Consider the following 55,514-nt stretch of genomic DNA (forward strand, 5'->3'; position numbering starts at 1 on the left):
GCGCGGGCGCGGCCAAGCCGCCCGCCGCTTCGGCCGGATCGCCCACACCCCACTCCCGGCGCCACAAGGCCAGATCTTCGGTGGGGCTTGTCCCGGAATGCACTAGGTATTCCGACACGTCAAAGCCGATGCCCCCGGCCCCGATCACCGCCACGCGCCGTCCCACCGGGGCCCCTTGCAACACGTCCAGATAGCTCAGCGCCCGCTCTTGCCCGGCAATCCCCGGGTCACGCGGGGCCACGCCGGTGGCGATCACCACCTGCTCAAAGCCCGCCAGATCCTCCGGGCGGGCCTCGGCGCCCAACCGCAGCTCGACCGTTGACCGCTCCAGCATCGTGCCGAACCATGCGATCAACCCCTTGAACTCCTCCTTGCCCGGCACGCTCGCCGCCAGATGCAGCTGACCGCCCACCCGCTCCGCACGGTCGAACAGCACCACCTGATGCCCCCGCTCGGCCGCCACCAGCGCCGTCATCATCCCCGCAGGCCCCGCGCCGACAACGGCCACCCGCTTCGGCGCCTCGCTGGGGGTGTAAACCAGTTCGGTCTCATGGCAGGCGCGCGGGTTCACCAGACAACTCGTCAGCTTGCCGCTGAACGTATGGTCCAGACAGGCCTGATTGCAGGCGATGCAGGGCGCAATCTCCTCGGCCCGCCCCGCCGCCGCCTTGGCCACGAAATTGGCATCCGCCAGAAAAGGCCGCGCCATCGACACCATATCGGCCTGCCCCGCCGCCAGAACGCGCTCCCCCACCTCGGGCGTGTTGATCCGGTTCGACGTGATCACCGGAATCCCCACCTCGGGCCGCAGCCGCGCCGTCAGCCAAGTAAAGGCCGCGCGGGGCACCGATGTGGCAATGGTGGGCACCCGCGCCTCGTGCCAGCCGATGCCGGTGTTGAGGAGGCTGGCCCCCGCCGCCTCAATCGCGCGCGCAAGCTGCACCACCTCTTCCCAGCTTGACCCATCGGGAACCAGATCGATCAGGCTGATCCGGTAGATCAAAATGAACTCCGGCCCCACCGCCTCGCGCACCCGGCGCACCACCTCCACCGGCAGGCGCATCCGGTTTTCATAAGATCCGCCCCAGTCATCGTCGCGCCGGTTGGTGTGGCGCACCAGAAACTGGTTCAGGAAATAGCCTTCCGACCCCATGATCTCCACACCGTCATACCCCGCCTCCCGCGCGCGCACGGCAGCGGTGACAATGTCGGTGATCTGCTTTTCAATGCCTTCCGCATCCAGTTCGCGCGGCACAAAGGGCGAGATCGGGGATTTGATCGCCGACGGCGCCACGCACTCCTTGCCATAGGCATAGCGCCCGGCATGCAGGATCTGCATGGCGATCAAGCCGCCCGCGTCATGCACCGCATCCGTCACCCGGCGGTGGTTGGCGATGTCGGTGTCGGAAAACAACCCCGCCGCCCCCGGAAACACCCCGCCTTCCCGGTTGGGCGCCATGCCGCCCGTCACGATCAACCCGGCACCGCCCGCCGCGCGCGCCGCGTAAAACGCCGCCACCCGGCCCCAATCGCCGGTTTCCTCCAGCCCCGTATGCATCGACCCCATCAGCACACGGTTGCGCAAACGCACATGGCCCAGATCCAGCGGGGCAAGCAGATGGGGATAGGTGGTCATGATGTCCTCCGGCAAACTCGCGGCACAATGAGCGGCGGCGCAAGGCTTGTCACCCGCAACGCCGCGTCACGACCCGCCACCCAAGGCGCGCCTCAGCCTGCGGTCATCCCATTCAGCGCGCCGGTGGCCCGCCGCATCAGGGCATCCACCCAAAGCCGCAGACCATCAACCGTGGCCACATAGGATTGCATCGCCTCAGAGGCTTCCGGAATCTGGGCCGAGATCTGCGGCGCCATCACATACACCGCCACCGCCACCACCGCGAGGATCATCGCCAGCGCAAAGCCCGAGCGGAAACCAGCGCCTTTTCCCGCGCGCCGGGCCTGTGACTCCTCAGCCAGACTGGCCGCCATGTCATTGGGTCGCAGGCTGGAGTTGATCTCCTCGATGTCAGGCAGCAGATCGCGCCGGGCTGCAGGCCGCAGGCCGGGGCCGCGCTCGCCCTTTATCGCGGCGATCCGCCGTTCGGTCTCGCTGCGGGCCGCGGATGTGGCCGCCGCCGCCGCGGCAGCAGATCCCACGACCGGAGAGACCGGCGGCGGCAGGCCCAGATCCCCCTGCATCTCGATCGGCGCTTGCTCTGCCCGACGTGCGGCCATTTCGCGCTCGGCCTCTTCGCGCAGGATGGCCAGCACGTCATCATCCAGCTTGCGCGGCGCCACGGGGGGGGCGACGGGGGGGGCCACCGAGGCACGCGGCGCCAACTCCGGCGCATCCTCTTCTGCATCGTCTTCGTCGCGCTGCGCCAGCGCGGCGGGCACCGGTTCCGGGACCCTGGACTGCGCCGCAGTCACATCTTCTCCCGCCGTCTCGCGCGCCTGAAACCAGGCATGCCCACAGTTCGAGCATTGCACGTCACGACCGGCCTCTGGAATGGCGCCATCGTCAACTTCATATTGGGCATCGCAATTCGGACAAATCAGGCGCATGCGGGCTTACCTTTCCCGGTTCTCCCGGATTTTCCGGCGACACTAGCAATGAACCCGCTCAAGGCCAAGAGTTTGTGGCTGTTTTCGCAACGACACAGGCCCGCCCGTCATTGTATCCGTCCCCGCTTTGCGCAATCCTGCCCGCGTGCCAGCGGCAGGCCAAAGGGGCGGATGAGTGATCGCGTTCGAGAATGTGGGTTTCAACTACGGCGGGGGCGAATTGCTGTCCGACATCACCCTGCGCCTTGCGCCGGGATCGTTCCATTTTCTCACCGGCCCATCCGGCGCCGGCAAGTCCACCTTTCTCAAGTTGGCCTATGCCGAATTGCGCCCCACCGCTGGCCGTGTCTCGATCTTCGACCGTGACGCACGCCTGATGACGCGCGATGACGTGGCGCTCAGCCGCCGCCGCATCGGGGTGGTGCATCAGGATTGCCAGTTCCTCGACCATCTGCCCCTTGCCACCAATGTCACGCTGCCGCTGACCGTGGCCAACCGCAAGGGCGACCCGCAGGATCTGGCCGCCCTGCTCGATTGGGTGGGTCTGGGCAAGCTGGCGGATGCCTTGCCGCCACAACTTTCCGGAGGAGAGCGTCAACGCGCCGCCCTTGCCCGCGCCATCATCACCTCGCCCGATGTGATCCTTGCCGACGAACCCACCGGCAACCTTGATTGGGATATGTCGCTGCGCCTGCTCACCTTGCTGGTAGAGCTTAGCCGGATGGGCAAGACCATCTTGGTCGCCACCCATGACATGAACCTGATCCGGCAAGCCAAATCGCAATTGGCCGCGCGGGTGCTGCGCATCCAGAACCGTCGGGTGCAGCTTGCGGGGGCCGATCTGTGAGGTTCTCCCTGCCCCGCTTCCTCTCCCCTGCCCTGCTGGCCCCCGCGCTTCTGGCGAGCGACCGTCAGGCCGACCGCGTGGTGCCGCCCTCGGGCTTCACCGCACAGCTGACGCTGTTCACCGCCGGGGCAATGGCCTTCCTCGCCGTGTTTGCCCTTGCCCTGTCGCTCGCCTCGGGCCGTCTGGCCGACCGCTGGGCCTCGGCCCTTGCAGGCACCGCCACCATCCGCATCTCGGCCCCGCCCGAACAGCTCGACACCCAAGTTGCCGCCGTGGTCGCCCTGCTGTCCACCACGCCCGGCGTCGCCTCCTCGCGCGTGCTCGACAGCGCCGAACAGCGTGCTCTGCTTGAACCTTGGTTCGGCCCCGACCTGCCGGTCGACGCGCTGCCCCTTCCCCGGCTGATCGAACTGACAGAGGCCAGCCCCGGTTATGATGGCGAAGGCCTGCGCTTGCGCCTCGCGGCCGAAGCCCCCGGCGCGGTGCTGGACGATCACACCCGCTGGCGCCGCCCCATGGCCACGGCCGCCGAACGGCTGCGCCTTCTGGGTGCGCTCTCGCTTTTGCTGATCACCGGCTCCACCGCCGCCATGATCACGCTGGCCGCCAATGCCGCGCTGTCGGCCAACCTGCCCGTCATCCGCGTGCTGCGGCTGGTGGGGGCGAAAGACGCCTATATCGTGCGCGCCTTTGTGCGCCGCTTCACCTTGCGCGCGCTGACGGGGGCGGCCATCGGCACCGTCCTCGCCATGCTGGGCATCGCGCTGCTGCCCCGCGCAGATGACGCTGGGGCGTTTCTCACCGGGCTTGGTTTTCAGGGTTTCGGCTGGCTTTTGCCGCTGCTATTGCCTCCGCTGACCGCCGTGGTGGCCTTTGCCGCCACCCGCTACGCCGCCTTCCGCACCCTGAAAGGGCTGACCTGATGCTTGCCATCCGCTGGATTCTGTCGCTGTTGTTCAACATCCAGATGTATGTGGCCATGGCCATCATGGCTGTCGTCTTTGCCCCTTGGGCGCTGTTTTCCCGCGAAGGCGCCTTTGCCGCCTGCCACACCTATTGCCGCTGGGTGATCTTCACCGCGCGCTGGATGCTGGGCCTCAAGGTCGAGGTGCGCGGCACGCCCCCCACGGATGAAGTGGTGGTCGCCGCCAAGCACCAAAGCTTTTTCGACATTCTGGTGATTTTCCACGCTGTCCCGCGCGGCAAGTTCATCATGAAACGCGAGCTGATCTACACGCCCTTTCTGGGCCAATACGCCCAGCGCCTTGGCTGCGTTTTCGTTGATCGCGGCAAACGGGGGGCGGCCATCGCCAAGATGAAGGCCGATGTCGCAAAATCCGCCGCCGACCCCGGCCAGCTGGTGATCTATCCGCAAGGCACCCGCGTGAACCCCGGTGTGGTCAAGCCTTACAAGGTGGGCTCGGGTCTGCTGTATGAACAGCTTGGCCAGCCTTGCGTGCCGGTCGCCACCAATATCGGCGTCTTCTGGCCCAAGCGCGGCATCCTGCGCAAACCCGGCACCTGCGTTGTGCACTTCCTGCCGCGGATCGAGCCCGGGCTGACCGTCCAAGCCTTCATGCGCCAGCTCGAGCATGACATCGAAACCACCTCCGATGCCCTTCTGGTCGAGGCGGGCTTCCGCGCGGCCTGACCCCATCGCGAGCGACATCCGATTGGCGGGAACCTTTGGGTCCGCCGGATGTTGCTGCTGCATGACATTTGACAGCTTCCTCGCCACCCTCCTCACCCCAGCCTTGATGCTGCCGCTTCTTGGCAGCCTCATCACCGGCGCCCTCATCGGGGCCGAGCGTGAGGTGCAGGCCAAACCTGCGGGCCTGCGCACCCATACCTTGGTCTGCTTTGGCTCTGCGCTGATGATGCTGATTGCGGCGCATCAATCGGGCTGGGATTCCGCCTTTCTGCCGGAAACCCAGATCGTGAGCGACCTGTCCCGGATGCCCCACGCCATCCTCACTGGCATCGGCTTCTTGGGGGCGGGGGTGATCTTCCGCGAAGGCCTGTCTGTCCAAGGCCTGACCACCGCGGCCTCGCTTTGGCTCACCGCCTCGCTGGGCATCGTCTATGGCGCGGGGATGCTGGAACTGGCGATCGTCGGCACGCTGATCGTGCTGGCGGTGCTGATCGTGCTGCGCGTGCTGAACCGGGTGCTGCCGGTCCATACCGCCCTGCGCGTGACGCTGCGCACCACGCCCGATTTTCGCAGCGGCGATCTGGCTCAGGTGCTGGCCCGCCATCGCCTGAAACCGGGGCCGCTGGCCTTTGCGCAAACGCCTCAGGACCTGACCCTCACCACCATCGTCACCCTGCCGGGCCGCCATGTGCATCTGGATGAACTCGCCGCCGACCTGCGCGCTAACCCCGCCGTGCAGGACATCACTTTTCAGCCGGTGGATCAGACGGGTTAACCCAGCAAGCACGCGCTCACTTTGAAATCCAGCGCCAGCCGCGCCTCGGGCCCATATTCCATATCCGCCACGTCAATGAATAACGCCCCGCCCTCGGTGCGGATATGCGCAGGCGTCACCGGCATCGTGGTAAAGGCCTCGTCAATGGCAAAACCGTCGAACAGCGCACAGTCCACCTCAAAGCGCAGCACATAGCCGTTGAACGGCGCATCCCAGAACCGCCCGCGCTCCATGCCATAGCTGAATTCGATGCGGTTGGCGCCGATGTCCACTTCCACCGGCACCACATCAAAGCCGTTGAGGCCCCCCTCCGGCAGCAGCGCAAATTCCACCGGCCCGCCCACGGTCACCGTCCGCCCGCGCGAGCGGAAGACCAGCGCCCCGTCCTCACTGGTGGTCTCGGTGTTCAGCGTCACGGTCCGCCCGTCAAGACTCCCCGCCCCGGCCCACACCGGCGCGCCCGTCAGGCTCAGACAGGCCATCAAACCCAAACACAATGACACGCGCATCCCGATCATGCCGCCATCCTGCCCAGCCCCATCGCCCCTCGCAAATGACATTTCCGCGGCCCTCAGGCCAGTTTCAGCGCCACGATCCCGCTCAGGATCAGCAGTATCCCCAGCACCCGCGCCAAACTCACCGGCTCGCCGAACAGCATCACCGCCATGATCGCCGTGCCAAGCGTGCCAATCCCCACCCAAACGGCATAGGCGGTGCCCACCGGCAAATCCTTCATCGCCATCGACAACAGCCAGAAACTGCCCAAAGCGCCCACAATCGTCAGCGCGCTTGGCAGCGGCCGGGTGAAGCCTTCGGAATACTTAAGCCCGATGGCCCAGCCGGTTTCCAACACCCCGGCCAAGGCCACCAGAACCCAAGGGCTCACGCCGCGAGTCCCTTGGACCCCATCTCGATGAACTTGGCGCGGCGGTCCTTGATCAGCGCATCCGGCTTCTTGCCCGACAGCTCTTTCAGCATCGCCTCGATGCCCTTGCCCACCGCATCAATCGTCTCGCGGCGGCCCCGCTGCGCGCCGCCCACCGGCTCCTTGATGATGCGGTCAATCACGCCCAGCTTCTGCAAATCCTGCGCCGTCAGCCGCAAGGCCTCGGCGGCCTCGCGCATCTTCTCGGCGTCCTTCCACAGGATCGAGGCACAGCCTTCGGGCGAAATCACCGAATACACGCTGTGCTCCAGCATCGCGACGCGGTTCGCCGTGGCAAAGGCCACCGCCCCGCCCGATCCGCCTTCGCCGATCACCACCGAAATCAGCGGCACGCCGATCTCAAGGCATTTCTGCGTGCTGCGCGCAATCGCCTCGGCCTGCCCGCGCTCTTCGGCACCCTTGCCGGGATAGGCGCCGGGCGTGTCCACCAGCGTGATCACCGGCAGCCGGAAGCGGTCCGCCATATCCATCAACCGAATGGCCTTGCGATAGCCTTCGGGCCGCGCCATGCCGAAATTGCGCTCGATCCGCGATTTGGTGTCATTGCCCTTTTCATGGCCAATCACCATCACCGGCGCATCGTTGAACCGCGCCAGCCCGCCCATCACCGCATGGTCATCGGCAAAGTTCCGGTCCCCCGCCAAAGGCGTGTATTCCGTGAACAGGGCGTCGATGTAATCCTTGCAATGCGGCCGGTCCGGGTGGCGCGCCACCTGACATTTCCGCCACGGCGTCAGATCCTTGTAAAGATCGCGCAACAGGGCCTCGGCCTTCTTGTCCAGCGCTTCGGCTTCGCGGGCCACATCCATCTCGGGATTGCCACGGCCCATCGCCCGCAATTCTTCGGCCTTGCCTTCGATTTCGGCGAGGGGTTTTTCGAACTCAAGGTAATTCATAGGCCACTCCGTGATGGACACGCGTCTATATGCCCCTGCCCGCAGGCCATTGCAACCGCAGCGCCGACAATCGCCGGACCGATGCGCAATGCCTTGCGCCACGCGTGATCAGATCCCGGAAACAGCAGCGCCCCGAACCGCTGGTTCGGGGCGTGCATCCTCCCCAGTTGCCACGCGGGGCCTCCTCTCCCCTGATGCGTGGCGCGGGTATTCTTTTCAAACCGCCTGCATTTCAAGCGCTGATATCGAAGCATTGACCAGCGCACAGCAGCTTGTCAACGATTCCGATCAAAAACCATGTCAGCCGACAATCATCTCGGCCTGACGCACCACCACCTCGGCCTGTTTGATGCTGGCAATGTCCACCAGCCGGCCCTTGTAGACGGTCGCCCCCTCGCCGCGCGCCTTGGCCGCTTCCATCGCGGCCAGAATCTCGCGCGCCTCGGTCACGGCCGCGTCCGAAGGCGTGAACACCTCATTGGCCAGCGCCACCTGCTTGGGGTGGATGGCCCATTTGCCCACCATGCCCAGCGTGGCCGACCGCCACGCCTGCGCGCGGAATCCTTCGTCATCCGAGAAATCGCCAAACGGCCCGTCCACCGGCAAGATTCCATGCGTGCGGCAGGCCGCCACAATCGCGGCCTGCGCCCAATGCCATGGGTCCGACCAATGTTTCACGCCTGCGCGCAACATGTAGTAATTCTCCTGCGTGCCGCCGATGCCGGTGGTCTGCATTCCCATGCTCGCCGCAAAATCTGCCGCGCCCAGACTCATCGCCTGCAAACGCGGGCTACTGGCGGCAATCTCCTCCACATGCGCAATTCCGGCAGCGCTTTCGATGATGACCTCAAAGCTGATCGGCTTTGTGCGCCCCCGCGCCCGCTCCACCGCCGTCACCAGCGCATCCACCGCATAAACATCCGCCGCGCAGCCCACTTTCGGGATCATGATTTGGTCCAGCCGGTCGCCCGCCTGTTCCAAAAGATCCACCACATCACGATACCAGAACGGGGTGTCCAATCCATTGATGCGCACCGACAGGGTCTTGCGCCCCCAGTCCACCGTGTTGATCGCCTGAATGATATTGGCCCGGGCCGCATCCTTGTCAGCAGGGGCCACTGAATCCTCCAGATCCAGATTGATCACATCCGCCGCACTTGCCGCCATCTTCTCGAACAAGGCCGGGCGCGACCCCGGGCCAAACAGTTGGCACCGGTTCGGACGGGCGGGCGGGGTGGGCTGGATGCGAAAGCTCATCGGGACCTCGGGCAAGTTAATTTCACGACTCTGCATCGCAGCGATAGATTATTGCGCGCACGTCGGCAACCCTCCCTTTTGCAACCGCAGCATCCCCCCCGCCGCTTGCACAAGCCGCCCTCCCACGCGATGAAGGCCAAAAGGCTTGAAGAGCGCTCCCATGATCACCGTTACCGCCGACACCTTCCCCCTTGCCCGCACCTTCACCATCTCGCGCGGGTCCAAAACCACTGCGCAGGTGGTCACCGTCACCCTCACCCGCGCGGGCCACCAAGGCCGGGGGGAGGCCGTGCCCTATGCGCGCTATGGCGAAACCGTCGATGGCGTGCTGGCCCAGATCGCGTCCATTCCCGGCAACGTCACCCGCGACACGCTCGCCCACAGCCTGCCGCCGGGCGCCGCCCGCAATGCAATCGACTGCGCGCTTTGGGATCTCGAGGCCAAGGCCGCAGGCTTGCGCGTGTGGGATCTTCTGCACCTGCCCGCACCGCGCCCCGTTGTCACCGCCTTCACCCTCTCGCTCGACACGCCCGCCGCCATGCGCGCGCAAGCCGCCGAGAATGCCCACCGTCCGGTCCTGAAAATCAAGCTCGGCACCCCCGATGACATGCCAAGGCTGGAAGCCGTGCGCCTTGGCGCGCCGAAATCGACCCTCATCCTCGACGCCAACGAAGGCTGGACGCCCGAGATCTACGCCGATCTCGCCCCCCGCCTTGTCGCCATGGGCGTGGCGCTGGTGGAACAACCACTTCCCGCCGGAGCCGATGACATGCTGGCCGAAATCGCCCGCCCCCTGCCAGTCTGCGCCGACGAATCCTGCCACGACCGTGCGAGCCTGTCGGCGCTGCGCGGCAAATACGATGTTGTGAACATCAAGCTCGACAAGACCGGCGGCCTCACCGAAGCCCTCGCCCTCCGGCAACAGGCGCAAGAGATGGGCTTTGGCATCATGGTCGGCTGCATGGTGGGCAGCAGCCTTGCCATGGCCCCCGCCACCCTGCTCGCCCAAGGCGCGGCCTTCACAGACCTTGACGGACCGCTCTTGCTGGCCCAAGACCGCGACAACCCGCTTGTGTTCGATGAACACGGCATCCACCCGCCGCACCCGGCCCTATGGGGATAGCACCATGACCCGCACCGTCTATGTCAACGGCCAGTATCTGCCCGAACACGAAGCCACCGTCTCGATCTTCGACCGCGGCTTCCTGATGGCCGATGGCGTGTATGAGGTCACCTCTGTCCTCGATGGCAAGCTGATCGACTTCGAAGGCCACATCAAGCGCCTGCACCGCAGCCTGTCCGAACTCGACATGCCCCGCCCTTGCTCGGATGAGGACCTGCTCGCCATGCACCGCGAACTGGTCCGGCTCAACAGCATCGACCAAGGCATGATCTACCTGCAAGTCACCCGCGGCAATCCGGGCGACCGCAGCTTTGTCTTTCCGGCCGCCGATCTTGCCCCCACCATCGTGGCCTTCACGCAAGACATTCCCAACCTTGCCGATGCTCCCGCCGCCAAAACCGGCTTCCGCGTCATCTCGATCCCCGACCTGCGCTGGTCGCGCCGCGACATCAAGACCGTTCAACTGCTCTACCCGTCGATGGGCAAGATGGCCGCCAAGAAGGCCGGCGTCGATGACAGCTGGTTTGTCGAAGACGGCACCGTGACCGAAGGCACCTCGAACAACGCCTATATCGTCAAGGGCAACCGCATCATCACCCGCCAACTCACCAGTGACATCCTGCACGGCATCACCCGCGCCGCCGTCCTGCGCTTTGCCGCCGAAGCCCAGTTCGAGGTGGAAGAACGCCCCTTCACCATCGAAGAGGCGCAAAACGCCGATGAGGCCTTCTCCACCGCCGCCAGCATCTTCGTGATGCCGGTGGTGGAAATCGACGGCAAACCCGTGGGCAGCGGCAAACCCGGCCCCGTCGCCATCCGCCTGCGCGAGCTTTATCTGGATGAAATGCGCAAGGCCGCCGTCTGATGAGCGCCGTCTGACGGCCCGGCATGAAACAGCAAAGGCGGGCCAAGGCCCGCCTTTTTCACAGGGCCCTCCGGCCTATTCCTTGCCCACAGGCCCCACATTCTGCGCAAAGGCCTTGGCAAAAGCCGCCTGCTTGCCCGCATCCGCCTCGGTCTGATGCCGCGCCACCCAGTCCTCATAGGGCATCCCATAAACGATTTCGCGCGCGGCGGCCTTGTCCATCTCGATCCCGCGCGCGTTGGCCGCTTCCTGATACCAACGGCTCAGGCAGTTGCGGCAAAACCCCGCCATATTCATCAGATCGATGTTCTGCACATCGGGTCGCTTTTCCAGCAAATGATGCATCAGCGCGCGAAACGCCGCCGCCTCAAGCTCTGTGCGGGTCTGGTCGTCCTGTGTCATGGCGGTCCTCCTGAACCGCCAGCATGTCGCATCGCAGGCCGGGCTTCAACCGGGCTCAGGCGCGCTCGACAAACAACCACGACTCCCGCGTCGCAAGCAGCAGGGCCGCATCCTGATTCGACAGGTGCACCGCGGGCTGCCCGTCCACCTCGATCAGCGTCGTCAGCGGACCCGCCGAGCGGATGACGATCTCGGCCGTGTCGGGATCTTCAAGGATCAGGGTCAGGGTCTCTGTGCGGTGGTCAAAATCCGTCACCGTGCTCAGATCCTCGCCCGCCGAAAAGGCGATGCCAAAATCATCATCGCCCAGACCGCCGGTCAGCAGGTCCCCGTCGTCGCCAAACAACAGATCATCGCCCGCGCCGCCGTCCAACTGGTCCGGCCCGCGCTCGGCCACATCGCCAGAGGTAACGCCCGACGCAACCCGGTTCAGCTGCGCATCGGTGACGTTGCTGCCAAAGCCCCGCGCCAGCGCCCCACGCAGATCCGCCGCGATCTGGCTCATTTCGCCCGACACCCGGTCGAACTCCACCCCAACCAAGGTGTCATTGCCGTCATCGCCGCGCAGAAGGTCGCTGCCACTCGACCCGATCAGCAGATCATTCCCCTCTCCGCCCGTCACCGTGTCATCGCCTGCGCCACCGACCAGCAGATCATCGCCCGAAGCGCCGTCCACCACGTCATTGCCGCCGCCACCCAGCACCACATCGATGCCCGCGTCGCCGGTCAGCAGGTCATTGCCCAGCTCTCCCACCACCACATCATTGCCTTCAAGGCCTTCAATGGTGTCACGCCCGTTCCCGCCCAGCAGGATGTCGTTCAGAACCGTGCCCGCCATCTCGTCCCGGCCCGAGGTTCCGGCCTCCACCTCGCCCGCCTCGTCTGACGGCGTCTCCCGCTCCGGCGCGTCATCGCTGCCGCCTCCGATGGCAAGTCCGCCCAGCACAAGCAGGGGCAGCAACAACAGCAATTCCATTGGGCACCTCGGCGATGGTTAAAATTGCACAAAAGATGCCGCCATTGCAGCGCAAAGCAGAAACGGGTCAAGCGATTTGAAGCACTGACGAAAAGCGGCGATCAATACCGCCTCGTCTTGGGGATTGTCGTCAAAGTGTCGGCAATCAGACTCGCGCGGTCACGTCCGCCAGCGCCGCCGTCAGAATCGGGGCCAGCCGCCGCGCCCAGTCCTGCTGCTCTGCCTCGGTGCCGATCAGGTCATTGCGCAATTCGATCAGCGTGTTGTGCCGCCCGGGCTTCAGCGCGTGGCGGTCAATCGCATCGCCCGGCAGATGCCCGGAATAGGGCTCGTTGTCACCCACGCACCAGCCCGGCACCTTTTCCAGCGCGGCGATCAGCGCGCGTGACAGGCGTTCATCCTCATGGCTGTGCAACACGCCGATGTGCCAAGGCCGCGGCGGCCGCCCGCGCAGCGCCGGGGTGAAAGAATGCACCGCCAGAATGGCTTTGCCCTCGGCCAATTCGGCCAAGGCGGCGTGATAGGGGCGATACAGCCGCTCCAGCCGCGTTTCCACCTCGGCCGCGCCGACATGACGGTTCGCCGGAATGATGGTGCCATCATACAGCTTCATCACCAGCGTCGGATCATCTTCGCCCCGGTTCGGGTCGATCACCAATCGGCTGAAATCGGAACAGATCACCGGGCTGTCCAACGCTTCGCCCAGTGCCAGCGACAGTCCGCGCGCGCCCACGTCATAGGCGATGTGGCGCGCCATATCCTCTGCCGCGATGCCAAGGCTGCCGCCCAGCCAGTCCGGCACCCGGTTGCTCGCGTGATCACAGGTCACCAACCACGGCCCCGGCCGTGTGGCCCCAAGGATTTCAAAGGCCTCATGCCTGCTTTCCGGGCGACTGTCTGTCATTGTTCCTTTACCCCGCCGTGGTTTTACGGCTTTAGGTCATTTAGCCGGAACGCGCCAGTTGCCCCGCGCCTCCGATTGCTCTATTCCCACCCGTGGCCCACCACGAAGTGATAACCGAAGAAGGAACAAGGCATGAGACGCCTTCGGAATGTTAAGATCGTGGCCACCTTGGGCCCGGCATCCAATGATTATGAAATGATCCGCGCCTTGTTCGAGGCTGGGGCCGATGTGTTCCGCCTGAACATGAGCCATGGCACGCATGACGATATCCGCGCGCGCCATCAGATCATCCGGCAAGTCGAATCCGACACGGGCCGCCCCATCGCCATTCTGGCCGATCTTCAGGGCCCCAAGCTGCGCGTCGGCACCTTTGACGCCGACTCCTACGATCTGGCTGACGGGGCCAAGTTCCGGCTTGATCTTGACGCCGCCCCCGGCAACGCCACCCGCGTGCAACTCCCCCACCCCGAGATTTTTGCCGCCCTCGAACCCGGCGCCTCGCTCTTGGTGAACGATGGCAAGATCCGCCTCGTGGTGGATGACTGCGGCGCCGATTTCGCCAATTGCACCGTCACCGTCGGCGGGACGATTTCCAACCGCAAGGGCGTGAACGTCCCCGATGTGGTGCTGCCGCTGGCCGCGCTCTCGGCCAAGGATCTCAAGGATCTGGAATTCGCCTGCGAACTGGGCGTCGACTGGCTGGCGCTGTCCTTCGTCCAGCGCGCCGAAGACGTGCTTCAGGCCAAGGAACTGGCCAAGGGCCGCGCCGCCGTGCTCTCCAAGATCGAGAAACCCGCCGCGGTAAAGGCCTATGAGTCCATCCTTGCCGTGTCGGATGGCATCATGGTCGCCCGTGGCGATCTTGGGGTCGAACTCCCGGTCTATTCCGTCCCGCCGATCCAGAAGCGCCTTGTCCGCATGGCCCGCGCCGCTGCCAAGCCGGTGATCGTCGCCACGCAGATGCTGGAATCGATGATCGAATCGCCGATGCCCACCCGGGCCGAGGTGTCGGACGTCGCCACCGCCATCTACGAAGGCGCCGATGCCGTGATGCTCTCCGCCGAATCCGCCGCCGGGAAATTCCCGATCGAGGCGGTGTCGACCATGAACAACGTTGCCAAATCCGTCGAAAGTGACATCACCTACCGTCAGGTGATCGAGGCCAGCCGCAGCGTCTCGCGCTCCACCGTGGCGGATGGCATCGTCGCCGCCGCACGCGAAATCGCCGAGTCGACCGATATCAAGGCCATCGCCGTCTTCTCGCAATCGGGCACCACCGTCAGCCTCGTCGCCCGCGAACGCCCCCGCGTTCCGATCATCGCGCTGACTCCGCTGATGGACACCGCGCGCAGGCTCTGCCTCACCTGGGGCACCCATTGCGTCATCACGGAAGAGCAGGACCGTTTCAAGGGCGCCGTCATCTCGGCCGTCCGCGCCGCGCGCCAGCATGGCTTCGCCAAGGAAACCGATCAGATCGTGCTCACCGCAGGCGTGCCCTTCAACGTGCAGGGCACCACCAACATCCTGCGCGTCGCCCCTTGCGATGAACGGTTGATTTACAAAGCCGATCCTGAATAATCGCCTCAGGTAACGCGGTGAGGGGGCGATGGAGTCCGATCTGATGTTCGTAACCGGGGCCGTGCTTCTGGCCCTCTCCATTCCCTCCCTCTTCTCCGCCTTCGCTGACAGCCGCCCCCCTCGGGCGGCTGCCATCGTTCTGCTCATCGGCGGCACCCTCGTCGTCGTCGCGCTCAGCCAAAAACCCGGCGGCGTCGCCCTGTCCGAAATTCCCGATATCTTCCTGCGCGTCATCGCCCGCCTGCTGAACTGACTCTTTTGCCTTGCGCCCAAGCCCGCCCCCGCCTATAGGGGCCACTCTGGAAAGCCTGCGGGGCCGGCCAACTTAGGCATGCCGAGTCGCGCATATGACGATTGGAGATCGAAATGCCCAAGATGAAGACCAAATCCGCTGCGAAGAAGCGCTTCAGCTTCACCGCGTCCGGTCGGGCCAAAGCTGGCGTTGCCGGCAAGCGTCACGGCATGATCAAGCGTACGACCAAGTTCATTCGCGATGCTTCTGGCACGATGTTGCTGTCCGCTTCGGACACCAAGATCGTCAAGAAGTACATGCCCTACGACCGCTAAGGAGAGACACCCATGGCTCGCGTTAAATCTGGTGTCGTCACGCACGCACGTCACCGCAAGGTCATCAAGAAAGCCGCCGGCTACTACGCCGCCCGCTCGACCAACTTCCGCACCGCTACTCAGGCCGTCGACAAGGCCCAGCAGTATGCCACCCGTGACCGTAAGGTCCGCAAGCGCCAGTTCCGCGCCCTGTGGATTCAGCGGATCAACGCCGCAGTGCGTCTGTTCGACATCGAGATGACCTATTCGCGCCTGATCAACGGTCTGGCCAAGGCTGGCATCGAAGTGGACCGCAAGGTTCTGGCCGATCTCGCCGTGCACGAGCCCGAGGCGTTCAACGCCATCGCCGCTCAGGCAAAGTCGGCTCTGGCCGCCTGATCCATCGGATCCCCGGTTTCAAAAGCCCCGCCCTTGTGGCGGGGCTTTTTCGTTTTGGCTGCCTCCTCGCGCGGCTGTGACAGGTTCGGCGCCCGACTGACCCGGCGCAAGGGGAACGCCCGCGCCTGCCAAGGCGTTGATGCAAGGCAAATCCACAAGAAAAAAGGAAGCCCTATGCGCCTTCACCTCGCAGCCCTCGCCGTTTTCATCGCAACGCCCACGCTGGCACAGGTCAGCTATGTCGAAGTGGCCGACAGCGCGCCCGTGGCAGGCTTTGGCATCAACGCCGATCTCGCCGATGATCTGGATGTGCTGGACAGCACCGGCCGCAAGATCGGCGAAGTCGAAGAAATCTTGGGCCAAACGCGTGACGCCGCCGAGGCCGTCGCGGTTGATTTCGAAGACTCGGCCAGCGAATTCGGCGCGGAAGATCGCGTCATTCCCCTGACCGCCTTCAGCTTTAACGGCAGCGCTCTGGTTCTGGCCGACGGCACTACCGTGCAGGACATGCCCATCTGGCAGGATTGATCCAGCCAACCCGGCCGCGCGCACCTATGCCTTGGCGTCGCGCGGCTGGTAGGGATCGGGGAAGCGATCCAGATACCGCAGCAACGCCCGCCGCAGCGCCACAAAGCGCAGTGCCAGCCAGAAAAGCCGCGCCTTGGACTCCAGCACCGAAATCGTGGGCACAGGCACCTGCGCCCGCACCGGAAAATACGCCGTCAGGAAGGCCGCGTAGCTCAGGTGAAACCGTCGCGGGCAATGGCCCTGCGGGTCTGACCAAGGCTTGCTTTGACCTATGAAATGCAACAACCGTGGCCCCACCCAATCGGTGAACAGCGGGTATTTCCAAGGCCATTGCCAATTCCACACGGGCGACAGTTCCAGCCAGTCTCCATCCAGTGCAAGGTTCAGCAAAGACTGGTCATGATGCGGCACCCAGTCAGGATGCGCCGCCCCAATCGCCAACGCCCGCTCCAAGACTTGGCTTTCCTTGTAACGTGCGACGTCGATCAGAAGAAATCCGCTGTTCAGATACGGGCGATACCCTTTGCCCGCCTTGACGAATTCTTTCACCACGCGACGCGGCCGATACCATTGCTGCACATCCCGCACTGCGGCAACAGCCTTTCCCTTCATGTCGATCTCGAACAGATCCGACAGCCCGGCCGCATCCGCAAAAATATCGCTGTCCAGATAGATCAGGCGGTCATAATCCTGCCCAAGGATCTGCGGCACCCACATGCGCAGATAGGCCGACCGGGCCAGATGGGTGGTTTTCAAAGCGTCATAGGCCGCACTTTCCAGCGGCGGGAACACCTTCAACCGCAGCTCGTCAAAGCCATCGGGAATCTGCACCACACGGTCAGAGACAAGGCAGATATCATAATCCCGCCGCGGCTCCTTCTGGTGCAGTTGCTGCGCCAGAAAAAGCGCGTAAGGCAAATAGGCCTCATCCACACAAAACACCACCGCCTTGCGCAGCGTCGGCTGTCCAGACATCTCGGGCATCAGGCTCCGCTCCTTCCGTCGCGGTTTCCCGCCTGCATTGCCACGCCCGAACAAGGGGCGGCAACCTTGAACAAGGGCAAGATCGCGCCGCAGCGATGCAGGTCATGCCTGTGGCCAGTGCCCCCGCGCGCCTATTTATGTGCCCCTGTGGGGCACAGCAACGGGCAATCCCGTGCATTCGTTCTGGCGCATGGGCGGTGGTCTGCGGCGCGTGGCCCCGTCTCGATCCAGACCGGGCCACACAAAGTCTTTCTTGTGTGGACAGCGCGGCTCCGTCACAAATGGCCGCAGTGCCTGTTTCACCCTTGGACGGATCGCCGCATGACCATCACCCAGCAAGACGATCTTGAAAGCCTGCAAACGATTGGCCGGATCGTGGCCAACACCTTGCAGGCGATGGCCGGCGCGATGGAACCGGGGATGACCACACGGGAACTCGATCAGATCGGTCGCGCCCTCTTGGAACGGGACGGCGCGATCTCGGCACCGGAATCCACCTATGATTTTCCCGGCGCCACCTGCATCAGCGTGAACGAGGAAATCGCCCATGGCATTCCGGGGAACCGGGTGCTGCACGATGGTGATCTGGTCAATATTGATGTCTCTGCCTCAAAGGATGGGTTTTTTGCCGATACCGGTGCCAGCGTCCGGCTTGGCGCCATCCCGCCCGCGCTCGAGCAGCTTTGCCGTGATGGCAAGCGCGCCATGGACATCGGCATTGCACAGGTTGGCCATGACAAGCCGATTGCGGGCATCGGCAACGCCATCGGTCGCTTCGCCGCGCGCCGGGGCTATACGCTGATCCGCAATCTCGCCAGCCATGGCATCGGCCGCGCCCTGCATGAAGAGCCGACCGAAGTGGCCACTTGGCCCAACCGCCGCGACCGGCGGCGGTTGCACAAAGGGCTCGTGCTGACGGTCGAGCCGTTCTTGTCCAACGGCGGTCACTGGGCGGAAACCACAGCACGGGATGACTGGACGCTTTACAGCCAGCCTCCCGCTTGGGTTGTGCAGTATGAGCACACCGTGGTGACCACCGCAAATGGGGCGCTGATCGTCACCCTGCCGGGCTAGCGGTGCGCACAAGGCGGGGTCGTGGTGTGAGACATCAAGGGAAACTGTGAAAAAATGGTAAATTCTCAAGATTAACTTTTTGATTTTATTGAGTTCATGGAATAGCTCACTGTGTTACAAAGGTCCTAAGCTCCAATCCGAAGGCCCTCCGTGCGGTTTTACTTCCTCGACCAGACCATCACCGTGAACGTCCCCGACCAGCCCAGCCTGCTGGACGAGGTTCGGGCCCGGTTTCGCTCTGGTCAGGGCTTTTCCTTGGCCACCCTCAACCTCGATCACCTCGCCAAGCTGCGCGTCTCCCCCAGCTACCGGGCCGTCTACGCCGCCCAAGACCTGATCGTCGCCGACGGGAACCCCATTGTCTGGCTCTCCCGGCTGGCCCACCGTCCTGTCGCCCTTGTCCCCGGCTCCGATCTGCTCGCCCCCCTCCTTCATCTGGCCGCGGCCGAAGGCATGCCCGTCGCCTTCTTTGGCTCCACGCCCGCCGTGCTCGCCCGCGCCGCCGCCCGTCTGCAGGCCGAGATCCCCGGGCTGAATATTGTCTGGACCGGCGCGCCCGCCATGGGGTTTGATCCGACCGGCCCCGAAGCCACCGCCGCCTTGCAAGCGATGCGGGGCGCCGGGGCGCGGCTCTGCATCCTGTCCCTCTCGGCCCCCCGGCAAGAGGCTTTCGCAGCCCACGGCCGCACCCACGCCCCCGCCATCGGCTTCTGTGGCTTCGGAGCAGGGCTCGACTTCGTCGCAGGCCGACAGCAGCGCGCCCCCATCTGGGTGCGCAAGTTGGCGCTGGAATGGTTGTGGCGCGCCCTCTCGGACCCGCGCCGCATGATCCCCCGCTATGCTGCCTGCATGGCGATCCTGCCCGGTCAGGTGATCGCAGCGCTCCGTCAGCGCTGAGGGTTCATTTATACTCGATCAGGCCGCGTTTCCGTCCCTGCAGGCGGCGCACATGATACCCAAGCGCGCCCCACCCTTCGGCAAAGCGCCCAAGAACCGTCAGTCCGGCCCAAGCAATCCCTTCGCGCCGCGCCAACCGTGCCATCTGTGCCGGGTAGGCCAAGGCCAAGGTCCAACCCAGCGGATGCGCCAACCCCGCGACGATGATCCCGACCGGCCCCGCCACACCCCACAGCAAGGCGCGGCGGGTTTCGGCGACCCAGTGTCGTTCTGGCCCGCGGCCATGCAGATCCGCTCCTTCGGCAAAGGCGTGCCCCGACCGCACCATCCGCCGCCACCACTGCCCAAAGCGGAACAGGGCCGCGTCATGCAGCGTCATCTCTGCATCGATCCGCCAAACCGTGCCGCCGAGAGAACGCAAACGCAAGCACAGCTCCGGCTCTTCTCCCGCGATCAGATCCTCGCGGTAGCCACCCACCTCCATCACCGGCGCAAAGCGCATCAGTGCGTCGCCGCCACAGGCCTTGGCCTGACCGACGGGGGTGTTCCATTCCCGGTCGGCCATCCGGTTGTAAAGCGATGCCTCCGGAAAACGCTCGCGCCGTCTGCCGCAGACAACGACCGCGTCAGCATGGTCCGCGAAGGCACGTAAGGCCGCGTCGATCCAGCCTGCGTCCAGCACACAATCGCCATCGAGAAATTGCACATAGTCTGGCGGTGTTGGCGCCAGAACACGCAAACCGGCATTCCGCGCCCGCGCGGCGGTGAAAGGCTGGTCCAGATCCAGCGCCACCACCTCTGCGCCGGCATCCCGTGCAGCAGCAACCGACTGGTCGGTTGACCCGCTGTCGACGTAGATGATCCGTCGCACCTGCCCTTGCAGCGACGCCAGACAGGCGACAAGGCGCGCGCCTTCATTCCTGCCGATCACCACGGCATCCACTGTCACGGGCATGCTTGCCAACCTTGCGCTTTCCACCCCTGATCCTAGATTTGAAATGCCGCCGTGACCATGCTTTGCGAATGGCCGCGGGCGGTCAATGCCTTTCATTTTAGAAGATAATCTGCTAATCATGATGGCAACTGGACGGGGGTCTGGCAGGTTCGGAAAGGCATCGATGCGCAAGGTGGCATCGGGGCCGGGTCGGACAAGCCTAAAATCGGTGCCTGCCAAACGGCAGGTTTTGGTTTCGGCAAGCAGCCCCGGTGCTGCGCTTTTCAGGAGCGTGCCAGGTCATGGCCCGACACAGTAACTTGGCGCTACCTTTAGAAAACCAACGGAATATGGGAATTTTGGCGATGGCCGAGGATGGCGATGCCCCATCGCGGCGTGACCGCGCGCTCTCGGTTTCCGTCTTTCGTCCGGGCCGCTCGGCGGAACGGGAGATCGATCCGCCTGACCCGGATCAGGGGCGGGACATCTTTGTCGATCCCTATCCGCTGGCACTTTTCAATGCGGCGCGCGTCTGGGAATCGCTGAATGCGATGACCCTGAATGGCGACCACCTCGCAAGAAACGGTTTGTTTACAAACCCGGACCAAAGCCTTGCCGGACCCGCGTTCGACATTTTGCGCACCCGGATCGCGCAGGCGATGGCAGAACGCGGCTGGCGCCGGATCGGCGTGACATCGCCCACACATGGGTGCGGCAAGTCCTTCACAGCCGCCAATCTTGCGATGGCTTTGGCCAGACGTCCGGGCAGCCGCACGGTTCTGATGGATCTCGATTTACGCAGGCCCAACATGCACACGCTCTTTGGTGTTACGCCAAATGGCGCGCTGCGCGGTTTTCTGGATGGCACGCAACCGATGGAGTCTCTCTTTGTGCGGGTGGGCCGCACATTGGCCATCGCCTTCAACGGCGAAGCGGTGCCCGATGCTGGCGACATCCTGCACAGTTCCGATACCACGCAAGCTCTGGACGCGATGGAAGTGCAGTTGGACCCGGAAATCACAGTCATGGACCTGCCGCCCGCATTGGTGAGCGATGATGTCTTGGCCATGAAGGGCAAGGTGGATGCCGTGCTGCTCGTGGCGGATGGCACGCAAACCACCGCCAAGGAAATCCGGGCCTGTGAAACGCTGTTTGAAAATCGGCTCCCCTTGATGGGTGTGGTGCTGAACCGCGCGCAGGATCTGGGCTTGGGTCGCTTACGCTACAGGCGGGGCTGAGGCATGGGGCCGATCCAGACTATTGAAGACCTGCTGGGGCTGATCCGGCGCCGCTTCTGGGTGATTGCTGCGGTGAGCCTGTTGGGCACCCTGATGGCCATCTGGTATGCCAAGACCCGCCCCGATGTGTTCGAAACAGCCTCTGTCTTGCAGGTGGAATTGCCGATGGTCACCGATGGCGGTCAGGCGCCTGCCTTGCCGGTGAACGTGCTGCAACTGCTGACGAGCATCGAACAACGGCTGACGACGCGCGACAACCTGATCGCGCTGATTGATCGTCATGGCCTGTTTGCGGATGCCCCGGGCATGTCGATCGAAGACAAGGTTTTCGCGATGCGGCAATCGGTGAGCTTTCAAAGCGTGACAGGGCCCTCTGGGGCATTGTCCGCCTTGATCATCTCGGCACGCGCGGGAGAGGCAGAGGATGCGGCGCGGATTGCCAATGACCTTGCGCAAAGCGTGCTGGACATGGGGGCCGAGGGTAAGCGCGCCACTGCGGAGGCAAGTTTTGGCTTTTTCCGAGAGCAGGAGAACCGACTGTGGGAGCAGATCACCGCGCTGGAAGCCGAAATTGCTGCTTATCGCGATGCCAACCGCAGCGCCCTTCCGGGCGTGCGCGAGGCACGGCAGGACCAAATCGCGGAACTGGAAACCTCACTGCGCGCGCTTGAACAGGAAATCACGGGTTTGCAGAGCGAAGAGGCCCAATTGCGTGCCCTGCCCACCCAACGCGCCACCGATCGACGGCGGCTTGAAGAGCTTCGTCAGCGGCTTGTGGTGCTGGATGCACAGCGCGCCCCCTTGGCCGAGCGCAAAGCCAATCTGGAAGCAACGCTAGGAGACACTGCCGAGGTAGAGCGCGCGCTTTCGGGTTATGAACGGCAGTTGCGGCAGTTGCAGGATCAATACACGGTCGTCTCACAACGGATGGCCGAAGCCGAAACCGCGCAAAGCCTTGCGTCGCGGCAACAGACGGAACGGTTTTCCATGTTGGAGCGCGCGATCACGCCGGATTATCCGTTAGGATCAGGGGCCAAGAAAATGGCGATTGCCGGGTTGATCGGCAGCGCCGGACTGGGGCTGCTGCTCGCCTTTTTGCTGGATCTGATGCATCCGGTGATCCGCACCGCCTCGCAGATGCAGCGGGAACTGAACCTGTTGCCCGTGGTGTCCATCCCAGAGGTGAAAGCACGCAGCCGCAGACCGACGGGCCGCAAGGCCATTGCATCGCTGATCGAAAACGAGGCTGGACGGTTGCCCGCCATGGTTGGCATGCGCCGGACGCTGATCTTGGGGGTCGCCCTTCTGATCGTGATGGTTGCTGCCGCCTCGATGATCTGACACCATGCAGTGAACCCGTGCTCCGCCTTTTCAAAGGCGGAGCGTCGAGATCACCTTACCGCAGCCATCAGCAACCTGTGCCCTTGAGCACAACACTGATCGTGCGCCACAGGATGCGCAGGTCCGCCGTGAAGGCGAGCCCGTCATCATAGACGGTGTCATATTCGGCGCGTGCCTGAAACGTCGTCTGGTTGCGCCCAGCCGTTTGCCAATAGCCGGTGATCCCCGGGCGCAGGGCATAATAGGCACTGCCTGGATAAAGGCTGCGCTGTTCCACCATCATCGGGCGTGGCCCCACAAGACTCATGTCGCCCTTGAAAACGTTCCAGAGTTGCGGGAGTTCATCCAGCGAAGAGCGGCGCAGGAACCGACCAAACCGCGTGATGCGGGGATCTTGGCGCAGCTTTTGCGTGGCATCCCACTCCGCACGCGCGGTCGGGTCGCGCTGTAGCAGATCCTGCAATTGGGACTCGGCGTTGTGAACCATCGAGCGCAGTTTCCACATGCGAAAGGTCTTGCCGCCTTTGCCAACGCGCAGCTGGCTGTAAAATGGGCGTCCCCCCTCTAGCGCAACGCCGATGGAAAGCGCTGCGATCACCGGCACGATGACAGGGGCAGCCACAACAATCGCTGTCACATCAAAGGCGCGCTTGAAAACATTGCGGTAAAACCCAAACGGGCGCTTCCACAAACGCGGAAGCGGCCCGACGACAGACGGGGGCGCTTGGATCGGTTCTGCGGGGCGGACAGGAAACTCACGAAAGGTGAAAGACATTAGCCAATCCTCCCGGTTGCCCGTGGCGCAAATCGCAACAATTCAGCTCGGTTATATTCAAGGTGGGACAGGTCGGCGGGGTTCCGGCCTGTCCTGAATGGCAGCACATCAAACATCATCATCAGCACTCGGATCAAGCGCCCCCACCTGCAGTTTACCCGGGGAAAAGGATGTTTGACGACAGCTTTTCGCGGCGCGAAGGTCATTCTCAAGCCGCAATTCCGCAGATATTTCGCCGTGGGTTCGACAAGATTACGCCACAAACAGCTTGGGCGTGCACGCGGCACTGTCGAGTATCGCAAGGGTTTCATCCTTCTGGAACCGTGATTCGCCGAAATCGTGGAGCGCGAACGAGAGACAAGCGCGCACCGCCGTTTTTGGCCTTGGCGCCCAGACTGCCAATAGCCGGAGCATTGTTAAAAAATCGTGAACAATCCATGGCGCCAAGACAGAGACTGTCCAGACCGGGCGTTCAGCGCGCGCCGGAACTTCGAGGGCGGGCGTGAGCGTCGTCAAACTTCTTGCATCCCCGCAGCGCAATGGTGATCTTGCGCGCACTGTCGCGGCAAGATGCCCGGCCCTGTGGAGCTGCTCTTGAAGATCGCCTATCTGGTCAACACCTACCCGCGCAGCTCGCTCACCTTCATCCGGCGCGAGATTCTGGCGCTTGAGCGGCTGGGATGGGATGTGCATCGCTTTGCCCTGCGCTCGGATCGGCCGTCGCTGGTGGAGCCTGCGGATCTGGCAGAAGACGCGCGCACCGAGCACGTGCTGAAACTTGGTGCCAGCCGTTTGGCGGCCTCGGCATTTGGCTGGATGGCGCGACATCCACGACAGGCGGCGCGTGCCTTCGCGATGGCACTGTTCTGTGGCGCACAAAACGCAAAAGGCACGCCCGGAAGCGGCGGGCGTTTGCGGCACATGATCTACCTGATCGAAGCGGCACATCTGGCACGGCGCTGCCAAGATCTGCGTTTGTCTCATCTTCATGCCCATTTCGGCACCAACTCCGCGACGGTCGCCATGCTGTCGGCAATCATGGGCGGGCCGGGGTATTCCTTCACCGTTCACGGGCCCGAGGAGTTTGACGCGCCCAGAGCGCTCGCCTTGGGCACCAAGGCCGATCACGCCCTGTTCACGGTGGCCATTTCCAGCTTTGGACGCAGCCAGATCTGTCGCTGGGCCGATGTCGAGACATGGCCGCGCCTTCATGTTGTGCATTGCGGAATCGAGCCTTGGAGCTTTCCTGATCCGGCACCGATGCCGAAGGGAGGCCCGCATCTGGCGGCGATCGGGCGCCTGTCCGAGCAAAAGGGCTTTGGCCTGTTGATCGAAGCCATTGCTCAGGCGCGTGCCGAGCTGCCAGATCTGCATCTGACGCTGGTCGGCGAAGGCCCGCTGCGCCCCGAACTGGAGGCGGCGATTGCCCGACACGGACTTGCCCGCCACGTCACTTTGACCGGATGGCAGGATGAAAGCCGGGTGCGCGAGACATTGGCACAGGCTCAGGCGCTTATTGTGCCGTCTTTTGCCGAAGGTCTGCCCGTGGTGATCATGGAGGCGATGGCGGCGGGTCGCCCAGTGATTGCCACAAGCATCGCGGGTATCCCAGAACTTGTAACCCCCGAAACCGGGTGGCTGGTTCCCTCGGGGGATGCGATGGCACTTGCTCAGGCGATCCGCCAGATGGCCGCCGCTTCGTCGGACCAACTGGAACAAATGGGGCAAGCGGCGCGTCAGCGTGTGATGGACCGCCACGACATTGACCGCGAGGCCGAAAAACTGACGCTCCTTTTCGCCAGCAAAGGCCATCCGTGATGTCTGCATCCTTTCAAGTCATCTGTGCCAGCAATTCCGACGCAATCCTCGCCGCCAATCTTGGCGCCTCTCCCTGTTTCGCGCAGGGCCTTCCGCTTCATGTGGAGCGGGGGGCCGCATCGGCGACCACCGCCTATAACCGCGGGCTGGACGCGACGGCGGGTGATATCGTGATCTTTGCGCATCACGATGTTTTCTTGCCCGAAGGCTGGGATGCGCTGCTGGCGGCGCGCTTGGACGAGTTAAGCCGCATTCACCCCGATTGGGGGGTCGTCGGTGCATTTGGCGTTGGTCCTGACACCCGGCAATTCGGCCCGGTCTGGACGTCCTCTCTGGGACAGATCATCGGCCGCGTTCCTCTGGCGCCAGAACCCGTCATCAGTCTGGACGAAATGCTGATCGTGCTGCGCCGCGCCTCGGGTTTGCGCTTTGACGACAGCCAGCCCGGTTGGCACATGTATGGCACGGATATTGTCTGCCGCGCGCGTGCGTCAGGACAAGGGGCCTTTGCGCTAGGGCTGCCCTGCATTCACAATGATCGGTTTCATGATGCGCTTGGGGCCGATTTTACCGAAAGCTATCGCTGGATGCAGGCGCGGTGGCCAGCTTATCTGCCGATCCAGACACCTGTCACCAAACTGAGCCGATCAGGCCTGCACCTGATGCGTGAGCGCTGGAACATGCGCAAGTCTATCGAGATGCGCGCGGGCGACTCGGTTGATACGGGCGCACCGGCCGCAGAGCTTGCCAAACGCTGCGGCTGGGCCGACCTTCGCCCTTCACTGGACTAAAGCCGCTTGATCGCCTCGGCCACGGCAAGACCAAGGGCAGCATGCGCCTCGGGCTCGAAATGGATGCCATCCTGTGCGCTGACTTCGATCACCGTGCCCGCATCGAAGAACCCAATGCCGCGCGCCTCTGCCAGGGCCCGGTAGCGTTCGGGCAAACCTTGGCTGCGAGCGGCGGCCCCCAGAAACTCTCCGGCAATCGGCCCCACTTCTACCACCGGGGGCGGGCAGATCAGCAGCAGCTTGAACCCGCTGTGACGCTGCTGCATCTCAAGGCTGAGTGCGATATCGACCAGCCCCGCGACACCAGCCGTGACGGCTTCGGGCGTGGCCGAAAACCTTGCCTTGACGTCATTGGTGCCAAGCATGATCGTCAGCACATCGACCGGACCGTGGCTTTGCAAGGCGATCTTCAGCCCGTCCTGTCCGTTCATATGCGCCCCCATCACCGGATCGGCGAATTGCGCGGTGCGTCCTGGCAAACCCTCTTCGGCAAGTTCCCACCCCACTCCCAAGGCGCGCGCGCACACCTGTGGCCACCGCACGCCCGGACCGAAGCGGTGATATTCCCCCCGCGTCACGATCGGCGGCGTGCCGTGGGTGTTGCTGTCGCCAAAGGTCATCAAAAACGGCATTGCTTTCTCCCCGCCATGCTGGGCACAGGCTAAGGGGAGAAACCGCCGTCGTAAATGCCCCTTCCCCCTTGGCCTTTGCGTCGGCTGTGCGCATATATGGGACGAAGTTTTCAGCCGGATGAGGGATCAGATGTTCAGCCTAGGTGAAAAGCCTGCCGCCGCGCCCAAAAGCGACCTGATCAAGGACACGACAGAGGCCACATTCATGGCCGATGTGATCGAGGCCAGCCGTGAGGTTCCGGTCATCGTCGATTTCTGGGCCCCTTGGTGCGGCCCGTGCAAGACACTTGGTCCGGCCCTTGAAGCCGCAGTGAAAGCGGAAGGCGGCAAGGTCCGCATGGTCAAGATCAACGTTGACGAGAACCAGATGATCGCGGGCCAGTTGCGCGTGCAATCCATCCCCACCGTCTATGCCTTCTGGCAGGGGCAGCCGGTCGACGGGTTCCAAGGTGCGGTTCCGGGCTCGGAGATCAAGAAGTTCATCGACCGGATCAAGGCTTTGGGCGGAGATGGTGGGCTTGCAGAGGCGATTGAGGCGGCGGAGCAGATGCTGGGCGAAGGGGCGGCCGTGGATGCGGCCGAAACCTTTGCCGCCATTCTGGAAGAAGAGCCGGAGAATGCCGCAGCCTATGGTGGTCTGATCCGCAGCCATCTTGCCCTTGGCAACCTTGAGCAAGCTGAAACCCTTGCCGCAAACGCGCCCAAAGCGATTGCTACCTCCAAAGAAGTCGAGGCCGCTCGAGCGCAGATTGCCTTGGCAAAGCAAGCCGCCAACGCCGGGCCCGAGCAAGACCTGCGCAATGCGGTTGAGGCCGATCCGGAAAACCATCAGGCGCGCTATGATTTCGCTGCCGCCTTGCTGGCTGCTGGCAAGACCGAAGAGGCGGTTGATCAATTGCTGGAGTTGTTCCGGCGCGACCGCGAATGGAATGAGGGGGCCGCCCGCGCCCAGTTGTTCACGATCTTTGATGCCTTGGCCGCGAAGGACCCGATCGTGATGAAAGGCCGCCGCAAGCTGTCTTCGATGATATTTGCCTGATCTCGATTGCGGCCTAGGTAACGGAACATGATCACAGTATCCGACCTGCCCGACACAATCCCGGTGTTTCCGTTGCCCGGCGCCCTCATGCTGCCGCGTGCGCGGTTGCCGCTGCATATCTTCGAGCCACGCTATTTGGCGATGATCGAGGATTGCATGAAAACAAAGGCGCGGCTGATCGGTATGATCCAGCCGCGCGAAACACCGGGCGGGGAAAAGCGGCTGCAGGCCATCGGCTGCGCAGGCCGCCTGACGGGCTTTTCCGAGACTGAGGACGGGCGCTATATGATTACCCTCTCGGGGATTTCGCGCTTTCGTATCCGTGAGGAAGTGCAGGGATTTACACCTTATCGCCGCTGTCAGGTGGATTGGTCGCCCTTTGGGCGCGATCTCAGCCGTGAGGATGAGTCGGACCCGGGCTTTGATCGGCCTGCGTTTCTGCAATTGCTGGGGCGCTACCTCACCACGCTAAACCTTGCCACCGACTGGGACAGCCTGAAAGAGGCAGAGACCGAGTTGCTGATCAATTCACTGTCGATGCTGTGCCCGTTTTCGCCCGAAGACAAGCAAGCCTTGCTTGAGGCACCCTCGCTTTCGACGCGCCGGGAAACCTTGGTGACCCTGATCGAATTCGCATTGCGGGGTGGCGCCAGTGACGAGGTGATGCAGTGACAGAGACAAGCCAGACCGAAACCACGCCGCGCGACACGGCGGCGCAATCCATTGATCCGCGCATGTTGGAAAGCCTTGTCTGCCCTGTGTCACGCGCCATGCTCACTTACGATCCCACCGCCCAAGAGCTTGTGTCCAAGGCTGCGCGGCTGGCTTTCCCGATCCGCGATGGCATTCCTGTGATGCTGGTCAGCGAGGCGCGGGCGCTTGACTGAGCGTCTTGCCCGATGACGTTCCCGTGATCCGCGCGTCTTGGTGAAAAAAGAATTCTTCCGGGACGGATTGCCGCGCCTATACTGCGGCATGTTCTTCAGCTGGGAGCCAGAAAACATGAAGTTGATGACGAAGGGACTGATTGCCGGATTGGTGCTTGTTGCCGGTGTTGCTGTTGCAAAGGAAGGCGTTCAAGATCCAACCGTCAAGGCTCGGATGGACCTGATGGGGACCATCGGGATGAACGTCAAAGTTCTGGGCGATATGGCCACGGACAAAGCACCGTTTGACGCAACCGCCGCCGCCGCCGCAAAAGAGGCGTTGGTCGCAGCCTCGGCGGATATCGCAGCCAAGTTCGAACCGCAGGCCACCGACCCGGTTTCTGAAGCCAAACCCGAGATCTGGACCAACTGGGATGACTTTGTGGCAAAGGGAGAGGCCTTGAACGCGGCCGCCACCGCCATTGATCCGGCATCGTTGGAGGGCATCAAGGCCGGCATGGGGGCGATCGGCGGCACCTGCCGCGACTGCCACTCCACCTATCGGATGTAAAAGACTACAGAGCCCTAGGCATAAGGCCCTCGGTTCCCGGGGGCCTTATCTCTGTCAGCCGCAAAAGACGCGCGAAATGCGCTCGGCGCGGTCAATATCGATGTTCAACCGTTCCGCGCGGAAGTCCATCGTGACTGCCATATCCGGCCGGATGATCCGCGTTTCCGTGCCAAAGCGCATGGTCTGAAGCACCGAAGCAGGCTGCCCGACCAAACCTTGCAACGCGGGTGCGCCGCAGGCAGAAAGCTCTGGCGATTCCGGCACAACCGGTTGGCATGCCGCCAAAAAGGCGATGGCACATCCGGCAAAGGCTGCGTGTTTCATAACAATCTCCGTTCTTCCGCTCAAAAAGGGATGAGGACCCCCTCGATCCCGTCACGTGAACCTTCAGCCTGTCAGGCCACAGGCGGCATGTCACGTCTTGAGGTGGGCTGCGGCGACGCTCCCGCAGCGGCAGGCAAGAAATCGCCACTCTGGCAGAGGGTTGACCCGGCACCGGCCGCCGCTGCAAGAAGGGCTGACCGTGAAATTCACCTGCCGGGGGTATTGCCTTGGCAGACGGTTTCGCTCAGCCTGCCCGCAAACCGAATGAGGAGAAGCCAATGCGCACCCGTGCCGCCGTAGCCCTTGCCCCCGGCAAACCGCTGACCGTGATGGAAGTCAATCTGGCCGACCCGAAAGAGGGGGAGGTGCTGGTGGAAATCAAGGCAACCGGGATTTGCCACACGGACGAATTCACCCTGTCGGGCGCCGACCCGGAAGGACTGTTCCCCGCCATTCTGGGCCATGAAGGCGCCGGCGTGGTGATCGCGGTGGGACCGGGCGTCAAAAGCCTGAAGGTCGGCGATCACGTCATCCCGCTCTACACGCCGGAATGCCGCGAATGCCCCAGCTGCCTCAGCCAGAAAACCAACCTGTGCACCGCAATCCGCTCCACCCAAGGCCAAGGCCTGCTACCGGATGGCACCACCCGCTTTTCGATGCTGGATGGCACGCCGATCCATCACTACATGGGCTGCTCGACCTTTGCCAACCACACCGTTGTTCCTGAAATCGCCTTGGCAAAAGTGCGCGAAGACGCGCCTTTCGACAAAATTTGCTATATCGGCTGCGGCGTGACGACCGGGATCGGCGCGGTCCTGAACACCGCCAAGGTAGAGATCGGGGCCAAAGCGGTGGTCTTTGGTTTGGGTGGCATCGGGCTGAACGTCATTCAGGGCCTGAAAATGGCCGGGGCCGACATGATTATCGGCGTCGATCTGAACAATGACAAAAAGGAATGGGGCGAGCGCTTTGGGATGACCCATTTCGTCAACCCGAAAGAAATCGAAGGGTCGGTCGTTCAGCACATCGTCGATCTGACAAAAACGCCTTTCGACAAGATCGGCGGCGCGGATTACAGCTTTGACTGCACCGGAAACGTCAAGGTGATGCGGGATGCGCTGGAATGCACCCATCGCGGCTGGGGACAATCCATCATCATCGGGGTGGCTCCGGCGGGGGCGACCATCGAGACCCGCCCCTTCCAACTGGTGACGGGACGTGTGTGGAAAGGCACTGCCTTTGGCGGCGCGCGCGGCCGCACCGATGTGCCGACGATTGTCGACTGGTATATGGATGGCAAGATCGAGATCGATCCGATGATCACCCATATTCTAAGCCTGGATGATATCAACAAAGGCTTTGATCTGATGCATGAAGGCAAGTCGATCCGCTCTGTCGTCGTCTATTGAACCAGTCTCTGGTCAGGGAGAAGCCTCCCTGACCGCCCGACGGATCACCACCATGACACCAGCCAAAGCGAACACCACCAAGGCATTGGCGTCGACGCCCGGTCTGCGCGAACTGGCACGTCTCGGGATTGAGGTGTCGCTGCACCCTTATGACTATGACCCGGCTGCTGATGCGGTCGGGCTGGCGGCGGCACAGGCGCTTGGGCTGGACCCTGCCTTCACCCTCAAGACCCTTATGGTTGAAGTGGATGGCCTGCCTGCCTGTTGCGTGATCCCGTCGAACCGACAGCTTTCGATGAAGCGGGTGGCCGCGGCTTTTGGCGGAAAATCGGCGGCCATGATGCTTCCTGCCAAGGCAGAGCGCCTGACAGGTTACCGCGTCGGCGGCATCAGCCCCTTCGGTCAGAAAAAGGCCGTGCCAACCGCGATAGAGGCGAGCGTCTGCGCGGCGCCGAAGGTCTGGATCAACGCAGGCGCGCGCGGCCTGTTGTTGGGCATCACCCCGACCGACGCCCTGCGCAGTGTGAAGGCCCGCCCAGCCGAGCTTCTGGCCTGACCTGAGACTTTCGTGAAGTCACTTCAGACATCGTGATTTGTGGAAGCCGCCCGAGGTGCCGATAAGGTCCCCGGTTTAAAAAAAGAAGGCAGGCACATGACACGACCTCTCTCCCTCTCCCGGCGCCGCGTGCTCACAGGGGCTGCGGCTCTTGGCACGGCGCTTTGCACTCCGGCTCTCGGTCTGGCACAGGGCGTGACAGGGGCGACGCGCAACAATGTCTCCAGTTTCCAAATGCAGGATTGGCGCGACCATTTCGACAGCCTTGGTCAAGGCGTTATTCTTGCGGATATGGTGTCGCGCGCGGTGCATTACTGGTCGGCGGATGGACAGGATTACCGCATGTGGCCATCATCGGTCCCGATCTCCGAGGAACTGACACGCCGCGGCATGACCGAGGTGATCCGCAAGGTCGAAGGCCCGACCTGGACCCCCACGCCGTCGATGCGAGAGCGTGATCCTTCGCTGCCAAGGATGATTCCCGCCGGCCCCGAAAACCCACTGGGGACGCATGCACTTTATCTGTCATGGCAGTATTATCGTGTGCACGGGACGCATGACACCCGCAAAATCGGACGCCGTTCCTCTGACGGTTGCATCGGACTCTATAACGAACACATCGCCGAGTTGTATGCGCTCGCAAAAATCGGGACCAAGGTCAAATTGATCTGATCCCACCCCGCAACCTGTGCTTTGCTGATCTTGCCGGACAGGCATTTTTGGCAAAGACCACCACCGTGAGCGTCAGCGACGAGGAAATGATCGAAGCGATTGTCACCGTCTTGCTGTCAGACACGCAAGATCTGCAAACGCTTGTTGGTCAGTTGGTCACCCGTTGGCCCACGGCAAGCGCCTTGCAGATCATTCACGGTCTGGCCATGTCCGCCGGTGCGGTCGAGCAGATGCTTGCCGGACCGGTCGCGGCACAGGCCGCGCAGGATGCTTGGCGCATGGCGGGCTTGGTCGGGGTTGATCTGCGCATGATGGAGCAGTTGGACCTGCCGCACAAAACAGCCGGCGACCTGCTCGCCTACTGGCAGGCGCATGACCGCTTCTTTCTGCCCCCGCTCGCATGACGCTTTCCTTGCCTGCTGCAAGATGTCACAAGCGGAGGGAATGGAGAAAATGATGGCCGAAACCCGCACGCCCCGCCTTTGTGTCCTGATCGACGCCGACAACGTGCCCGCAAGCTATGCCGAGGCGATCTTTGAAGAGATCGCCGCGTTGGGAGAAGCGTCCGTCCGGCGGATCTATGGCGACTGGTCGGCACAGCGTCTGGCAGGCTGGGCCAAGAAGGTTGCGGCCCTTGGGCTGGTGGCCGACCAGCAGTTTTCGAATACCAAGGGCAAGAATGCCTCTGACATCGGCTTGGTGATCGCGGCGATGGATTTTCTGCATTCCGGCCTGTTCGATGGCTTTGTTCTGGTCAGTTCGGACAGCGATTTCACCCGATTGGCGGCGCGTATCCGCGAACAGGGTCTGGATGTTTACGGCATCGGCGAAAAGAAAACCCCCGAGGCCTTCCGCATGGCCTGCAAGCGGTTCATTTATGTCGAGAACCTGAGCGCAGGCTCGGATGATCCACCCCGCGCCGCCGCGCGAAACGAACCCTCCGACAGCGCCAGTGCTCCAAAGCCGGGCACCAAGGAAGCGCCGTCCAAAGCGATCCCGCTGATCGTGGCGGCGATGCGGGCCATCGATCCTGACGGGGAATGGTATACGCTTGGACCCTTGGGCCAGTTCATCACCCAAGCCAACCCCGACTTCGACACCCGCACCTATGGCTCGGCCAAGCTGTCAGATCTTGTGCGCAAGTTGCCCCGGTTTGAAGTGCGCCAAGGTCCCGGCGGCCAGTTGGAGTTGCGCGACATCTCCTGATTGCGCACATCCGCCGTGCAAAGCTGTGCCTTTGCGCAAGAATCAAGATCTCCTATGTTGACCCAAAGAACAGGAGGCCAAGATGGGCGAGATTTCTTTGGGGCTGGACACGTTCGGCGACGTCACCACAGGCGCCAACGGTCAGCCGCTGCCGATGGATCAGGTGCTGCGTGACGTTGTCGATCAGGCCGTTCTGGCCGACGAGGTCGGAGTGGACTTCATTGGTTTGGGAGAACATCACCGCGACGATTTCGCCATCTCTGCGCCCGAGATCGTTCTGGCAACCATCGCAGGCCGCACGCGGACAATCCGCCTTGGCACCGCTGTCACCGTGCTGTCCTCGGATGATCCGGTGCGGGCGTTCCAGCGGTTTTCCACTCTGAACGCTCTTTCGAATGGCCGGGCCGAAGCCATTCTGGGCCGGGGGTCGTTCAGCGAAAGCTATGCGCTCTTCGGATATGACATGGCGGATTATGACCAGCTGTTCGAGGAAAAGCTCGATCTGTTCGCCCGGCTCGTGCGTGAGAAAAAGGTCAGCTGGCAAGGCCAGACCCGGGCGCCTTTGAAAAATCAGGTGGTGTATCCGCCGCTGGGGCCAAAGGGTCTGACCACATGGGTGGGTGTCGGGGGCAGCCCCGAGTCGGTCGTGCGCGTGGTCCGGCAAGACCTGCAACTGATGCTGGCCATCATCGGCGGCGATCCGGCACGCTTCGTGCCCTATGTCGATCTCTACCACCGCGCTGTCGCCTCGATGGACGCCAAGGCGCGTCCGATCGGCGTGCACTCCCCCGGTTTCGTGGCAGCAACGGATGAGGCCGCACGCGAAGGCCTGTGGCCGCATTACCGCGAGATGTTCGGCCGCATCGGGCGCGAACGCGGCTGGCCTCCGGTAACCAAAGACAAGTATCTGGCGGAGGTTCAGCATGGCTCGCTGTATGTGGGAAGTCCGGAAACCGTGGCGCGCAAAATCGCCAAAACGATCAAGACGCTGAAAATTCAGCGTTTTGATCTGAAATATGCGACGGGCCCGCAGCCGCACGGCGACCTGATGGAGTGCATCCGGCTGTATGGCGAAACGGTGATCCCGATGGTGCAGGACATTCTGGCGACGGATCGCGCGGTGGCCTGAGGACCGCGCTACAGCACCAGCACCATGTCGCGGTGCGGGATGCCCGCATCGTTGTAAACGGGCCCCTCGGCAACAAAGCCAAGGCGCTCGTAAAAGCCCAAGGCATGGGTCTGTGATCCGAGCTTGGCGCGGGTGATGCCGGGCTGGCGGCGCAGTTCCTCCAGCGCCGCCCGCATCAACTGCGCCCCCAGCCCGGTGCCGCGCGCCGCAGGCAGCACGCAGACCCGCCCGATTTTGCCGGTCTCGCCGATCAGCAACAGTCGCGCCGACCCCATGGGCACGCCGTCGACCGTGGCAAGGATGTGGATGGCCTCGGCATCCTTGTCATCCACCTCGTCGGCTTCCGAAACGCCTTGCTCTTCAATGAAGACGGTTCGGCGCAGGCGCAGACAAGCGGCGATGTCGCGCGTGGCGGCGATGTGGATCATGCGAAATACTCCCGCAGGATACGGGTGTAGATGGCTTTCAGCTGGTGGATCTGCGCGACCTCTACACGTTCATCCACCTGATGCATTGTCTTGCCCACCAGACCGAACTCGACCACCGGGCAATGGTCCTTGACAAAGCGCGCATCCGAGGTGCCGCCCGAGGTGGACGCCACCGGCACACGCCCGGTTTCGGCCTGAACGGCTTGGGCAATCATGGCCGAGAACGCGCCCGGAGGGGTCAGGAAGCTTTCCCCCGAGATTTGCACGCGCAGATCGATCTGCACGCCCGTTTCAACCGCAACCGCCTGCGCATGATCCTGCAACCACTGGTGCAGGCTTGCGCCGGAGTGCAGATCATTGAAGCGGATGTTCACAGTGGCCTGCCCGCGCGCCGGGATCACGTTGTTGGCGGGGTTGCCGCAATCGATCGTGGTGATGGCGAGGGTTGAGGCATCGAAATGGGCGCTGCCCTCATCCAGCGGCCGCTCTTCCAGCCGGGCGAGCAAACGGACCAAGGCACTCATCGGGTTTTTCGCACGATGCGGATAGGCGGAATGCCCTTGCACCCCGACCGCCGTGATATAAGCGGTCATGCTGCCACGACGGCCGATCTTCATCATTTCGCCCATCTCATTGGGGCAGGTCGGCTCGCCCACAAGACAATGCGACATGCGCTCTCCCTGCGTGGCCATCCAGTCCAGCAAGGCCAGCGTGCCATCAACCGAGGCGCCCTCTTCGTCGCCCGTGATGGTCAGGATCACCGCGCCATCAGGCGGGCTTTCACGCACGAAATCGATCGCGGCGGCGACAAAGGCCGCCACGCCGGATTTCATGTCGGTGGTGCCGCGCCCGTACATCCAGCCGTCCACGATCTCGGCGCCGAAGGGGTCATGCGTCCAGGCGGAGGCATCGCCGACGGGCACCACATCGGTATGGCCGTTGAACCCGAGACTGCGATTTGCGCCGCGCAGCCCCCAGCGGGCGAAAAGGTTGGGGACGCCGTTGCGGTCGACGCGGGTGCAGGCGAAGCCGGCGCCGGACAGCAGCCGCTCTAGCAGGACCAGCGCGCCGCCTTCGGCCGGGGTGACGGTGGGGCAGCGCACCAGATCGGCGGTCAGGGCAACGGGATCAATGGCGGCGGCGGTCATGCGTGGCTCCGGGTTGGGACAGCGCAGGCATAGCTTTTGTCGCGCCGCCCCGCAACCTTGGGCGGGGCCGGGTCAGTCGTAGAGGGCGGTCATCTGGGCCACGATCACCGAGTTTTCCTCGAGCGCCCGCAGCATCAGGGCTTCCTCTTCGGGGTCGATCTCGACGCCTGCCTCTTTCTGTTCATCGAGCGAGCCATGGCCTTCCACCTCGAGCACGGCGAGGTCGGCCTGTTTGAGGATGGCCACGGTTTCGCGGACGGCCTCGGCCTCGTCGACGCCGCTGGCGTAGCACATCAGGGCCCCGCCGGTGGCTTTGGGGGGGAGGTCGTCGCCGGGTTTGCGGCCCACCTGCACAAGGAGGGTGTAGACCTGCTGGCGGCTGGGCTTGGGGGTTTTTTCATCGGACATGAGGGCAGCCTTTCGCGGCGCGTAACACAGGGGGTCAATTGAAGGATTCCCACAATATCAATCAGTTGACACTGTGGGATTCATCAATTCTTAACACTTCTCGCAAGGCGGCCTTGCGGGGGCGTCAGTCGCGCAGCAGCTCGTTGATCGAGGTCTTGGAGCGGGTTTGCGCATCCACCTTTTTCACGATCACGGCGCAATACAGGTTGATGCCGTTCTTGGAAGGCATCGAGCCTGCCACCACGACCGACCCGGCGGGCACTTCGCCATACATCACTTCGCCGCTTTCACGGTCGACGATCTTGGTGGATTTGCCGATGAACACGCCCATGCCGAGCACCGAGCCTTCGCGCACGATGCAGCCTTCGACCACTTCGGAGCGCGCCCCGATGAAGCAGTTGTCTTCGATGATGGTGGGGCCTGCCTGCATCGGCTCCAGCACGCCGCCGATGCCGACGCCGCCCGAAAGGTGCACGTTCTTGCCGATCTGGGCGCAAGAGCCGACGGTGGCCCATGTGTCGACCATGGTGCCTTCATCGACAAAGGCGCCGAGGTTGACGAAAGAGGGCATCAGCACCACGCCCTTGGCGATATGGGCCGATTTGCGCACGATGCAGTTGGGCACGGCGCGGAAGCCTGCGGCGCGGAATTCTGCCTCGCCCCAGCCGTGGAATTTGCTATCGACCTTGTCCCACCACGACGACCCCTGTGGGCCGCCCGATTGCAGACCCATGTCTTGCAGACGGAAGCCCAGAAGCACCGCCTTTTTCGCCCATTGGTTCACATGCCAGTCGCCGCCCGCGCGGCGTTCGGCCACGCGCAGGGTGCCTGCGCCAAGCGCGGCCAGCGTGGATTCAACAGCATCGCGCGCCTCGCCCTTGGTGGCGGGGGTGAGGCTGTCGCGGTCTTCCCATGCGGCTTCGATGGCGGTTTCCAAGGCGGCGTTTGACATGCTGTCACCCTTTTTCGGTTGGTCCTGTTGCGCCCTGCCTATAGAGCTTGGGGAGAGTTCACGCAATGAAAAGGCAGGTCATGAAAGACGAACCCCGCGCCCACCCGTTCCGCGACAGTGTTGAAGATGTCAAGGCAGCGGATCTGTGCCCGGACACGCCGCAGACCCGCGCCCCGGCCTATCGGCTGGCCTTTGCGGACACCGATTTCCTGACGCGCGAGGAATTGCGCCCGGTGCGGTTGCAGCTGGAATTGCTGAAACCGCAACTGGTGCTGGACGAACGCGGCATCCGGTCGACCATCGTGCTGTTTGGCGGCGCGCGGATTCCGGCAAGCCCCGAGGCGGGGCGCACGCCTGCCTTGGCGGCGCTGTCGGCGTTTTATGAAGAGGCGCGGCGGTTTTCGCGGCTGATGACCGAGCGCAGCATGGACAGCTATGGGCGCGAGAACGTGATCGTCACCGGCGGCGGGCCGGGGGTGATGGAGGCGGGCAACCTTGGCGCGCATGAGGCGGGCGGGCAGTCGATTGGTTTGAACATTGTGCTGCCGCATGAACAGGCGCCAAACCCCTATGTGACGCCGGATCTGTGTTTCAACTTCCACTATTTCGCCATTCGCAAGATGCATTTCCTGATGCGGGCCAAGGCGATTTGCGTGTTTCCGGGCGGCTTTGGCACGCTGGACGAGATGTTCGAGGCGCTGACGCTGATCCAGACGCAGCGGATGAAGCCGATTCCGTTTTTGCTGTTTGGCCGGGCGTTCTGGGAAAAGATCATCAACTGGGAGGCCTTGGCCGAGGCCGGCACCATCAGCCCGGAAGATCTGAAACTGTTCCGCTTTGTCGAGACGGCGGAAGAGGCGATTGCCGCGATTGACGGCTGGGCGTAAGCGCCCAGCCACCCTTAGTAATCGCGTTCGTAGAAGATGCCGATGCCGGTGTCGCCCTTGGCACCGACACGGCCCTTGAGCGTGACGTTATCGGTGATGTCGAGGTTCAGGTTGATCTGGCTTTTGCCATCCTGATCGACGACGATTTCGGAATAGACGTTCTCGCTGAGGTATTTGCCCGCCGTCAGCTGCGTGGTGCCTTCGGCGGTGGTCTGCACATCCAGATCGTCGAGGCCAAAGCCTTGGCGCAGGCGGCCGACGATGCCTTCGCCGCCGCGCCCGGCAAGGGTGGCCACCGCATTGGCCAGTTGCAGCGCTTGCAGAGCCGAGAGGGATTCCAGCCTGCGGCCAAACAGGAGTTGCGACAGCACCTCTTCCTGCGGGAGTTGCGGGTTGGAGGTGAAGCGCACCTCTGGGTCGCGGGCGGTGCCTTCGATGATGACGTTGCTGGTGATGTTTTCGTTGGTGCTGCTGGCGATGATGCTGAGGTTGGCGTCGAAATCGCCTTCGAGCGAAAGCGAGGCTTCGGTCAGGGTGAGGCGGCGGCCGAGGATATCAAGGCGGCCCCGGATGAGGTTGAAGGCGCCCGAGGGGATGATGTCGTCGGTGGTGCCCATGAGGCGGAGGGTGCCCCCCAGTTCGGCATCGAGCCCCCTGCCCCGGATGAAGAGCTGGTTGGGGGCCGAGATTTCCACATCCAGTTCAAAGGGCAGGCGGGGGGTTGAGGCTGTGGCGGCGGCCGGGTCGGCGATGAGGCCTGCGCGGCGGCGGGTTTCGCGGACGGCGGCGGGTTCGCCGATGTGCTGGAGGCCGTCGAGCATTTCCTGCCCGCTGAGGCCGGTGGCGGCGATGCGGATTTCGGTTTCCGGCAGCGCGATGCGCCCGGTGATGCGGGCGCCGCCGGTGAGCGGGCCGGTGATGCGCAACTGGCCATTGGCAAGGGCGCGGTAAAGCTGCGGATCGCGCAAGGTGACGCCCGAGACGGTGAGGCCAAGGTCGGCGCGGTAAGGCGCTGTCAGCGAGACCGGGCCGCTGAGCACGAGGCGGCCCCCGGTGGAGACGGCGGCGCTGGTGCTGATCTGGGCGGAGCCGGAGGCGAGACTCAAGCTGGCGTCGATCGACTGAAGGCTGAAGGGCAAGGTCGGGTCGGCAAAGGTGCCGCCCGAGAGGTTGACGCGACCGGAGAGCGACGAAAGCGCAAGCGGGCCGTTCAGCGCGAGATCGACGGAGAGCGGGCCCGAGACGACGCGGTTGCCAAGGAAGGGGTTGGCAAGGCCGGCCTGCGCGCTGCCGCGCAAGGTGAGGTTGGCGCTGGAGAAATTGGTGGCAAGCTGGCCCGCGATGCGCGCGTCGATGCTGCCCGGCCCGGTGCCGGTGAGCGCGATTGTATAGGCGTCGCCCCCTTCGACGGCGGTGCCCGAAAGGGTGACGGGGCCGGGGTATTCGGGCAGCAGCAGGCCAAGGTTGGCGAGGCGGGCGGTCAGGTCGATTTCGCGCCGCGTGTCGGTGGCGCGTCCGCTGGCCTGCACCGAAAGCTGCGGGTTGGTCAGCGACAGGGTGTCGATGCGGAGCTGGCCCTCTTCGACGCGCAGGGCGGTTGTGAGTTGCGAAGGGCCAGCGAGCAGACGGTCGGCATCGGGGTTGCCGAGGCGCAGGTTGGCGGTTTCGGCGCTTAGGGAGAGGGCGGCGGCCTGAGGCGTGCCGGTGAGTTGCGCGGTGGCGGTGACGCGGCCGCCGTATTCCGGGCGCAGGCGCGAAAGATCTTGCAGGGCAAGTTGGGCGGTGATGTCGCTGCCGGCGCTGGCCAAGCTGCCGCTGGCCGAGACGGTGGCGCCGGGGGTGGTGACGGTGAGTTGCTCGAGGGCGAGCGCGCTGTCGCGCAGGTCGGCGCGCAGGGTGACTTGCGAGGTGCCGTCGAGCAGGCGGTCGGCCTCGGGGACGCCGATGCGCAAGGCGGTGGCGGTGAGATCGGACTCGATCCGGGCGGTGCCTTCGGTGAGGGGGCCGGTGAGCCGCAGGCCGCCGGTGATGCGGCCGCCATAGTCGGGACCGAGGCGGGAGAGATCGGTCATCGCAAGGGTGAGCGTGAGGTCGGCAGCGGTGGAGGTGAGGGTGCCGGAGCCATCGGCGGAAAGCGAAGGCGCGCGCACGGCAAAGCTGCGCAAGACGGTGCCGCTGGTGTCGCGGCGGATGTCGAGCGCGATGCTGGACGGGCCGCGCAAGAGGTTGTCGGCCTGCGGGACGTCGAGGGTGAGGTTCTGACCGTCGATCCGGGCCTGCACGTCGAAATCTCCGGCGAGCGGGCTGCCTTGGCCCGAGGCGGTGACGGTGCCGCGCCCGGAGAGCGGGCGACCGGCGAGGCCGGAGAGCGGGGCAAGATCGGTGGCGTCGAGCGTGAGGCGGCCCCGGGTGCGGAAGCCTTCGGACAGGCCCGCGATTTCGCCGCCTGCCGAAAGGGTCAGCGGGCCTGCGGCAAGGTTGAGCGCGCCGATGCGGGTGACGCCGGAGCCTTCTTGCCAGAACAGGCGGGCGCTGCCGATGACGCTGCTGCCCAAGGCCTGTGAGAGGGCCGGGTCTTGCAGCGCGATGCCATCGCCGGTCAGCGTGAAGCTGCCATCCACCACATTGCCGCCCGGTGCCCGCGCGATGCGGCCCGCGCCGCGCAGCACCACGGCACCAAGGCGCGCCGAAGGCGTCTCGACCCCGGTGGCGTCGATCACCGCGCGCCAAGAGTCACTCGTGCCTGCGTTATAGCCGATCTCGACCGCGGCCGAGCGGACCGAGACGCCCGCATCAAAGCCGGGGATCAGCACCGGCGCATCCTCGGGATCGCGCAGCACACCGCTGAGCGCAATCACCTCGGGCAGGCCATCGGCGGCAAGGGTGGTCTGGCCTGTGAGATCAAGAGACCGCGCGCGCAAGGCAAGCTGCGACAGATCAAGCCGCCCGGTGTCGGAGCGTTCGCCCGTGACCGCCAGACTGACGGACTCGCCCAGAAAATCGGCGTATTCGGGGATGAAGAGCGGCGCCAGATCGCCCGACAGATCGGCGTTGAACCGCGTGCCGCCCGTATCGGTGCCCATCAGGGTGACGGTGCCCGCCAGACGTTCGGCCCCGTCGCTGCTGAGCGCGATGGTGGAGGTGAAGTTGGTGAGCGGGCCTGCCCCGCTGATCTGAAGCGCCACGGCGGGCTCCCCGGGCAGATCGAGCAGCGTGGCCGCGATGCCGCCTGCGTCTTCCACCGCGTTCAGGTCGAGCGACAGTTCCGTGGTGTCATTGGCATAGGCGGCGACCAGCTCGACCCGGCCATCGGGGCCGGAATCGGTGCGGTTGATGGTGAGCGCGGCGGTGCCATTGCCATCGGCCAGCGAGAGCGAGGCTTCGACCCGGCCTTCGACCGGCTGGCCCAGAAGGGACTCGCCCAGCACCACACGCTCGGCTGCGATGCGCGAGATGTTCACAGACACCGGCAGATCGGGCAGCGCAAAGCCCGAAGCCTCGGGCGCGGGGGCGGTGGAGTCAGACAGGGGCGCGCGCGCGACGATGATTTCGGCGGCGGTCAGTTCGGTGACCGAGACCCGCCCCGTCAGCAGCGCCGAGCGCGACCAATCGAGCACGATGTCATTCAGGGTGAGCCAGATGCCTTGTTCATCGGCGATGGTCAGTTGCGTGGCCGTTGCGCGCGAGGACAGCGCGCCTTGGAAGCCCCTCAAGGTGACTTGGCGGCCCGCGCTGGACAGATTGTCTTCGAGAAAGGCGACGATGGTGCCGCGATCGGTGCGTTCGGCTTCGGTTTCAGGTTCGGCCTGTTGGGCAAAGGCAACAGACGGGGCGGCGATCAGGGCGAGAGGGAGGAGCCAGCGCATCAGAAGGACTGCCCCAAGCCAACATAGATTTGCACGCCCCGGTCTTCGCTTTTGCGCCCGCCTGCGGGGGCGGCCACGTCAAGCCGGATCGGCCCGAAGCCAGTGGCATAGCGCAGGCCAAGACCTGCGCCCGCGTGCCAGTCGCCGGGGCCGTCGAAGAAACTGCCCACATCGACGCGGGCGGCATCAACAAAGCCGACGACGCCGATATTGCGGGTGACGCGGGTGCGCAGTTCCAAGGAGCCCGCGACAAAATGGTTGCCGCCGATCTTGTAGCTGATCGGGCCGCGCAACACGTTGATTCCCAAGGATTGGAACGGCTGGCCACGCACGGTGCCGCCGCCCCCGGAGAAGAACAGATCATCGCGCGGGGTTTCCAGCAGGGCGGAGCCGGTGATGATGCCCGCCTGCGCGCGCGCCGCGATGACAAAGCGATCATCGGCGCCAAAGCCACGATAGCCGCGCAGATCGGCGGTGGCGCGCAGGCCCGAGCCGGTGGTGCCAAAGCCAAGGAAGGGCTTGACCTCGGCCTCGATGTAATAGCCGCGCTTGGCATCGGCGCTGTCATCGCGGCGGTCCCAGACGGCGCCGATGGGCAAGGAGAGACTGCGGAACTGGAAATCGCGTGAGACGCTGCGGTCATCCGAGAATTCGGTGCCGTCGATGATGCTGTAGGCCAGATCAATGCGGCCGGTCAGGCTGTCGGAAAAGATATGGGTGAAGCCAATGCCAGCGCTGAAGGAATTGGCGCGGTAATCGGGTTCGTCGAGATGGTCGATTTCGGTGGAAAAGCGGGCGGTGGTGTCGGGGGTCAGGGTGGCGGGACGGTCGATGTCGAGCCGGAGCCCGTAATCGACGCCGTTGTTGCTCGCCCCGATGTTGCCGACGCGGCCTTCGATGCGCAGGCGTTCTGCCCCGCCCAAAAGGTTGCGGTGCAGCCATGCGGTGGACAGATCAAGCCCTTCGAGGCTGGAAACTTCGGCGCCGAAGCTGAGACGGCGGGTCTTTTCCTCGACCACGGTGATGGTGGTGCCCAGAAGATCGGGCGGGGTGATGCCTTCATCTTCGGTGATGGTGGCGGAGGCGAAGGTGCCGGTGCGGCGCAGGCGGTTTTCGGCGCGGTCGATTTCGGCCGGGTCAAAGACTTCGCCTTGGGGGATGCCCGCGATCTTGCGGATGCGGTTTTCGCGGGTGCGCTGCTGGCCCAGCACATCGACCGGGCCAAAGCGCAGGCGCGGGCCGGGGGTGATGGCAACGCGGGCGGCAAGGGCGCGGTTGGGGTGGTCAGCCACCACGTCTTGCCCGGTGACGCGGGCCTTGGCATGGCCTTGGGCGCGCCAGCCATCGACGCCCGCGGTGACGGCTTGGCGGACAAGGCCGCTGAGCGCGGGTTCGCCGGGGGCAAAGCCATCGGGGAGTTCGGTTTCGGGCGCAAGCGGGGTGACGCTGGTTTGCGAAAAGCGGAACTGCGGGCCGGGATCGACCCGCACCTCGATGCGCGCCACGCGTTGAGGTGCGTCGAGGGGGGCGATGTTCGCGGCCTCACGCCCGTCGAGCAGGACAGAGACGACGGCGGAGTAATGGCCTTGGGCATAGAGCGCGCCCACAAGGCGGCCATATTCGGCGCGGGCGGCGGCGAGCACCTGATCGGGCTGATCTTCGTCATTCGAGAGCGCAAGCAGCGCCGAGGCGGCGCGCAGGGCGCTGCCCAGATCTTCATCAGGGCTGGCGACGGTGAATTGAACCCGGTCGAGCGCGTGGCTGGTGTGGCCGACGGTCAGCGCAGCTGCGAGGCAGAGCACGAAGGGCAGGCGGGACAGGGCGTGTCTGCGCTGTGTCACAGGAACCTCACTTGCGATTGCGGCGAGTATCGCAACAGCCGAGACGATGTGCAATCAACAGCTTGCCGTCCGGGTGTGTTTGGCCATCACATTTCGCGTCTTTCCGCCATTATGGCGAAAGGAGCAGGAAATGCAGTGTCTTAGGACACTTCCACCGCGTCTATTGTGCGGCAATCTCGCGCCCGGGGGAGAGCTGGCTTTCGCTGATGGCCGCGAGCGCGAGGGCGGCGGCCCCATGCGCCCACATCCGCACGCCCCATGCGTGAATCTCGATCGGGGGGCGGGGGCGGCCGGTGTTGACCATCAGATTGTCCATCTCGGCCAGCGTTTCGGCGGCATAGAGGTAGTCATAGCGCATCCGTTCGCCCGACAGGATGATGAGCGCCGGATCGAAGAGATTGACGACATTTGACAGGCCGACGGCAAGGTAGCGTCCGGCGCGGCGGAAGATGCTGCGCGCGGTGGCATTGCCGGCCTTGGCATGGTCATAGAGGCTTTCGAGCAGGACGGTCATGTTCTGCCCTTCCTTATGGCCCCAGTTGAGCGCGGTGGTGGCCTCGCGCGCAAGGGCATAGTCGGCGACGTAAGCCTCCAGACAGCCGCGCTGGCCGCAGCGGCAAAGCGCGCCGTCGAGTTGCACCTTGGTGTGGCCCAGTTCCAGCCCGACGCGCTGCGCGCCGCGATAGATGCGGTGGTTCATCACGAAGCCCATGCCGACGCCATGTTCGATGGTGACCACGGCGAAGTCGGACAGGCCGCGCCCGGCGCCGAACCAAAGCTCGGCCATGGCGACGAGGTTGGTGTCGTTGTCGACCCAGACCGGGAGGCCGACGCGCTGGCTGGTGAGCGCGGGGAGCGGGACGTTGCGGGTGTCGAGCAGCGGGGTCCAGAGGACAAGGCCTTCGGCATTGTCGATGAAGCCGGGCAGGCCCATGCCGATGCCCGACAGATCCGCGCGGGTGAGCCCGGCCTTGGCGCAGACGCGGTCGAGCAGGGTTTCGATCACGGTGAGCAGTTCGGGCACCGTCATCGGGCCGTAGCGGCGCGGGATGCTGTCTTCGGCGATGAGGTTGCCGGCGAAATCGACGATGACGGCGGTTTCGCCGCGATCCGAGATCTTCACCCCCACCACCCGATGCGCCGAGGCACGCACGCCAAGCGCCACGGCCGGACGGCCCCGCACGGTTTCGCCGTCGCGCGGGGGGGCGGCGACCTCTTCGATCAGGCCGGAGTCGAGCAGTTCGGAAGTGATCGTGGTGACCGATGCCGGGCTGACGCCCAGATCCTTGGCGACCTGAACGCGGGGAATCAGACCGGCCGCGCGCACGCGCTCGAACACCTGCTGACGCAGCGGGCGCTGTGTATCGGAGAGCGGCGGGATCAGGGGGCCGACGCCGCGCCGGGCCTCGTCAGGCCCTTGCGGCGTGTAATGGGTCAGCATTTCTTTGGTATCCTAACTAATTAGCACCGCTATTCTTCGCACACCGCCCAAAAATTGCTGCATGGCAGCGATTACCGTAACGATCCTTACTCTCCTCTAGATTTCATCACAATTTTTATTTTGACAACTGAAATTAATACGGGCAATTTTTGCCAGTCTCGGCGAATCTGCCGAACCAGCCATACGCTGGCTGCATCCATAGGGAGGATACACATGCGTAACGCAATCGTGCTCGCCGTGATCGCGGCGACGGGGTTTTCTTCTGCCGCGCTGGCGGAAGGCAAGAAGATCGGCGTGTCTTGGGGGAGCTTTCAGGAAGAGCGCTGGAAAATCGACGAAGCCGCCGTCAAGGCCGCATTGGAAGCCGCGGGCAACGAGTATGTTTCAGCCGATGCTGAATCGTCTTCGGCCAAGCAGCTGACCGACATCGAAGCGCTGATCGCGCAGGGTGTGGACGCGCTGATCATCAACGCTTGGGACAAGGACGCCATCGGGCCGGCCATCGAAGCCGCTGCGAACGAAGGCATTCCGGTCGTGGGCTATGACCGCCTGATCGAAGATGACCGCACCTTCTATCTGACCTTCGACAACGTCGGCGTCGGCCGCATCATCGCTGAGTCGGTCTTCGCAGAAGCCCCCGAAGGCAATTATGCCATCGTGAAGGGTGACCCGGGCGACCCGAATACCGGTTTCCTGCTGCAAGGCATGATGTCGGTGATCCAGCCCGCGATTGACGCTGGCAAGATCACCATTGCAGGCGAAGCCTTCTCGGATGGCTGGAAGCCGGAAAATGCTCAGAAGAACATGGAGCAGATCCTGACGTCGGCCAACAACGACATCGCTGCGGTTCTGAGCCAGAACGACGGCATGGCCGGTGGCGTGGTGGCTGCGCTGGGCGCTCAGGGCCTGACCATTCCGGTCGGCGGCCAAGACGGCGACCATGCCGCAATCAACCGTGTGGCACGCGGCACCCAGACCGTTTCGGTCTGGAAGGATGCACGCCAGCTGGGCAAGGCTGCGGGCGAAATCGCCTCGGCACTGGCCGACGGGGCTGCGCTTGACTCGATCGAAGGCGCGACCAAGTTCTCGGGCGGCGAGAAGGGCATTGAAATGAATGCCATCCTGCTGGCCCCGACCCCGCTGACCCGCGCGAACCTGAACGTGGCCATCGATGCAGGCCACATCACCAAAGAAGCTGCCTGCGAAGGCGCTGTGGCTGGCGTCGTCGGCTGCGAATAAGACCCGGCGCGGCGCGGTGTGCGAAAGCCACCGCGCCGCCCTTTTTGACCCATTCTAGACAGCGCGCCGAGTGCGCCTTTGACGGTGCCGCGCGCAGCCTTTGCGAAGCGCTTTGATACGTCGCGCCTGCTGTCCCTGTCCCCTTAGCGTTGGACGATGCCATGACCAAAACACCTCTTACGGCCCCGCCGGTTGCCCCCGCCCAAGCTGGGGCTGGCGGTAACCCAGTGAAGCGCTTTCTGTCGGCGACCGAGATCGACACACGCCTGTTGGGCATGCTGGCCGCCTTGCTGCTGATCTGGGGCGGATTTCACCTTTACGGCGCCATCGTGAACGGCAATGGCGCCTTCCTGACCCCGCGCAACCTGTGGAACCTGTCGGTGCAGACATCCAGCATCGGGATCATGGCGACGGGGATGGTGCTGGTCATCATCACCCGCAACATCGATCTGTCGGTGGGGTCGCTGATCGGGGTCACCGGCATGACCATGGGGATCTTGCAGGTGGATATTCTGCCGCAGATCTTTGGTCTGGGGCATTGGTCGATCTGGATCATCACCTGCGTGGCCGGGATCGCCTTGGGCGCGCTGATCGGCGCCTTCCATGGCTGGCTGATCGCCTATCGTGGCATCCCGTCCTTTATCGTGACGCTGGGCGGGTTGATGGTGTGGCGCGGCATGGCCTTTATCGCCAATGGCGGCAAGACGATTTCGCCGGTGGACAGCACCTTCGCGCTGCTGGGCGGTGGTCCGGGCGGCAATGTGGGCGCCACCGGAAGCTGGATCGTCGGGCTGATCGCCTGCGCCGGGGTGGTGTGGCTGTTGGTCAACGGGCGTCGGCAGCGGATCAAGCATGAATTCCCGCTGCGCCCGATCTGGGCCGAGGTGACGCTGGGCGCGATTGGCTGTGGTGCCATCATCGGGTCGGTGTTGCTGATGAACGCCTATCCGCTGCCGCGCGGCATTCTGCGCCAGATGGATCTGCCCGATGATGCCTTTGTCTCGCACGGGTTTGCCATTCCGGTGCTGATCATGATCGCGGTGGGCATTGCGATGACCATTCTGATGACCCGCACCCGCTTTGGCCGCTATGTCTTTGCCATCGGCGGCAACCCCGAAGCGGCGGCGCTGGCTGGCATCAACACCCGCTGGATGACGCTGAAGATCTTTGCGCTGATGGGCGCCCTGAGCGGGCTGGCGGCGATCATCGCCTCGGCGCGTCTGAACAGCGCCACCAACGCCTTGGGCACGCTGGACGAGCTGTATGTGATCGCGGCGGCCGTGATCGGCGGCACCTCGCTGGCTGGCGGTGTGGGCACGATCTATGGGGCCATTCTGGGGGCGCTGGTGATGCAGAGCCTGCAATCGGGGATGGTGCTGATCGGCTTTGACGCGGCGATCCAGCGGATCGTGGTGGGCGTGGTTCTTGTGCTCGCCGTCTACCTTGACAACCTTTACCGCGCCCGCACGAAGTGAGGAGGCAGATATGACCATGAACAAGGGAACCCCTCTGGTCGAGATGCGCGACATCTCGATTTCCTTCGGCGGGATCAAGGCGGTGGATCATGTGAGCATCGATCTGCACCCGGGTGAGGTTGTGGGCCTTCTGGGCCACAATGGCGCCGGGAAATCCACGCTGATCAAGTGCCTGTCCGGCGCCTATCAAAAAGACACCGGCGAGATCTATGTGAACGGCGAGCGGGCCGAGATCAACAATCCGCGCGACGCCCGGAATTACAACATCGAGACGATTTACCAGACGCTGGCCTTGGCCGACAATCTGGATGCGGCGTCGAACCTGTTTCTGGGGCGCGAGCTGGTGACGGCGGCGGGCTTTGTGGACGATGCGCAGATGGAGGCGGAGACGCGCAAGATCATGGCGCGGCTGAACCCCAACTTCCGCAAGTTCAACGTGCCGGTTTCTGCGCTTTCGGGCGGGCAGCGGCAGTCGGTCGCGATTGCGCGGGCGGTGTATTTCAACGCCAAGATCCTGATCATGGATGAACCCACCGCCGCGCTTGGCCCGCAGGAAACCCAGATGGTGGCCGAGCTGATCCAAGAGCTGAAGCGGCAGGGGTTGGGCATCTTCCTGATCGAGCATGACATTCATGCGGTGATGGATCTGTGCGACCGCGCGGTGGTGATGAAGAATGGCCAGCGGGTCGGCACGGTGAATGTGGACGAGGTCACCGATGACGACATTCTGGGCATGATCATCATGGGCAAGAAACCGGCAAAGGCCTATTGATGTATATCGGGCTGGATCTGGGCACCTCGGGGCTGAAGGGCATCCTGATGACCGAGGCGCAGGAGGTGGTGGCGGAAGCCACCGCCCCGCTGACCGTGCAGCGCCCGCACGAAGGGTGGAGCGAGCAAGGCCCGAACACCTGGATCGCGGCGGCGGAAACGGTGCTGGACGCGCTGTCGGCGCATGGCCTGGGCGCGGTGCGGGGCATCGGGCTTTCGGGCCATATGCACGGGGCCACGCTGCTGGATGCCTCGGATCAGGTGCTGCGGCCCTGCATCTTGTGGAATGACAGCCGCAGCCATGCCGAGGCGGCCGAGCTGGACGATGACCCGATGTTCCGGCGGCTGACGGGGAACATCGTGTTCCCCGGCTTTACCGCGCCCAAGCTGATGTGGCTGCGCACGCATGAGCCGCGCCTTTGGGAGAAGGTGGCCAAGATCCTGCTGCCCAAGGATTATCTGCGGCTGTGGCTGACGGGTGAGGCGGTCAGCGAGATGTCGGATGCGGCGGGCACCGCCTGGCTGGACACCGGCGCGCGGGATTGGTCGGAGGATCTGCTGGCGGCGACGGGGCTGTCGCGCGGGCATATGCCGGCGCTGGTGGAAGGCTCGGCGGTGTCGGGGCACTTGCGCGCCGGGCTTGCGGCGCGCTGGGGCCTGCCTGCGGGTGTGGTGGTGGCGGGCGGCGGCGGCGACAATGCGGCCTCGGGCGTTGGTGTGGGTGTGGTGCGCGCCGGGGAGGCTTTTGTCAGCCTTGGCACCAGCGGCGTGTTGTTTGCCGCGAATGACGGTTACCAGCCGGACCCGGCGACGGCGGTGCATACCTTCTGCCATGCCTTGCCGAACACATGGCATCAGATGGGGGTCATTCTGGCCTGCACCGATGCGCTGAACTGGTTTGCGCGGCTGACGGGCAGCGATGCCGCCAGCCTCACCGGCGATCTGGGGGCGTTGCAGGCCCCCGGAAAGACGCTGTTCCTGCCCTATCTGGGTGGCGAGCGCACGCCCTTGAACAGCGCATCGGTGCGCGGGGCCTTTGTCGGGCTGGAGCACGCGACCGACCGCGCGGCGGCGACGCGCGCGCTGCTGGAGGGCGTGACATTCGCGTTTCGCGATTGCCGCGATGCGCTGGCGGCCACCGGCACCCGGCTGGACCGCCTGCTGGCGGTGGGCGGCGGGTCGCGGTCGGATTATTGGCTGCGGGCGATTGCCACCGCGCTGGATTGCCCGGTGCAGGTGCCGGTGGCGGGTGATTTCGGCGGGGCCTTTGGCGCGGCGCGGCTTGCGCTGATGGCCGCCACCGGGGCCGGAGCCGAGGTGGCGAGCCTGCCGCGCATCGCGCGGGTGATCGAACCGGACGCGGCGTTGAAAGACGCCTTCGACGCGGGCCATGCCCGCCATATTCAAGCACAATCTGCCATCAAGGGCCTGACATGAGCACGTTTTTCAAAGACATTCCGGCGATCAAATACGAAGGCCCGGAAAGCCACAACGAATTTGCCTTTCGCCATTACAACCCCGATGAGGTGATCTTGGGCAAGCGGATGGAAGACCATCTGCGCTTTGCCGTGGCCTATTGGCACAGCTTTGCCTGGCCCGGCGGCGACCCGTTCGGCGGCCAGACCTTTGACCGCCCGTGGTTCGGCGACAGCATGGATCTGGCGCGGCTGAAGGCCGATGTGGCCTTCGAGATGTTCGATATTCTGGGCGCGCCGTTCTATTGCTTTCACGATGCCGACATGCGGCCCGAAGGTGCCACATTCGCCGAGAGCAAGCGCAATCTGGACGCGATGGTAGACTACCTTGGCCAGAAGCAGGCCGACCACAAGACGCAGCTTTTGTGGGGCACCGCCAACATGTTCTCTAACCGCCGCTGGATGAGCGGGGCCGCCACCAACCCGGACCCGGATGTTTACGCCTATGCCGCCGCGACGGTGAAGGCGAACATGGATGCCACCATGACGCTGGGCGGACAGAACTATGTGCTGTGGGGCGGGCGCGAAGGCTATGAGACGCTTTTGAACACCGACCTGAAGGCCGAGCGGGCGCATGCGGGGCGGTTCTTGCAGCAGGTGGTGGAGTATAAGCACAAGATCGGTTTCAAGGGCGCGATCCTGATCGAGCCCAAGCCGCAAGAGCCGAGCAAGCATCAGTATGATTACGATGTGGCAACGGTTTATGGCTTCCTGAAGGACTTCGGGCTGGAAAAAGAGGTTCAGACCAATATCGAGCAAGGCCATGCCATTCTGGCCGGTCATTCCTTCGAGCATGAGATCGCGATGGCGGCGTCCTTGGGGATTTTCGGGTCGATCGACATGAACCGCAATGACTATCAGTCGGGCTGGGACACGGACCAATTCCCCAACAACCATGCCGAAAAGGCGCTGGCGTTTTACGAGATCCTGCGGGCGGGCGGCTATACCACCGGCGGCACCAACTTTGATGCCAAGATCCGTCGGCAATCCTTGGATGCCGAGGATCTGATTTTGGCGCATGTCGGCGGGATGGACACCTGCGCGCGGGCGCTGAAATGTGCCGCCGCGATGCTGGAGTCGGACGCGTTGGAGGCCAACCGCCGCGCGCGCTATGCCGGATGGGAAACCGATGCGGCCAAGGCCATGCTGGAGGGCGGGCTGGAAGCGGCGGCGGCGCGGGTGACCGCCGAAGGGCTGGAGCCGGAGCCGAAATCGGGCCGCCAAGAGCGGCTGGAGAACTTGTGGAACACCTATATCTGAGGAGGCGCAGATGCAGCGGCGCAGGTTTCTGACTTTGGGGGGGGCGGCGATGGCCGCCGCCCTGATCCCTGCGCGGGCGATGGCCGCTTCTGATCCGGTGCCGGTGCTGACGAACTGGTACAAGCTGACGCTGCAACTGGTGCGGCACACGGCGACCTATTCGCCGCCCGTGGCCGCGCGGGCCTTTGGCTACTTGGGTGTCACTGCCTATGAGGCGGTGACGGCCTGCAATCCGGCGATGACCAGTCTGGCCGGGCAAGTGAACGGGCTGACGCCCCTGCCCCGCGCAGGGACAGGCGCGCATGACATGGCGGCGGTGTTGCAGGCGGCTTTGTCAGCGGCGGTGGCGCATTTCTTTGCCAACACGGGGCCTTCCGGGCAGCGCGCGCTGGCCACCATGACGCGCAAGCTGGATGCGCAGGTGGCCGAAGGCGTGGAGGCCGAGGTGCTGGCGCGCAGCCGTGATCTGGGTGCGGCGATTGCAGGGCATGTCTGCGCTTGGGCCGATGGCGACGGTGGCGCGGTGATTGCCAATATGGGCTTCCCCGAGGCCTATGTGCCGCCCGCCAGTCCGGCGGCTTGGGTGCCAACCTCGCTGGTGCGGCAGCAACAGGCGCCGCTGTTGCCCGATTGGGGGAAGGTGCGGACCTTTGCGATGCCGGCGGGCGATACCTGCGGCCTGCCGCCGCCGCCCGCCTATAGCGAAGATCCGGGTTCGGCGTTTTATGCCGAGGCGATGGAAGTTTACACGGTGTCAAAGGCGCTGACGCCCGAGCAGAACCTGATCGCGCGGTTCTGGTCGGATGATCCGATGCTGTCCTCGACCCCGCCGGGGCATTGGATTTTTGTGGCCAATGACCTGATCTCGCGCCGCGATCTGCCGCTTGAGGTCAGCGTCGACGTGATGGCGCGGCTGGGGGTGGCGATGGCGGATGCCTTCATCGGCTGCTGGCATGAAAAGACCGAATACAACCTGCTGCGCCCGATCACCTATATCCGGCGGGTGATCGACAAGAGTTGGACGCCCTTGCTCAACACCCCGCCCTTTCCGGAATATCCATCGGGCCATTCCACGGTGTCGGCGGCGGCGGCGACGGTGCTGACGGCGGCCTTGGGCGAGAATTATGCCTATGAGGATTTCACGCATGAGCGTGAAGGGCTGGAAGGGCGCGCCTATGGCAGTTTCTGGGAGGCGGCAGAAGAGGCCGGGATTTCAAGGCTGTATGGCGGTATCCATTTCCGCGCGGCGATTGAACAAGGGTTGGCACAGGGGCGCTGCATCGCGGCGCATACGGTGGCATTGAGGACTTTGGCATGAGGCTGATCTGGGTGGCGGCGCTGCTGGCGGGGCCAGTGGCGGGGCCTGTGGCGGCGCAAGAGGTGCCTCAATTTGTCGAGGAAACGGCGGCAGCGGGCTTGGCGCATCAGTTTTCCGGTGAATGGGAATATATGGTGGGCGGCGGCGTGGCGGCCTTTGATTGCAACGCCGATGCGCTGCCGGATCTGGCGCTTGCGGGGGGCACCGCGCCTGCGGCGTTGATGGTGAACCAAAGCACGGCGGGCGCGCTGGGCTTTGCCCCGGTGGACAGCGGGATCGAGATGGAGGGGGTGACGGGCGCCTATCCGATCGACATCGACAGCGACGGGATCACCGATCTGGTGCTGCTGCGCGTGGGCGAGAATGTGGTGATGCGCGGGCTTGGCGACTGCCGGTTCGAGCGCGCGAATGAGGCATGGGGCTTTGACGGGGGGGATGCGTGGTCCACCGCCTTTGCCGCGATGTGGGAAGAAGGCGCGGCTTGGCCGACGCTGGCCATCGGGAATTACATCAACCAACGCGAGGAAGCCTATCCTTGGGGGTCGTGCACCGCGAACTGGCTGCACCGCCCCGAAGGCACGGGCTTTGGCGCGCCGGTCGAGCTGAAGCCCAGCCATTGCGCGCTGTCGATGCTGTTCACCGATTGGAACGGGTCGGGGAAGAAAGCGCTGCGGGTGTCGAATGACCGCGAATATTACGAGGGCGGGCAGGAACAGATGTGGCATCTGGAGCCCGGCCAGCCGCCAAGGCTCTATACGCCGGACGAAGGCTGGAAGCGGCTGCGCATCTGGGGGATGGGCATTGCCAGCACCGATCTGGATGCCGATGGCTACCCCGAGTTTTATCTGACCAGCATGGCGGACAACAAGTTGCAGCGGCTGGTGACCCCCGGCCCCGACGCCCTGCCCGATTACACCGATATCGCATGGGCGCGCGGGGTAACGGCGCATCGGCCCTTTATGGGCGAGGATCTGCGGCCTTCGACCGGGTGGCATGCGCAATTTGCCGATGTGAACAATGACGCGCGGGCCGATCTGTTCGTGGCCAAGGGCAATGTCTGGGAAATGCCGGATTTCGCCATGGCCGACCCGAACAACCTGCTGCTGCAAGGCGCGGATGGCGTGTTTGTCGAAAGCGCAGACAAGGCGGGCGTGGCCAGCACGCAGGCGTCACGCGGGGGGGCGGTGGTGGACCTGAACGGCGACGGCGCGCTGGATCTGGTGGTGGTGAACCGCAACGGCCCCGTGCAGGTCTGGCGCAACACAGGGCCGGTCGGCAACTGGCTGGCGGTGGATCTGCGCCAGCCGGGGCCGAACCCCACCGGAATTGGTGCTTGGGTCGAGGTGCGGACCGGCGATCATCTGCAACGGCACGAGATCACCTCGGGCGGCGGGCATGTGAGCGGGATCTGGGGGCCGCAGCATTTCGGGCTGGGGGCGGCCACCGAGGCCGAAGTGCGGGTGATCTGGCCGGATGGGCGGGTGAGCGATTGGCAGCGCGTGGCTGCGAATGCGGTGGCGACGGTCACTCCCTGACCGGGGGTTGGGGCAGGTTGGCCTCGTCAAACTTGGCCTTGGTCAGCTCGGCATTCACCGCGCCGCCCAGAAGCACGGCCAGCACCCCGAGATAAAGCCACATCAGAAGCGCCACCACCGCCCCGATGGAGCCATAGATCCGGTTGTAGCTGTCGAAATTCGCCAGATAGGCCGAAAAGGCAAAGCTGACCGCCGACCAGGTGACTGCCGCAACCAGCACGCCGATCGAAACACGCGGCCGCCCCGCGCCAGAGGGCAGATTGGGGCCGAAGTGATAGAGGATCGACAGGCAGCTGAGCACCAGAACGAACATGGCAATCCAAGGCAGAACGCCCAGAAACCATTCCTCGGCCGGGCCAAGATCGATGAATTGCAGGATCAGCGGCACCAGCACGATGGTGGCAAGGCCGACAATGATGGCGAAGATCAGCGCAAGCGTCAGCGCGATATCGACCACCCATCCCCAGATCCAGCCGCGCGGCGTGGCGCGGTTGACGACATCCAGCCCGGTGATCAAGGCCGAGACCCCGGCCCGCGCCGAATACAGCGCGATCATCAGCGAAACAAAGGTGGCCCAGCCCAAGGTGGCGCGCGGCGTGGCCAAAAGGCCCATCACCTGATCGTGGACCAGCAGTGCGGCATCGGCAGGCAGGAATTGCTCGCCCACCTCGAGATAGTCTTCAATCACCTTGGGGTCGGCCATCAGGCTCCAGATGGCGACGCTGGCGGCAAGGCCGGGAAAGACGGCGAACATGGCATAAAAGGCCACGCCAGCCGCGATCAGGCCAAAGTGGCCATCATTGATGCGCCCCCAGACTGCGCCGAAAAAGTGAAGAACTGAATGCACCTGAAGCCTCATACGCGCGTTTTGTCCGGATCGCCCCCTGCGCAGGTCGCACAGCCAAGCGCTGGGTGCAACTTGCACCGCCCGCCGTTCCGATGGAAAGGTAGCGCGA

At 64.1% G+C, this 55,514-nt stretch carries 57 protein-coding genes (1 of these 57 only partly in view); 35 read left to right on the forward strand and 22 right to left on the reverse strand.

The window, feature by feature from the left end; all coding sequences use genetic code 11:
• A protein-coding gene (locus CUR21_RS07665; RefSeq protein ID WP_100196417.1) for an NADPH-dependent 2,4-dienoyl-CoA reductase crosses the window boundary here: on the reverse strand, nt 1-1,636 show its 5' portion. 368 nt of this gene lie to the left of the window's left edge; 1,636 of the gene's 2,004 nt are visible here — the first part of the coding sequence; the start codon lies at nt 1,634-1,636; the stop codon falls past the left edge of the window.
• A gap of 92 nt (nt 1,637-1,728) precedes the next feature.
• Nucleotides 1,729-2,565 (reverse strand): zinc-ribbon domain-containing protein, encoded by an 837-nt coding sequence (locus CUR21_RS07670; RefSeq protein ID WP_100196418.1) that lies wholly within the window; start codon nt 2,563-2,565, stop codon nt 1,729-1,731.
• 175 nt (nt 2,566-2,740) lie between these two features.
• On the opposite strand from CUR21_RS07670, the gene CUR21_RS07675 reads away from it, so the two are divergent.
• The 4 genes from CUR21_RS07675 to CUR21_RS07690 all read left to right on the forward strand — a co-directional run bounded on the left by CUR21_RS07675 (nt 2,741) and on the right by CUR21_RS07690 (nt 5,838).
• Complete coding sequence (locus tag CUR21_RS07675) at nt 2,741-3,412, forward strand: cell division ATP-binding protein FtsE (RefSeq protein WP_100196419.1); 672 nt, start codon at nt 2,741-2,743, stop codon at nt 3,410-3,412.
• 32 nt (nt 3,413-3,444) lie between these two features.
• A complete protein-coding gene (locus CUR21_RS07680; protein ID WP_100196794.1) occupies nt 3,445-4,335 on the forward strand; it encodes an ABC transporter permease in 891 nt (296 codons plus the stop codon).
• A complete protein-coding gene (locus tag CUR21_RS07685; RefSeq protein ID WP_369802513.1) occupies nt 4,335-5,063 on the forward strand; it encodes a lysophospholipid acyltransferase family protein in 729 nt (242 codons plus the stop codon). The genes CUR21_RS07680 and CUR21_RS07685 overlap by 1 nt, the downstream gene beginning before the upstream one ends.
• Before the next feature lie 61 nt (nt 5,064-5,124).
• Complete coding sequence (locus CUR21_RS07690) at nt 5,125-5,838, forward strand: MgtC/SapB family protein (RefSeq protein ID WP_100196421.1); 714 nt, start codon at nt 5,125-5,127, stop codon at nt 5,836-5,838.
• Here the strand turns inward: CUR21_RS07690 and CUR21_RS07695 are convergent.
• The 4 genes from CUR21_RS07695 to CUR21_RS07710 all read right to left on the reverse strand — a co-directional run bounded on the left by CUR21_RS07695 (nt 5,835) and on the right by CUR21_RS07710 (nt 8,937).
• A complete protein-coding gene (locus tag CUR21_RS07695) occupies nt 5,835-6,398 on the reverse strand; it encodes a hypothetical protein (protein ID WP_157791962.1) in 564 nt (187 codons plus the stop codon). The genes CUR21_RS07690 and CUR21_RS07695 overlap by 4 nt on opposite strands.
• 11 nt (nt 6,399-6,409) lie before the next feature.
• Nucleotides 6,410-6,724: a multidrug efflux SMR transporter gene (locus CUR21_RS07700; RefSeq protein ID WP_100196423.1), complete on the reverse strand. Its 315-nt coding sequence runs from the start codon at nt 6,722-6,724 to the stop codon at nt 6,410-6,412.
• Complete coding sequence (locus tag CUR21_RS07705) at nt 6,721-7,680, reverse strand: acetyl-CoA carboxylase carboxyltransferase subunit alpha (protein WP_100196424.1); 960 nt, start codon at nt 7,678-7,680, stop codon at nt 6,721-6,723. Before CUR21_RS07705 ends, CUR21_RS07700 begins: the two co-directional genes overlap by 4 nt.
• A 300-nt stretch (nt 7,681-7,980) precedes the next feature.
• On the reverse strand, nt 7,981-8,937 hold the full coding sequence (locus tag CUR21_RS07710; protein ID WP_100196425.1) for an L-malyl-CoA/beta-methylmalyl-CoA lyase: 957 nt from the start codon (nt 8,935-8,937) through the stop codon (nt 7,981-7,983).
• Nucleotides 8,938-9,097: 160 nt separating this feature from the next.
• Between CUR21_RS07710 and dgcA the strand changes: the two genes are divergently transcribed.
• Together dgcA and CUR21_RS07720 are read left to right on the forward strand one after the other, a co-directional pair.
• Entirely contained in the window at nt 9,098-10,060 is a 963-nt protein-coding gene (dgcA, locus tag CUR21_RS07715) for an N-acetyl-D-Glu racemase DgcA (RefSeq protein ID WP_100196426.1), read from the forward strand.
• A 4-nt stretch (nt 10,061-10,064) separates the two neighbouring features.
• Entirely contained in the window at nt 10,065-10,925 is an 861-nt protein-coding gene (locus CUR21_RS07720; protein WP_100196795.1) for a D-amino-acid transaminase, read from the forward strand.
• Between the two features lie 75 nt (nt 10,926-11,000).
• On the opposite strand, the gene CUR21_RS07725 is transcribed toward CUR21_RS07720, so the two are convergent.
• The 3 genes from CUR21_RS07725 to CUR21_RS07735 all read right to left on the reverse strand — a co-directional run bounded on the left by CUR21_RS07725 (nt 11,001) and on the right by CUR21_RS07735 (nt 13,207).
• On the reverse strand, nt 11,001-11,327 hold the full coding sequence (locus CUR21_RS07725) for a DUF1244 domain-containing protein (RefSeq protein ID WP_100196427.1): 327 nt from the start codon (nt 11,325-11,327) through the stop codon (nt 11,001-11,003).
• 55 nt (nt 11,328-11,382) lie between these two features.
• Nucleotides 11,383-12,303, reverse strand: a complete 921-nt coding sequence (locus CUR21_RS07730) for a calcium-binding protein (protein ID WP_100196428.1) — start codon at nt 12,301-12,303, stop codon at nt 11,383-11,385.
• A gap of 145 nt (nt 12,304-12,448) precedes the next feature.
• Nucleotides 12,449-13,207 (reverse strand): N-formylglutamate amidohydrolase, encoded by a 759-nt coding sequence (locus CUR21_RS07735; RefSeq protein WP_100196429.1) that lies wholly within the window; start codon nt 13,205-13,207, stop codon nt 12,449-12,451.
• A 132-nt stretch (nt 13,208-13,339) separates the two neighbouring features.
• Here CUR21_RS07735 and pyk point away from each other — a divergent pair, with 132 nt between their 5' ends.
• The 5 genes from pyk (at nt 13,340) to CUR21_RS07760 (ending at nt 16,258) form a co-directional block, all read left to right on the forward strand.
• Nucleotides 13,340-14,785, forward strand: a complete 1,446-nt coding sequence (gene pyk / locus CUR21_RS07740; RefSeq protein WP_100196430.1) for a pyruvate kinase — start codon at nt 13,340-13,342, stop codon at nt 14,783-14,785.
• A gap of 28 nt (nt 14,786-14,813) precedes the next feature.
• The gene (locus CUR21_RS07745; RefSeq protein WP_100196431.1) at nt 14,814-15,038 is read left to right on the forward strand and encodes a hypothetical protein; all 225 of its coding nucleotides are present in this window, start codon (nt 14,814-14,816) and stop codon (nt 15,036-15,038) included.
• A 113-nt stretch (nt 15,039-15,151) separates the two neighbouring features.
• Nucleotides 15,152-15,352, forward strand: a complete 201-nt coding sequence (gene rpmI / locus CUR21_RS07750) for a 50S ribosomal protein L35 (protein ID WP_100196796.1) — start codon at nt 15,152-15,154, stop codon at nt 15,350-15,352.
• A 12-nt stretch (nt 15,353-15,364) separates the two neighbouring features.
• Nucleotides 15,365-15,730, forward strand: a complete 366-nt coding sequence (rplT, locus tag CUR21_RS07755) for a 50S ribosomal protein L20 (protein ID WP_100196432.1) — start codon at nt 15,365-15,367, stop codon at nt 15,728-15,730.
• Nucleotides 15,731-15,904: 174 nt separating this feature from the next.
• Complete coding sequence (locus tag CUR21_RS07760; RefSeq protein ID WP_100196433.1) at nt 15,905-16,258, forward strand: hypothetical protein; 354 nt, start codon at nt 15,905-15,907, stop codon at nt 16,256-16,258.
• Nucleotides 16,259-16,282: 24 nt separating this feature from the next.
• Here CUR21_RS07760 and CUR21_RS07765 read toward each other — a convergent pair whose 3' ends face one another.
• Nucleotides 16,283-17,242 carry a glycosyltransferase family 8 protein gene (locus CUR21_RS07765; protein WP_100196434.1) on the reverse strand — a complete coding sequence of 320 codons (960 nt, stop codon included), beginning with the start codon at nt 17,240-17,242 and terminating at the stop codon, nt 16,283-16,285.
• 321 nt (nt 17,243-17,563) lie between these two features.
• Here CUR21_RS07765 and map point away from each other — a divergent pair, with 321 nt between their 5' ends.
• Nucleotides 17,564-18,316: a type I methionyl aminopeptidase gene (gene map, locus CUR21_RS07770; RefSeq protein WP_100196435.1), complete on the forward strand. Its 753-nt coding sequence runs from the start codon at nt 17,564-17,566 to the stop codon at nt 18,314-18,316.
• A gap of 150 nt (nt 18,317-18,466) precedes the next feature.
• Nucleotides 18,467-19,213 (forward strand): WecB/TagA/CpsF family glycosyltransferase, encoded by a 747-nt coding sequence (locus tag CUR21_RS07775; protein WP_100196436.1) that lies wholly within the window; start codon nt 18,467-18,469, stop codon nt 19,211-19,213.
• A gap of 4 nt (nt 19,214-19,217) precedes the next feature.
• Here CUR21_RS07775 and CUR21_RS07780 read toward each other — a convergent pair whose 3' ends face one another.
• On the reverse strand, nt 19,218-20,168 hold the full coding sequence (locus CUR21_RS07780; RefSeq protein ID WP_100196437.1) for a glycosyltransferase family 2 protein: 951 nt from the start codon (nt 20,166-20,168) through the stop codon (nt 19,218-19,220).
• 329 nt (nt 20,169-20,497) lie between these two features.
• Between CUR21_RS07780 and CUR21_RS07785 the strand changes: the two genes are divergently transcribed.
• Nucleotides 20,498-21,385 carry a CpsD/CapB family tyrosine-protein kinase gene (locus tag CUR21_RS07785; RefSeq protein WP_157791963.1) on the forward strand — a complete coding sequence of 296 codons (888 nt, stop codon included), beginning with the start codon at nt 20,498-20,500 and terminating at the stop codon, nt 21,383-21,385.
• Nucleotides 21,386-21,388: 3 nt separating this feature from the next.
• A complete protein-coding gene (locus CUR21_RS07790; protein ID WP_100196439.1) occupies nt 21,389-22,726 on the forward strand; it encodes a Wzz/FepE/Etk N-terminal domain-containing protein in 1,338 nt (445 codons plus the stop codon).
• Between the two features lie 67 nt (nt 22,727-22,793).
• Here CUR21_RS07790 and CUR21_RS07795 read toward each other — a convergent pair whose 3' ends face one another.
• On the reverse strand, nt 22,794-23,501 hold the full coding sequence (locus tag CUR21_RS07795; protein ID WP_100196440.1) for a sugar transferase: 708 nt from the start codon (nt 23,499-23,501) through the stop codon (nt 22,794-22,796).
• Nucleotides 23,502-24,095: 594 nt separating this feature from the next.
• Between CUR21_RS07795 and CUR21_RS07805 the strand changes: the two genes are divergently transcribed.
• A complete protein-coding gene (locus tag CUR21_RS07805) occupies nt 24,096-25,319 on the forward strand; it encodes a glycosyltransferase family 4 protein (RefSeq protein ID WP_100196797.1) in 1,224 nt (407 codons plus the stop codon).
• Nucleotides 25,319-26,110 carry a hypothetical protein gene (locus tag CUR21_RS07810; RefSeq protein WP_100196442.1) on the forward strand — a complete coding sequence of 264 codons (792 nt, stop codon included), beginning with the start codon at nt 25,319-25,321 and terminating at the stop codon, nt 26,108-26,110. The genes CUR21_RS07805 and CUR21_RS07810 overlap by 1 nt, the downstream gene beginning before the upstream one ends.
• Here the strand turns inward: CUR21_RS07810 and CUR21_RS07815 are convergent.
• Nucleotides 26,107-26,742, reverse strand: coding sequence for an SGNH/GDSL hydrolase family protein (locus CUR21_RS07815; RefSeq protein WP_100196443.1), 636 nt, complete (start codon nt 26,740-26,742; stop codon nt 26,107-26,109). The two genes, CUR21_RS07810 and CUR21_RS07815, sit on opposite strands and share 4 nt — an antisense overlap.
• Before the next feature lie 130 nt (nt 26,743-26,872).
• Here CUR21_RS07815 and trxA point away from each other — a divergent pair, with 130 nt between their 5' ends.
• The 4 genes from trxA (at nt 26,873) to CUR21_RS07835 (ending at nt 29,218) form a co-directional block, all read left to right on the forward strand.
• The gene (gene trxA / locus CUR21_RS07820) at nt 26,873-27,781 is read left to right on the forward strand and encodes a thioredoxin (protein ID WP_100196444.1); all 909 of its coding nucleotides are present in this window, start codon (nt 26,873-26,875) and stop codon (nt 27,779-27,781) included.
• A 27-nt stretch (nt 27,782-27,808) separates the two neighbouring features.
• A complete protein-coding gene (locus tag CUR21_RS07825; protein ID WP_100196445.1) occupies nt 27,809-28,453 on the forward strand; it encodes an LON peptidase substrate-binding domain-containing protein in 645 nt (214 codons plus the stop codon).
• A gap of 62 nt (nt 28,454-28,515) precedes the next feature.
• Nucleotides 28,516-28,668, forward strand: a complete 153-nt coding sequence (locus CUR21_RS07830; RefSeq protein WP_100196798.1) for a Trm112 family protein — start codon at nt 28,516-28,518, stop codon at nt 28,666-28,668.
• Between the two features lie 115 nt (nt 28,669-28,783).
• Nucleotides 28,784-29,218 (forward strand): cytochrome c, encoded by a 435-nt coding sequence (locus CUR21_RS07835; RefSeq protein ID WP_157791964.1) that lies wholly within the window; start codon nt 28,784-28,786, stop codon nt 29,216-29,218.
• 54 nt (nt 29,219-29,272) lie between these two features.
• Here CUR21_RS07835 and CUR21_RS07840 read toward each other — a convergent pair whose 3' ends face one another.
• A complete protein-coding gene (locus CUR21_RS07840) occupies nt 29,273-29,542 on the reverse strand; it encodes an I78 family peptidase inhibitor (RefSeq protein ID WP_100196447.1) in 270 nt (89 codons plus the stop codon).
• 278 nt (nt 29,543-29,820) lie between these two features.
• Here CUR21_RS07840 and CUR21_RS07845 point away from each other — a divergent pair, with 278 nt between their 5' ends.
• The 6 genes from CUR21_RS07845 (at nt 29,821) to CUR21_RS07870 (ending at nt 34,514) form a co-directional block, all read left to right on the forward strand.
• Entirely contained in the window at nt 29,821-30,951 is a 1,131-nt protein-coding gene (locus CUR21_RS07845; protein ID WP_100196448.1) for an S-(hydroxymethyl)glutathione dehydrogenase/class III alcohol dehydrogenase, read from the forward strand.
• 52 nt (nt 30,952-31,003) lie between these two features.
• The gene (locus tag CUR21_RS07850) at nt 31,004-31,507 is read left to right on the forward strand and encodes an aminoacyl-tRNA deacylase (protein ID WP_100196449.1); all 504 of its coding nucleotides are present in this window, start codon (nt 31,004-31,006) and stop codon (nt 31,505-31,507) included.
• Between the two features lie 96 nt (nt 31,508-31,603).
• Complete coding sequence (locus tag CUR21_RS07855; protein ID WP_100196450.1) at nt 31,604-32,179, forward strand: L,D-transpeptidase; 576 nt, start codon at nt 31,604-31,606, stop codon at nt 32,177-32,179.
• A gap of 65 nt (nt 32,180-32,244) precedes the next feature.
• Nucleotides 32,245-32,583 carry a hypothetical protein gene (locus CUR21_RS07860; RefSeq protein WP_100196451.1) on the forward strand — a complete coding sequence of 113 codons (339 nt, stop codon included), beginning with the start codon at nt 32,245-32,247 and terminating at the stop codon, nt 32,581-32,583.
• Between the two features lie 52 nt (nt 32,584-32,635).
• Nucleotides 32,636-33,385 (forward strand): NYN domain-containing protein, encoded by a 750-nt coding sequence (locus tag CUR21_RS07865; protein ID WP_100196799.1) that lies wholly within the window; start codon nt 32,636-32,638, stop codon nt 33,383-33,385.
• A gap of 82 nt (nt 33,386-33,467) precedes the next feature.
• Entirely contained in the window at nt 33,468-34,514 is a 1,047-nt protein-coding gene (locus CUR21_RS07870; RefSeq protein ID WP_100196452.1) for an LLM class flavin-dependent oxidoreductase, read from the forward strand.
• An 8-nt stretch (nt 34,515-34,522) separates the two neighbouring features.
• Here the strand turns inward: CUR21_RS07870 and CUR21_RS07875 are convergent, their stop codons facing one another.
• The 4 genes from CUR21_RS07875 to dapD all read right to left on the reverse strand — a co-directional run bounded on the left by CUR21_RS07875 (nt 34,523) and on the right by dapD (nt 37,450).
• On the reverse strand, nt 34,523-34,942 hold the full coding sequence (locus CUR21_RS07875) for a GNAT family N-acetyltransferase (RefSeq protein WP_100196453.1): 420 nt from the start codon (nt 34,940-34,942) through the stop codon (nt 34,523-34,525).
• Nucleotides 34,939-36,090, reverse strand: a complete 1,152-nt coding sequence (dapE, locus tag CUR21_RS07880; RefSeq protein ID WP_100196454.1) for a succinyl-diaminopimelate desuccinylase — start codon at nt 36,088-36,090, stop codon at nt 34,939-34,941. Before dapE ends, CUR21_RS07875 begins: the two co-directional genes overlap by 4 nt.
• Before the next feature lie 72 nt (nt 36,091-36,162).
• The gene (locus tag CUR21_RS07885; RefSeq protein ID WP_100196455.1) at nt 36,163-36,498 is read right to left on the reverse strand and encodes a hypothetical protein; all 336 of its coding nucleotides are present in this window, start codon (nt 36,496-36,498) and stop codon (nt 36,163-36,165) included.
• Between the two features lie 124 nt (nt 36,499-36,622).
• Nucleotides 36,623-37,450 carry a 2,3,4,5-tetrahydropyridine-2,6-dicarboxylate N-succinyltransferase gene (dapD, locus tag CUR21_RS07890; protein ID WP_100196456.1) on the reverse strand — a complete coding sequence of 276 codons (828 nt, stop codon included), beginning with the start codon at nt 37,448-37,450 and terminating at the stop codon, nt 36,623-36,625.
• 80 nt (nt 37,451-37,530) lie between these two features.
• On the opposite strand from dapD, the gene CUR21_RS07895 reads away from it, so the two are divergent.
• Nucleotides 37,531-38,337, forward strand: coding sequence for a TIGR00730 family Rossman fold protein (locus CUR21_RS07895; RefSeq protein ID WP_100196457.1), 807 nt, complete (start codon nt 37,531-37,533; stop codon nt 38,335-38,337).
• Between the two features lie 14 nt (nt 38,338-38,351).
• Here CUR21_RS07895 and CUR21_RS07900 read toward each other — a convergent pair whose 3' ends face one another.
• The 3 genes from CUR21_RS07900 to CUR21_RS07910 all read right to left on the reverse strand — a co-directional run bounded on the left by CUR21_RS07900 (nt 38,352) and on the right by CUR21_RS07910 (nt 45,485).
• Nucleotides 38,352-42,203, reverse strand: coding sequence for a translocation/assembly module TamB domain-containing protein (locus CUR21_RS07900; protein WP_100196458.1), 3,852 nt, complete (start codon nt 42,201-42,203; stop codon nt 38,352-38,354).
• Nucleotides 42,203-44,044, reverse strand: coding sequence for an autotransporter assembly complex family protein (locus tag CUR21_RS07905; protein WP_198431644.1), 1,842 nt, complete (start codon nt 44,042-44,044; stop codon nt 42,203-42,205). The genes CUR21_RS07900 and CUR21_RS07905 overlap by 1 nt, the downstream gene beginning before the upstream one ends.
• Before the next feature lie 160 nt (nt 44,045-44,204).
• The gene (locus CUR21_RS07910) at nt 44,205-45,485 is read right to left on the reverse strand and encodes an ROK family protein (protein ID WP_100196460.1); all 1,281 of its coding nucleotides are present in this window, start codon (nt 45,483-45,485) and stop codon (nt 44,205-44,207) included.
• A gap of 213 nt (nt 45,486-45,698) precedes the next feature.
• Between CUR21_RS07910 and CUR21_RS07915 the strand changes: the two genes are divergently transcribed.
• From CUR21_RS07915 to CUR21_RS07945, 7 genes are all read left to right on the forward strand, one after another.
• On the forward strand, nt 45,699-46,724 hold the full coding sequence (locus tag CUR21_RS07915) for a substrate-binding domain-containing protein (protein ID WP_100196461.1): 1,026 nt from the start codon (nt 45,699-45,701) through the stop codon (nt 46,722-46,724).
• Nucleotides 46,725-46,885: 161 nt separating this feature from the next.
• Nucleotides 46,886-48,199: a sugar ABC transporter permease gene (locus tag CUR21_RS07920; RefSeq protein WP_100196462.1), complete on the forward strand. Its 1,314-nt coding sequence runs from the start codon at nt 46,886-46,888 to the stop codon at nt 48,197-48,199.
• A 10-nt stretch (nt 48,200-48,209) separates the two neighbouring features.
• Nucleotides 48,210-48,971, forward strand: a complete 762-nt coding sequence (locus tag CUR21_RS07925; protein ID WP_100196463.1) for an ATP-binding cassette domain-containing protein — start codon at nt 48,210-48,212, stop codon at nt 48,969-48,971.
• Nucleotides 48,971-50,407, forward strand: a complete 1,437-nt coding sequence (gene xylB, locus CUR21_RS07930; protein WP_100196464.1) for a xylulokinase — start codon at nt 48,971-48,973, stop codon at nt 50,405-50,407. Before CUR21_RS07925 ends, xylB begins: the two co-directional genes overlap by 1 nt.
• The gene (gene xylA / locus CUR21_RS07935; RefSeq protein WP_100196465.1) at nt 50,404-51,705 is read left to right on the forward strand and encodes a xylose isomerase; all 1,302 of its coding nucleotides are present in this window, start codon (nt 50,404-50,406) and stop codon (nt 51,703-51,705) included. The genes xylB and xylA overlap by 4 nt, the downstream gene beginning before the upstream one ends.
• A 10-nt stretch (nt 51,706-51,715) precedes the next feature.
• Entirely contained in the window at nt 51,716-53,023 is a 1,308-nt protein-coding gene (locus CUR21_RS07940) for a vanadium-dependent haloperoxidase (protein ID WP_198431645.1), read from the forward strand.
• Entirely contained in the window at nt 53,020-54,558 is a 1,539-nt protein-coding gene (locus tag CUR21_RS07945; RefSeq protein WP_100196466.1) for a CRTAC1 family protein, read from the forward strand. Before CUR21_RS07940 ends, CUR21_RS07945 begins: the two co-directional genes overlap by 4 nt.
• On the opposite strand, the gene CUR21_RS07950 is transcribed toward CUR21_RS07945, so the two are convergent.
• Entirely contained in the window at nt 54,548-55,405 is an 858-nt protein-coding gene (locus tag CUR21_RS07950) for a YihY/virulence factor BrkB family protein (RefSeq protein ID WP_157791965.1), read from the reverse strand. The two genes, CUR21_RS07945 and CUR21_RS07950, sit on opposite strands and share 11 nt — an antisense overlap.
• Nucleotides 55,406-55,514 lie beyond the last annotated feature (109 nt).

The sequence above is a fragment of the Pseudorhodobacter sp. MZDSW-24AT genome (assembly GCF_002794355.1).
Taxonomy (GTDB): domain Bacteria; phylum Pseudomonadota; class Alphaproteobacteria; order Rhodobacterales; family Rhodobacteraceae; genus Pseudotabrizicola.

Coding starts and splice junctions, on each gene's coding strand:
- CUR21_RS07845 (WP_100196448.1), top strand. CDS start 29,821: ATGCGCACCCGTGCCGCCGTAGCCCTTGCCCCCGGCAAACCGCTGACC.
- rplT (WP_100196432.1), top strand. CDS start 15,365: ATGGCTCGCGTTAAATCTGGTGTCGTCACGCACGCACGTCACCGCAAG.
- CUR21_RS07920 (WP_100196462.1), top strand. CDS start 46,886: ATGACCAAAACACCTCTTACGGCCCCGCCGGTTGCCCCCGCCCAAGCT.
- CUR21_RS07825 (WP_100196445.1), top strand. CDS start 27,809: ATGATCACAGTATCCGACCTGCCCGACACAATCCCGGTGTTTCCGTTG.
- CUR21_RS07815 (WP_100196443.1), bottom strand. CDS start 26,742: ATGCCGTTTTTGATGACCTTTGGCGACAGCAACACCCACGGCACGCCG.
- pyk (WP_100196430.1), top strand. CDS start 13,340: ATGAGACGCCTTCGGAATGTTAAGATCGTGGCCACCTTGGGCCCGGCA.
- CUR21_RS07885 (WP_100196455.1), bottom strand. CDS start 36,498: ATGTCCGATGAAAAAACCCCCAAGCCCAGCCGCCAGCAGGTCTACACC.
- CUR21_RS07710 (WP_100196425.1), bottom strand. CDS start 8,937: ATGAGCTTTCGCATCCAGCCCACCCCGCCCGCCCGTCCGAACCGGTGC.
- CUR21_RS07705 (WP_100196424.1), bottom strand. CDS start 7,680: ATGAATTACCTTGAGTTCGAAAAACCCCTCGCCGAAATCGAAGGCAAG.
- CUR21_RS07730 (WP_100196428.1), bottom strand. CDS start 12,303: ATGGAATTGCTGTTGTTGCTGCCCCTGCTTGTGCTGGGCGGACTTGCC.
- CUR21_RS07765 (WP_100196434.1), bottom strand. CDS start 17,242: ATGCCCGAGATGTCTGGACAGCCGACGCTGCGCAAGGCGGTGGTGTTT.
- CUR21_RS07865 (WP_100196799.1), top strand. CDS start 32,636: ATGGCCGAAACCCGCACGCCCCGCCTTTGTGTCCTGATCGACGCCGAC.
- CUR21_RS07690 (WP_100196421.1), top strand. CDS start 5,125: ATGACATTTGACAGCTTCCTCGCCACCCTCCTCACCCCAGCCTTGATG.
- CUR21_RS07725 (WP_100196427.1), bottom strand. CDS start 11,327: ATGACACAGGACGACCAGACCCGCACAGAGCTTGAGGCGGCGGCGTTT.
- dgcA (WP_100196426.1), top strand. CDS start 9,098: ATGATCACCGTTACCGCCGACACCTTCCCCCTTGCCCGCACCTTCACC.
- CUR21_RS07780 (WP_100196437.1), bottom strand. CDS start 20,168: ATGCCCGTGACAGTGGATGCCGTGGTGATCGGCAGGAATGAAGGCGCG.
- CUR21_RS07850 (WP_100196449.1), top strand. CDS start 31,004: ATGACACCAGCCAAAGCGAACACCACCAAGGCATTGGCGTCGACGCCC.
- CUR21_RS07785 (WP_157791963.1), top strand. CDS start 20,498: ATGGGAATTTTGGCGATGGCCGAGGATGGCGATGCCCCATCGCGGCGT.
- CUR21_RS07925 (WP_100196463.1), top strand. CDS start 48,210: ATGACCATGAACAAGGGAACCCCTCTGGTCGAGATGCGCGACATCTCG.
- CUR21_RS07840 (WP_100196447.1), bottom strand. CDS start 29,542: ATGAAACACGCAGCCTTTGCCGGATGTGCCATCGCCTTTTTGGCGGCA.
- CUR21_RS07720 (WP_100196795.1), top strand. CDS start 10,065: ATGACCCGCACCGTCTATGTCAACGGCCAGTATCTGCCCGAACACGAA.
- CUR21_RS07945 (WP_100196466.1), top strand. CDS start 53,020: ATGAGGCTGATCTGGGTGGCGGCGCTGCTGGCGGGGCCAGTGGCGGGG.
- CUR21_RS07900 (WP_100196458.1), bottom strand. CDS start 42,203: ATGCGCTGGCTCCTCCCTCTCGCCCTGATCGCCGCCCCGTCTGTTGCC.
- CUR21_RS07670 (WP_100196418.1), bottom strand. CDS start 2,565: ATGCGCCTGATTTGTCCGAATTGCGATGCCCAATATGAAGTTGACGAT.
- CUR21_RS07790 (WP_100196439.1), top strand. CDS start 21,389: ATGGGGCCGATCCAGACTATTGAAGACCTGCTGGGGCTGATCCGGCGC.
- CUR21_RS07910 (WP_100196460.1), bottom strand. CDS start 45,485: ATGCTGACCCATTACACGCCGCAAGGGCCTGACGAGGCCCGGCGCGGC.
- CUR21_RS07870 (WP_100196452.1), top strand. CDS start 33,468: ATGGGCGAGATTTCTTTGGGGCTGGACACGTTCGGCGACGTCACCACA.
- CUR21_RS07735 (WP_100196429.1), bottom strand. CDS start 13,207: ATGACAGACAGTCGCCCGGAAAGCAGGCATGAGGCCTTTGAAATCCTT.
- CUR21_RS07915 (WP_100196461.1), top strand. CDS start 45,699: ATGCGTAACGCAATCGTGCTCGCCGTGATCGCGGCGACGGGGTTTTCT.
- map (WP_100196435.1), top strand. CDS start 17,564: ATGACCATCACCCAGCAAGACGATCTTGAAAGCCTGCAAACGATTGGC.
- xylB (WP_100196464.1), top strand. CDS start 48,971: ATGTATATCGGGCTGGATCTGGGCACCTCGGGGCTGAAGGGCATCCTG.
- CUR21_RS07810 (WP_100196442.1), top strand. CDS start 25,319: ATGTCTGCATCCTTTCAAGTCATCTGTGCCAGCAATTCCGACGCAATC.
- CUR21_RS07795 (WP_100196440.1), bottom strand. CDS start 23,501: ATGTCTTTCACCTTTCGTGAGTTTCCTGTCCGCCCCGCAGAACCGATC.
- xylA (WP_100196465.1), top strand. CDS start 50,404: ATGAGCACGTTTTTCAAAGACATTCCGGCGATCAAATACGAAGGCCCG.
- CUR21_RS07760 (WP_100196433.1), top strand. CDS start 15,905: ATGCGCCTTCACCTCGCAGCCCTCGCCGTTTTCATCGCAACGCCCACG.
- CUR21_RS07895 (WP_100196457.1), top strand. CDS start 37,531: ATGAAAGACGAACCCCGCGCCCACCCGTTCCGCGACAGTGTTGAAGAT.
- rpmI (WP_100196796.1), top strand. CDS start 15,152: ATGCCCAAGATGAAGACCAAATCCGCTGCGAAGAAGCGCTTCAGCTTC.
- CUR21_RS07875 (WP_100196453.1), bottom strand. CDS start 34,942: ATGATCCACATCGCCGCCACGCGCGACATCGCCGCTTGTCTGCGCCTG.
- dapE (WP_100196454.1), bottom strand. CDS start 36,090: ATGACCGCCGCCGCCATTGATCCCGTTGCCCTGACCGCCGATCTGGTG.
- CUR21_RS07685 (WP_369802513.1), top strand. CDS start 4,335: ATGCTTGCCATCCGCTGGATTCTGTCGCTGTTGTTCAACATCCAGATG.
- CUR21_RS07745 (WP_100196431.1), top strand. CDS start 14,814: ATGGAGTCCGATCTGATGTTCGTAACCGGGGCCGTGCTTCTGGCCCTC.
- trxA (WP_100196444.1), top strand. CDS start 26,873: ATGTTCAGCCTAGGTGAAAAGCCTGCCGCCGCGCCCAAAAGCGACCTG.
- CUR21_RS07830 (WP_100196798.1), top strand. CDS start 28,516: ATGTTGGAAAGCCTTGTCTGCCCTGTGTCACGCGCCATGCTCACTTAC.
- CUR21_RS07835 (WP_157791964.1), top strand. CDS start 28,784: ATGAAGTTGATGACGAAGGGACTGATTGCCGGATTGGTGCTTGTTGCC.
- dapD (WP_100196456.1), bottom strand. CDS start 37,450: ATGTCAAACGCCGCCTTGGAAACCGCCATCGAAGCCGCATGGGAAGAC.
- CUR21_RS07695 (WP_157791962.1), bottom strand. CDS start 6,398: ATGTCATTTGCGAGGGGCGATGGGGCTGGGCAGGATGGCGGCATGATC.
- CUR21_RS07855 (WP_100196450.1), top strand. CDS start 31,604: ATGACACGACCTCTCTCCCTCTCCCGGCGCCGCGTGCTCACAGGGGCT.
- CUR21_RS07940 (WP_198431645.1), top strand. CDS start 51,716: ATGCAGCGGCGCAGGTTTCTGACTTTGGGGGGGGCGGCGATGGCCGCC.